We start from the raw sequence: 54,112 nt of genomic DNA on the forward strand, positions 1-54,112 counted from the left end.
GGTACTGCAGGGGGGACCCTGTGGGAGAGTAGGACGCCGCCGAACAATCATTGTGGGAAAGCCCCGCACCTTCTGGTGCGGGGCTTTTCTGCGTTTACGGGCCTTTATTCGTGAGCCGCCGAGCCGAAGCGGGCCACGTAGTGCCAGACGCGCTTCAGGGCCTGTTCGTCGTAGCGGCCCGTGCGCGCGGCTTCGCCCAGGATGCGCGGGGTCAGGACGTCCCCGACGGCGATGGCGGAGCCGAGGTCCACGAAGTCCTGGCCGCGGTAGTCGGGGTGCCGGCGGAGTTCGGCGACCGTGAGGCGGAAGCCCGGGTGCCATTCCGTGGGGCAGGGGAGCTTCGCGGCGGCGGCCTCCACCTCCGTGCCGCGGTAGCTGGGGTCCAGTACGAGAGCCGCGACGTCGTGGGCCAGCCGTACCGGGGTGTGGACCTGGGCCTCGATGTAGTCGTCCAGGGCGTCCTGGTCGTCGGCCAGGGCCAGGGGGATCAGCGGCATGCGGTCGGCGACCCCGAAGTGCTCCGGCTCCAGGTAGCTGTCCGGGTAGCAGAACGTGGTGCGGGGCAGGGTTTCCGGGCGGAGGCGGAAGTGCGCCGAGCCGAAGCGGGGGGCGGCGCCGGCCGGGTTGTGGCGGAAGTTGAGGGCGCCGTACACCGGGCGTTCCTCGGCGGGGGCGTCGTCGTAGGCGCCGCCGAAGATGCGGCTCTCCCAGTGCCAGCGGGCGCCGCCGGGGCGGGCGGTGAGGCCGCCGTTGCTGGTGCCCGTGACGAACTGGGAGCGGTAGACGCCCTCCTCGGCCAGGGCGGTGAGGATCGGTCGGTCGTCGATGGCGCGGTCCGGGTGGAAGTTGAGCGTGACCGACAGGGTCGGGTCCAGTGGGGGGCCGGAGGAGAGGGCGGTGACGTGGGCGAGCGCCCGGGCGTGCGGATGCATGGATGCAGTGTGCATCAAGTGGGTGGTTAGGATCCCGGATTATGGATCGGTATGTGGTGCGGGCCGTACGGGCCGAAGAGTGGCGGCAGATCAAGGCGTTGAGGTTGGACGCCCTGCGGGATCCGGCGGCGCCGGTGGCCTTCCTGGAGACGCTGGAACAGGCCGAGGAGCGGCCGGACGGCTTCTGGCAGGACCGGGCCCGGGGCGCGTCGCACGGGCGGGTCGCGCGGCAGTTCATCGCGGAGGGGCCCGACGGGGAGTGGGACGGCTCCGTGAGCGTGCTGGTCGAGGAGCAGGGGAGCAGCGACTTCTTCGGCCTGCCGGTGGAGCAGCCCCAGGCGCACGTGGTCGGGGTGTACGTACGGGCGGAGCGGCGGGGCGCGGGGCTGGCCGAGGCCCTGTTCACGGCCGCGGTGGAGTGGGCCCGGGGGCTGGAGGCACCGGCGCCGGAACGCGTACGGCTCTTCGTGCACGAGGAGAACCTGCGGGCGGCGGCCTTCTACCGGCGGTTCGGGTTCGCGGCGAGCGGGCGCGTGGTGAAGCTGGAGTCGGGGGCCGAGGAGCACGAGTACGTCCTCGACCGCCCTTAGCCGTTCCCCGGCTCAGTCGTCGAAGCGGGCGTGCGGCCAGCGGGAGCGGGCTTGTTCGCGGCTGCGGCAGAGGGCCAGGAGGGGGAGGGCCTCGTCCTGGAGGAGGTCCGGGAGCTGGGGGACGGGGGCGACGGCCGCCACGTCCTCCAGGACCAGGGTCAGTGGTGGGTCGAGCCGGCCGTGGGATGACCGTGCGGCCATGCGGCGGCCGTGCTCGACCACGTCTGCGGCGAGCGCGGTGAGGAGGGGCATCGCACCCGGGTGGGTGCGGGGGTCCTCCAGGGGTTCACCCAGCACGTAGAGGGTGCCCCCTTCGGCGGTGAACGATGCCAGGGCGAGGGAATCCGTGCGGTTCGGGTTGCAGGCCTCGCGGATGTGGATCGAGGTCAGGCAGGACAGGGCGCGGGCCGTCAGCTGCTGGGCCTGCTCGCGGCGTTCGGGGTGCGCGGTGAGGGCGCTCTCGAGTTCGCCGGCGGCGCCGTGGGCGGCCTGGGGGTGGGTGCGCAGGGTGCGGACGGGGTCCTGGGCGCCGTTGCCCTGGGCCCAGCGGGCCAGCTGCTTGAACGGGAGGCCGTCGAGGGCGGCGGCCTGGAGCCAGCTGCGCAGCAGGGTCTCGGCGGTGTCGGCGAGGGCGCTGTCCAGGCGGGCCTGGGGGCGTACGGGGGCCAGCAGGGCGATCGCCCGGGCGGTGGCGGTGTCCCGGTCGGCGCAGCCGTCGGCGGGGTTCCAGTGCGTCCGGGCCGGGGTGTCGCACAGGTGCGAGGGGTCGTAGAGGAGGACCGGCCCGAGTTTCGCCCGGGCGTCCTTGGTTTCCGACCAGAGTGCGGGGGACGACGTGACCACCAGGGCGGCGCCCTCCGCGGCCGCGAGGGCCCGGGCGGCGAGGCGGTGGCGTTCGGCCGGGGCGCCGTAGGCGAGGCGGGGGGCCGCGGGGGTGGTGGCGGGGGCGTAGCCGAAGCCGTAGCGGTAGGCGTCCTTGGCCGGGGTGGGGGTGCTGCCGAGGGAGGTGTACCGGGCGGGGGTCGGCCTGCGGGGCGGGGCGGTTGGTGCCGGTGCCGGTGCCGGGGCGGGTGCGGAGACCGGGGCGTGCGCGGCGGAGGGGGACGTGGCCGTCGCCGCTGCCGGGGCGTGTGCCGGGGCCGCTGGCGTGGTGCGGGCCGGGCCGGGGAGCCTGCCCGGGGTCCGGTTGCGGGCATGGGGGCGGGGCCCGTCCGGGGTGCCGGTGGTGTCCGGGGTCCGGGGCCCGGCCGTGGGCCCCGCCTGGTCCGGCGTCCGGGCCCGGGCCTTGACCGGTGCGGGGTCCTCCGGTGCGGGGTCCTCCGGGTCGGCGTCGGCCGGTGGCCGGTGCCGGGCTCGGGTGCGGCGGGCCTTCGTGCGGGCGACGACGCCCAGGGTGAAGATCGTAAGGACCAGCAGTACCAGGAGCTGGCTGATGAACAGGCCCCAGAACAGGCCCCAGCCCGAGAGGGCCGCCGGGTCCGTGTCGGGCCAGGCGCCGGGAATGTCGTGGGGTTGGGTTATCAGGGCGCGGACGGCCCCCGGGGTGCGGGTGAAGGTGACGGTGGCCGGCCAGGCGCCCTTCGTGAAGAGGGCTGCGAGGCCGGTGGCCGACCAGACCAGGACGGCGAGGCCGAGGAGGAAGGCCAGGAGGCCGACGAGCACCCCGTCGGGGACGCCGCCGGCTCGCGCGGAGGGGTCCGTACGTCTCGCGTCGGGCATGGTCAGGCCACCGTGGTCGCTGATCCGGGGCCGGAGCCCCGCTGGCGTTCGATGTACAGGGCTCGTTCCTCCGCTTCGAGTTCGGCGGCCAGCAGGTCGTCGGGGAGCTGCTGCGGGGTGGAGGACTCCGTCATCGCGCGGTCGGTGTAGACGAGGGGGCGTTCGGTCTCGGTGATCAGGTGTTTGACGACCTGGACGTTGCCGTTGACGTCCCAGACGGCGATGCCGGGGGTGAGGGTCGGGATGATTTCCACCGCCCAGCGCGGGAGGCCGAGTACGCGGCCCGTGGCGCGGGCCTCGTCGGCCTTCTGGGCGTAGATGGTGCGGGTGGAGGCCATTTTGAGGATGGCCGCGGCCTCTCGTGCGGCGGCGCCGTCGACGACGTCGGAGAGGTGGTGGACGACGGCGACGAAGGACAGGCCGAGGCGGCGGCCGAACTTCAGGAGGCGCTGGAAGAGCTGGGCGACGAAGGGGCTGTTGATGATGTGCCAGGCCTCTTCGACGAGGAAGATGCGCTTCTTGCGGTCCGGCCGGATCCAGGTGTGTTCCAGCCACACGCCGACGATCGCCATGAGGATGGGCATGGCGATGGAGTTGCGGTCGATGTGGGAGAGGTCGAAGACGATCAGCGGGGCGTCGAGGTCGATGCCGACGGTGGTGGGGCCGTCGAACATGCCGCGCAGGTCGCCGTCGACGAGGCGGTCGAGGACGAGGGCCACGTCGAGGCCCCAGGCCCGGACGTCGTCTATGTCGACGTTCATGGCCAGCGCCGATTCCGCTTCGGGGTGGCGCAGCTGTTCCACGATGTCGGTGAGGACGGGCTGGCGGTCCTGGATGGTCTCGACGACGTAGGCGTGGGCGACCTTGAGGGCGAAGCCGGCGCGTTCGTCGAGGCCGTGGCCCATGGCGACTTCGATGATGGTGCGGAGCAGCGCGAGCTGTCCGGTCGTGGTGATCGCCGGGTCGAGGGGGTTGAGGCGGATCCCGTCGTCGTTGGCGGCGATGGGGTCCAGGCGGATGGGGGTTATCCCCAGCTGCTGGGCGATGAGGTTCCACTCGCCGACGCCGTCTTCGCCCTGGGCGTCGAGGACGACGACCTGGCGGTCGCGGAAGCGGAGCTGGCGCAGGACGTAGGTCTTCTCCAGGGCGGACTTGCCGTTGCCGGATTCGCCGAGGACGAGCCAGTGGGGGGCCGGGAGCTGCTGGCCGTAGAGCTGGAAGGGGTCGTAGATGTAGCCCTTGCCGCTGTAGACCTCGCGGCCGATGATCACGCCGGAGTCGCCGAGGCCGGGGGCGGCGGTGGGCAGGTAGACGGCCTGGGCCTGGCCTGTGGAGGTGCGTACGGGCAGCCGGGTGGTCTCGACCTTGCCGAAGAGGAAGCTGGTGAAGGCGTCCGTCAGCGCGGACATGGGATCTCGCATGGGCGGCACTTCCCTCCAGCTAGCGTCGGATGCCGGTGGCGAACGGCAAGGTGTTGACGAAGGCGCGGTGGTGCTCGCGGTCGCACCATTCGAGCTTCAGGTAGGACTTGCCGGCGGAGGCGCGGATGGTGCGCTTGTCGCGGGCGAGGGCTTCGGGTGAACGCGAGGACACCGTGATGTACCCGACGAGGTTGACTCCGGCAGCGCCGCTGGCGAGATCTTCACCCCTCTGGTCGAGGCGGCCGTGGGCGGCGATGTCGCGGGGGTCGACGGTGCGGTTCATCTTGGCGGCGCGGGAGGCGTCGGCCTCGTCGTTGGTCTTCTCGGTGAGCATGCGCTCGATGGCGATCTCGGTGGGTTCGAGGTCCATGGTGACGGCGACGGTGCGGATGACGTCCGGGGTGTGGACGAGGAGGGGGGCGAGGAAGTTCACGCCGACCGGGGTCATCGGCCATTCCTTCACCCAGGCGGTGGCGTGGCACCAGGGGGCCCGGGTGGAGGATTCGCGGGTCTTGGCCTGGAGGTAGGTGGGCTCCACGGCGTCGAGCTCTGCGGGCCAGGCGTTGCGCTTGGTCATGGCCTGGATGTGGTCGATGGGGTGGTCCGGATCGTACATGGAGTGCACGAGGGAGGACAGGCGTCCCTGGCCGAGCGGCTGGCGGACGCGGATGTCGGCTTCGGCGAGGCGGGCGCAGATGTCGGTGAGCTCGCGGGCCATGACGATGGCGAGGCCGGCGTCGCGGTCGAGCTTGCGGCCCTTGGTGCTGCCGGCGCGGGCGATGGTGTTGGCCTCGGCGGCGAGCTCGCGTGTGTAGTGCATGCAGGCGACGAGGTAGGCGCGGTGCTGCTCCGAGGAGGTGGAGACCATCGACTGGAGCTGGTCGTAGGAGTCGCGGAGCCAGTCGGGGGCGCCCGTTGCGCCGCGCTGGGCGACGTCCTTGGCGTGGGCGTCGGGGTCGGCGGGGAGGGTGCGGGCGAGCATCTGGAGGCGGGTGACGAAGCCGTCGCCGTTGGCGACGTGCTTGAGGAGGGTGCCGAAGCGGTCGACGAGGGCTTCCTGGTCCTCGCTGTCGCGCAGGCCGACGCCGGGGCCCTCGATCTCGATGGCGGCCGTGACGGTTCTGCGGTCGGCGTGCAGGAGGACGGCGATCTCGTCGGGGCCGAAGGGGGCGGCGAGCCAGTTGATGCGGCCGATGCCGGGGGGCGGGCCGACCTCGACCTCGCGGCCGTCGGCGGCGCGGGTGCCGGCTTCGACGGCGCCCGAGCGGTACGTCGTACCGCGCCGCAGGGTGCGCTTGTAGCTGCGGCTGATCTCGAACCACCGGTAGAAGGTGCGGCCCTTGTAGGGGACGTACACGGCGGCGAGGGCCAGCAGCGGGAAGCCGACGAGGCTCACGATGCGGAGGGTGAGGTCGGGGACGAGCAGTCCGCTCATCATGCCGAAGAAGGCGCCGGTGATGATCAGTGCGATTTCGCCGGTTTCGCGGTTCTTGCCGACGATCGCGTTCGGCCGGGCCCGGCCGATGAGATACGTGCGGCGGGGCGCGACCGGGTGGAGCTGGTGGGACTGGGTCGTCAACGCCCGTCACCTCCTGTGTTCCTCGTACTCGAGCCAGTGCGGGGCGGGGGCGCGGCGGAGGGGACATTTCCGCCGCCGGACCCGCTGCCGGAGCGGCGGCTGCTGTGGGCGGCCATGCCTCCGGAGATCTGGTTGGCGTCGCCGCCGCCGGAGCCGCCGCTCGCGCGGTGGGCGCCGCCGCGGCTGCTGTGGGTCTTGATGCCCTGGGAGACGAGGGAGGCCGGGGAGCTGATGACGGCTGCGGCCTGGGCGCCGTCGGTGGCCTTGGAGCGGTTGTTGCGGGCGGAGGCGATCTCGTCGCCGAAGCCGGGGACGAAGCGGTAGATCATCGCGGAGGCGAAGATCGCCAGGAGGATGATGGCGAGGCCGGAGACGACGGCGGAGAAGGCGTTGGGGCCCTTGTCGCCGGCGAGGGCTCCGGCGAGGCCGAGGACGATCACGATGACCGGCTTCACGAGGATGACGGCGATCATGATGCCGGCCCAGCGGCGGACGTGGCCCCACATGTTGCGGTCGACGAGTCCGGCGTAGACGACGGTGCCGAGGAGGGCGCCGACGTAGAGCAGGGCGGCGCGGATGACGAGCTCCAGCCAGAGGACGCCGGCGGCGAGGACGGTGACGAGGGCGACGACGATCAGCATGATCGGGCCGCCGCCGATGTCCTCGCCCTTCTTGAGGGCTTCGGAGAAGGAGCCGAAGAAGACGTCGGTCTGGCTGCCGGTGGCGGAGGCGATGACCTCGGTGATGCCGTCGGTGGCGGAGACGACGGTGTAGAGGATCAGCGGGGTGAAGGCGGAGGCGAGGACGGTCAGCCAGAGGAAGCCGATGGCCTCGGAGAGGGCGGTGCTGAGGGGGACGCCGCGGATGGCGCGCTTGGCGACGGCCAGCAGCCACAGGACGAGGGTCAGGACGGTGGAGGCGGCGAAGACGACGGCGTACTGCTGGAGGAAGGCGGGGTTGGTGAAGTCGACGTTGGCGGTGCCCTTCACCGCTTCGCTGAGCTTGCCGACGATCCAGGCGGCGGCGTCGGCGCAGCCCTTGGCGAGGGAGGCGAGGGGGTTGATGGCGTCGGTGCCGGGGTCGCCCGGGGTCAGGCCGGTGCGCGGCGCGCCGCTGGACGCAGGGCCGTTGCCGTTCTCGCAGTAGTCCCGCGCCGGGGCCTTGATGAGTTCGCAGGGGTTGTTGGTGGCCTGCGGGGTTCCCGTGGGTGTCGCTCCGGGGGTTGCCCCGGGCGTCGCCTGCGTGCTGGGGTTCGGCGTCGGTGCGGCCACCGCACGGGTCGCCAGGAGTAGGAGGGTGATGTGGACGGTTGCGACGACGCCGGTCAGGGACATACCGCGGCGGATGTCAGCGCGCATAGGTGAGGCCTCCGAACTGCGACACGGCTGCGGACATGTCCTCGGCCGATGAGGCCCTCTGGTCGCGGCCGACCGGGGTCGGGCCGTCCTTCTGCGTGAAGTTCGAGATCCACCAGTCGTTGTTGACCCACCGGAGTTCGAACGTGTACGTGTACCAGCCCTCGGAGACCGGGGTTTTGGACCCCTCGCCCGCGAGGCCGAAGAGGGACGAGGACCAGACGGAGACAGTTGCGGTGTCACCGTCGAGCTTCTCGATCTTGGTGCCGGCAGGGTTCGTGCGGGAGACGAACACCATGCCCTTGGGCGCCTTGCCTCCGGCCTCCAGGCCGATGCGCCCGAGGAACCCCGGGTCGGAATAGAGCCGGTCGAGTTCGGCCAGGCGTACCGCTGCGGTGTCGGGCGTGTAGACGGCCTGGGCGATCGCCTTCCTGCGGGCGGCGTCGAACATGCCGTCCGAACCCAGGGCCACCGCGTAGTTGGCGGCCGCCGACTGCGCGCCCTGTTCGTCGTGGGCGAAGCCCTTGGGGATGCCGGCTGTCTTCGTGGTGACCGGGGCGGTGCCCGTGGGGGCCGTTGAGGTGGTGTCTGGGGCCTTGTCCGCGGTGGTGGTGTCCGGGGTGTCGCCCGAGCGGTTCGCGAACGCGATGGCGGCGACGAGCAGGACGACCACCCCGACCACCGTGATCAGGCCGCGGGAGGAGCGGGGGGTGCGGCGGGGGCCGCCGTACGGGTCGGAGGGCGGGTCCGGGAGCCGGGTGCGGGTCTGGCCCGTGCCGCCGACCTCGGCGTGGCCGCTGCCGCCGCCGTACTGGTCGTCGTTGCTCATTGCGTGTCCGCCCCCTCCGCGTCGTACGACGGTAGCGCTCGTTCCCGCTCAGGCGCGGTGTGGTGATTCCTCATCAGGGTGCGGCCGGGTGCTGCGGTCCGGCTAGACGGCCATCCCGTAGACGATCGTGAAGAGGGTGCCGAGGGAGCCGATGATGAAGACTCCGGTGAGGCCGGCCACGATCAGGCCCTTGCCCTGTTCCGCGCTGAAGGTGTCGCGCAGGGCGGTCGCGCCGATGCGCTGCTTCGCGGCGCCCCAGATGGCGATGCCGAGGCAGAGGAGGATCGCGACGGCCATGACCACCTCGATCATGACCTTCGCTTCGTTGCCGAGACTGCCGAACGGCCCCCAGTTCGGGGCGATTCCGCCGATGATGGTGGTGATGTCGCCCTTTTCGGCTGCCAGGATCATGTAACTCACCGCCCCTGTATGGGTAGTTCCGGTAGCCCGTGCCCGACGGCAGGGGTCACGCACTATCTTCCCTGATGAAACCGGCGCCGTCGCCGACTTGGCCGGTCTCTTTACCCGTTCTCTCGGCCCGCGCCCCGTATGCGCACCCTGAGCAGGTCACTCTGTGTATCACGGGGGGTGACCCCGGGCAATGATTGTCGGCCTGGTGTGCGCGGGGCCGTGTGAGGGGCGGCCGTTCGGGCTAATAGGGGGAGGCCGGGGCAGTGGGGGAGCGTACGGAGGCGTGAGGGGCGCATGGGCGCCGGGCGGGCGCCGGGGCGTTGGGCCCCGGGGGCTACGCGGTCCAGTGGGCGGGGCGGGTGAGGTGCGGGGGGATGCGGGTGTCGGGGGTGCCCCGGGCGGCGTTGACCTGGGCCTGGGTGAGGAAGAGGGTGTCGCGCAGGTCGGCTCCGCGCAGGTCGGCGTCGCGGAAGTCCGCGCCGATCAGGTCGGCTCCGCGCAGGTCGGCGCGGCTGAGGTCGGCGGCGATCAGGTAGGCGCCGCGCAGGTTGGCCCCGCGCAGGTCGGTGCCGGAGAGGCGGGCGCCCATCAGGTCGGCGCCGCGGTGGTTCTTCTTGCGGCCGGGGGCCTTGGCGCGGACCAGCTCGCTCGTCTTGAGGAGCAGGGCGTTGATCTCCTGGCGCAGGGCCGGGACGTCGAGTGCGGCGAGGGTGGCGGCGTCGGCGCGGGTGAGGGCCTCGGTCTTGGCGAGGGCGGTGCGCAGGGCCGGGTGGACGGGGGCGGCCGCGGAGCGGGTGAGCGCCTCGGCGGTGTAGAAGAGCAGCTCGTGCAGCTGCCGCATGACCGGGAAGGCCTCGAACATCGCCGCACGGGTCTCGGGGTGGGTGCGCCAGTCGCGGCCCTCGAAGGTGACCTGGGAGATCTGCTGGCCCGCGCCGAAGCAGTCGAAGACGGTGCAGCCCTGGAAGCCCTTGTCGCGGAGCCGGGTGTGGATGCCGCAGCGGAAGTCCTGCTGGAGGTTCTTGCAGGGGGTGCCGGCGGCCTTGTTCACGGCGAAGTCGGTGGACTTGGCGAAGGGCAGGGCGACGCAGCACAGGGCGAAGCAGTTCGAGCAGTCGGCCTGGAGGAGGGGCAGTGCGGTGGTGGACACCCCTCCATTGTCACCGGAGCCTCTTGATCCGCGCGGAGGGGGCAGGGAGCATCCGTGCATGACTGAAGTGATCGCAGTTGCCGTTATTACCTTGCTCGCCGTGATCAGTCCCGGTGCGGACTTCGCGATGGTGGTCAGGAACAGCTATTTGTACGGGCGGCCCACGGGGCTGTTCGCGGCGGCGGGGGTCGCGGCCGGGGTGCTGGTGCACGTGTCGTACACGATGCTCGGGGTGGGGCTGCTGATCGCCTCGTCGACCGCCCTGTTCACGGCGATCAAGCTGGCGGGCGCGGCGTACCTGGTGTGGATCGGGATCCGTACGTTCCGGGCGCGGGCGGAGCTGACCGTGGACCTGGAGTCGGGGCCGGGGCTGACGCGGCTGGGGGCGCTGCGGTCGGGGTTCCTGACCAATGTGCTGAATCCGAAGACCACGCTGTTCGTGGTGTCGACGTTCACGCAGGTGGTCAACCCGGGCACGTCCGGGTGGCAGCAGGCGGGGTACGGGCTGTTCATGTCGGCGGCGCACCTGGTGTGGTTCGGGGCGGTGGCGCTGTTCTTCTCCAACGCGCGGCTGCGGGAGCGGATGCTGAAGGCGCAGAAGGCGCTGAACCGGGCGATCGGGTCGGTGCTGGTCGGGCTGGGGGTCGGGCTGGGCTTCGCGCGCTGAGCCGCGTCGAGGGGGTTCAGGGGGCTGGTGCCCGGGGTTACCTGTGGGTAACGTGCGGCGGCATGGATGCTGAAGACGGGTTCTACGAGCGGCTCGGCGAAGGCCGCTTCCTGGCCACCGAGGCGACGCGCGGGCCGTGGGACCCGGGCTCCCAGCACGCCGGCCCCCCGGCCGCGCTGCTCGGGCGGGCCGTCGAGGAGCGGCCGGGGGCGCGGGCGGACATGCGGATCGCCCGCATCACGTACGAGATCCTGCGCCCGGTGCCGATCGGGGAGCTGGAGGTGACCACCTCGGTGCTGCGCTCCGGGCGCGGTACCGAGGTGGTCGAGGCGGCCCTCGCCCCGGCGGGCGGGGCGCCGGTGATGCTGGCGCGGGCGCTGCGGATCCGGGTGGCCGCGGATCCGGTGCCGGCGGTGGTCCCGGGGCCGGTGCTGCCGCCGCCCGGGGAGGTGGGGGTGACGCCGTTCTTCCCCGTGCCGTGGGAGACGGGCTACCACTCCTCGATGGAGACCCGGTTCACGGAGGGGGCCTTCGTCGAGCCGGGGCCGGGGACCTGCTGGATGCGGATGCGGGTGCCGCTCGTGGCGGGGGAGGAGGTCCGGCCGCTGGACCGGGTGCTGGTGGCGGCCGACTCGGGGAACGGGATCGGCGCGGTGATGGACTTCGGCCGGTTCGTCTTCGTCAACGGCGACCTCACCGTCCACCTGCACCGCCATCCGGTCGGCGAGTGGGTGTGCGTGGAGGCCCGTACGAGCGTGGACGCGGCCGGGATCGGCCTCGCGGATTCCCGGCTGCACGACGAGAAGGGGCCGATCGGGCGCGGCGCGCAGAGCCTTTTCGTGGCCGCGCGCTGATTCCAACCCCCTTTCCGGCCAGGGAAGTCGGTATGGCACCCTCGTCCGAATGGAGGCCCTGAGAGAGACCGACCCCGCCCACATCGGCGCGCAGACGCTGCTGGCCCGGCTGGGGGCCGGGGGCATGGGGCAGGTGTACCTCGGGCGGTCGCCGGGCGGCCGCCTGGTGGCCATCAAGGTGATCAAGGAAGAGATCACCGGGCATCCCGAGGCGCTGGCGCGGTTCCGCCGGGAGGCCGAGACGGTCCGCGCGGTCCGCTCGGCGTACACCGCGAACCTGATCGACGCCTCGCTGGCCGCCCCGCCGTACTGGCTGGCCACCGAGTACGTGGCCGGGCCGACGCTCAGTCACGCGGTGGGCGGCTTCGGGGCCTTGCCCGCCGCCTCCTGCCGCAGGCTGTTCGCCGCGCTGGCGGAGGGCCTGGCGAGCGTGCACGCGTACGGGGTCACCCACCGGGACCTCAAGCCGCAGAACGTCATCCTCGGCGCGCAGGGGCCGCAGCTCATCGACTTCGGCATCGCCAAGGGCGTCGCCGAGACGGCCCTGACGCAGGTCGGCACCGCCCCGGGCACCCCCGGCTACACGGCCCCCGAGGTGCTCCTGCGCGGTGAGGTGGCGGACGCGGCGGACGTCTTCGCCCTGGGCGCCACGATCGCGTACGCGGCCACGGGCCGGGCCCCGTACGGCACCGGCGAGCCGACGGCGGTGAACTTCCGCGCGGTGCACGGCGAGATCGACGTCGAGGGCGTGGAGCCGGAGCTCGCCGCCCTGATCAGGGCCTGCGTGGCGACGGACCCGGCCGGCCGGCCCGCCCTCGCCGAGGTCATCCGCCGCTGCGCGGTGGACGCGGCGCTGGTCGACGACCCGGTGTACGCGGCGCTCACGGCGGCCGGCGGCGGGGCGGCGCAGGTGCCGGGGCTGCCGTCGACCATCGGTCCGGGGCTCGCCGCGGTCCAGGCCGGCTACGTGCCGACGTACGCACCGGCGGCGGCACCGGCGACGGGTCCGGCCGCCACGGGTGTCCGCGGTGTCCCGCGCTGGGCGCTGGCGGCCGTCGCGGGCCTGGTGGCGGGGGGCGTGGTCACGGGCGGGTACCTGGTGGTCCAGGCCGAGGGCGGCAAGGACGACGGAGGGCGCCGGGCGGCCGCCGTGCCGAGCGGGCAGAACACGCCGAGCGGGAACGGGGGCCCCTCCGCGGCACCGAGCACGTCCGCGTCCGCGCAGGGCGGCGGGGCGGGGGAGGTGCCCGACCACATCGAGCCGAACAAGGTGTCCCGGGACCTGTGGACCGCCACGGGCGGCTGCAACCTGCCCAACGAGGAGCGGGCGGAGTTCCTGACCGTCTCGGCGGTGGACACCGACGACCCGGCGGCGCGGACGGTCACGGGCAAGGTCAAGATCCGCGTCTTCCTGAAGCCGTACAACACGGAGAAGGCCCCCTACGCGATCTCCGTGGGGGTCAAGCCCCCGCACGAGATCGACGAGAGCACCCAGCGGCCCTACGAGTTCGTCCGCGACTACAACCACAGCATCGGCTACGCCAGCAAGCCCGTCGACCTGAAGAACCCGGGCCCCGGCGGCGAGGTGGAGCTGATCTACCCGGACGACTTCTCCACACAGCTCGTGGACAACGAGGGGACGCGCAAGAAGTTCCCGGGCATCCCGACCGCCAACGACCCGGGGGACTGGACGGTGCTGGTCTACCGGGTCCGTGGGGTCAAGGAGTACGGCAGTGTCCACTGCACCGGCTTTCCGGTGAAATAGTGCCCGGACAGACTGGCGAATGCACTGTCAGGCGACGCGGCATGAGGCAGTGTTGACGGGTGCGCAAGTTCTGGGTGGCAAGCGGGATCGGGATCGGCGTGTGCCTGACCTTCGTCGCGCTGCTGGTCGTCGGCACCTATTCGGCGGCGGCGGGCATCGCGAACGGCGCCAGACAGGGCGCGGTCGGGCTGGTGAAGGGTGCGGTGCCGGCGGTGTACCAGCCGTTGGTGGAGAGGTGGGGAAACCTTTGCCCCGCCCTCAATCCCGCGCTGCTCGCGGCGCAGCTGTACACCGAGAGCAACTGGAAGCCCGACGCGCTCAGCCATGCCGACGCGCGGGGCATCGCCCAGTTCATCCCGGAGACGTGGGCCACGTACGGGGTCGACGGCGACGGTGACGGGGACCGGGACATCTGGGACCCCAAGGACGCGATCCCCTCGGCGGCCTCGTACGACTGCCAACTGGCCAAGGACGTCGCGCAGGTACCGGGCGACCGGTCCGACAATATGCTCGCCGCCTACAACGCCGGCCCCTACCGCGTCATCAAAGCCGGGGGCGTGCCGCCGATCAGCGAGACGCAGGGCTACGTGAAGGCCATCCGCTCCCTGGAGAAGAGCTTCGCGCGGCCGGTCGGCCGGGTCGCCCCGGCCCAGCAGGCGGCCGGGGCCGTGTACTTCGCGCAGAAGCAGCTCGGGACCCCGTACCTGTGGGGTGGCAACGGGACGCCGGACCAGGACGGGCGGTTCGACTGCTCCGGGCTGACCAAGGCGGCGTACGAGAGCGTGGGGATCGAGCTGCCGCGCGTGGCGAACGACCAGTACAACGCCGGCTCGCACCCCTCGCGCGCGGAACTGCTCCCCGGTGATCTGGTCTTCTTCTCCGACGATCTGACGAACTCTCGGGAGATCCGGCACGTCGGGCTGTACGTGGGCGGCGGCTACATGATCAACGCCCCGTTCACCGGCGCGGTCATCCGTTTTGACAAGATCGACACGCCTGACTACTTCGGGGCGACCCGGGTGACCAAGGATGGGGCCGAAGCCCTTCCGGAGCGGTCGGGGGCAACTCCCAAGCCCTAGCCACTCTCCGTGAAGCGCAGGCCCTGAGCTGCGGCGATGAGTCTCTCTTGGATAACGTTGGAGTGATCATTCGGTGGAGAGTGGAACGTCCCTGGCAGAACGGGCGTTCCATGAACACGGGGGGTCGATCGGCTGGGGGGCTGAAGGGGGCGCACACCGTCGTGCGTCCGCAGGGGACCTAGGCAGGCAAGGGGCCGCGGCACATGGCTGGACTCACGACCGGTGGGCCGAATGTGGATGTCAGCCTGCTGTACGGGATCAACGCACTCTCCCGGCACGCCCCCGGCTGGTTCGACCGGACGGTGGCCTTCGCCGGATCGTACGGACTGCCGCTGGCCATGGTCCTGCTCGTGCTGTGGTGCTGGCGCGGGGCCAGGCGGCAGGACGAGACGACCGCCGCCGAGTCGTTCGCCGCGCTCGTGTGGGCCCCCCTCGCCGCCGGCGTCGCGCTCCTCGTGAACGTGCCGCTGCGCGGATTCGTCGCCCGGCCGCGGCCGTTCCTCCAGCACGACGGGCTCGAAGTGCTCGGCGGCGCGGGCGCGCCCGGCTCCGGGTTCTCCTTCGTCAGCGACCACGCCACCCTCGCAATGGCCCTCGGCGTCGGGGTGTTCCTCGTCAACCGCCGGCTCGGGCTCGTCGGGATCGGCCTGGCGCTCGCCGAGGGGCTGTGCCGGGTCTACCTCGGCGTCCACTACCCGACCGACGTCATCGGGGGCTTCGCGCTCGGCACCGCCGTCGTCCTGCTGCTCGCCCCGCTCGCCATGGCGGCGCTCACCCCGGTGGTCAGGGCCGTCGCCCGGTCGCCGCGGTTCGGAGCGCTCGTACGGGCCCGGGAGCGGGTGGTGGCCCGCCCCGTCGAGCTGGCGCAGCGGCCGGCCGAGAGCGACCTCGCGGCGTAGCCGGAGCCCCGTGGCCGGATCCCCTACGGGTTCCAGAGCGCCAGCAGGAGCGCCACCAGCAGGCACAGCCCCGCCGCGCCGAAGCACAGCCGCACCGCCGTCGGCCGGGGGCGCGGGGTCACGGGTCGCCGCCCTCGCCGCCCCGGTCCTGATGCTCCGTCTCCGTACCGTCGCGGCGGTAGCGGGAGCGCAGCCACAGCCCGGTCGCCACGGCGGCCGCGGTGGTGAGCCCGATGGCCAGCGCCACGTCGGCCGGCCCGTCCGCCGTGCCCACCGGGCGGGCCCAGGCCGCCGCGGCCGGGGTGAGCGCGAGCAGCAGCGCCCAGAAGAGGGCGGCGAGGGAGCGTGCGGTACCTGGCATGGAACCAGCGCAACCGCTCGCGGGGCCCCCGGCCAGCCGGGGCGTCCGAACGGAGGAAGGGACCCTGCGCGGTGCGGGGGCTATCCCGCGGTGTGTCTGCCGGCGTCCCTGCGGGCCAGGTCGCGGGAGCGGCGGGCCGGACCCGTCCAGCCGCAGCTGCACACGGCCAGGCAGAAGGAGCCGCGTTCCGCGGTGCTGGTGGAGTGGCCGACGGGCGGCTGGGCCGGTTCCGCGTGGTCTCGCGGGAGGGGCCCAGCGGTAAACGGAGCGACCGGAGTCGCCTTGGTGTGCGGATCCACCCCTCCACGGTACCCGGGTCCGGCCGCGTCCGGTACGGCCCCCGGAACTCGGCGGCCCGTTACGGGAAACCCCGGACCTCGTTAACCGGAGCGGGTGGGGGCCTCGGGCAAACAGCGGTCACGCGTTGGGGGTTGGCAGGCGATGGTGGTGCACCAGCACAGGCGACGGAGAAGGCGTGCGGGTGAGGCGGTGCTCGCCGTCTGTGCGGCGGTGGCCGTGGCGGCGCTCAGCGCGTGCGGAGCGGCGAGCGGCACGGGCACCGACGGCGGCAGCGGGCCGGGCGGCGGGAGCGCGAAGGGCGCCGGCGACGACCGGCCGCCGGGCGACCCGGCCGCCGCGGTCCGCGGTGCCGCCGACGCGCTGACCGCCGCCGGGAGCGCGCAGACCCGTACGGCGATGGAGATGGCGACCGGCGGGACCCGGGTGACCATCCGGGGCGAGGGCGGGGTCGACTTCCGCAAGCGGATGGGCCAGCTGCTGGTGATGCTCCCCGCCGACGTGAAGGGACAGCCCGAGCACCGGCCCATCACCGAGCTGCTCGTCCCCGGCGCGCTCTACATGAAGAACCGGGGCGCCGGAGTCCCCGACGACAAGTGGGTCCGGCTGGACACCACCACCCTCTCCGACGGGAACCTCGTCACCGGCGGCGCCACCGATCCCGTGGCCGCGGCCGAGCTGCTGCGGGGCGCGCAGGAGGTGACGTACGTCGGCGTGACCGACCTGGCCGGCACCAAGGTGCGCCACTACCGGGGTACGACGGACATCGCGCGGGCCGCGCAGAGCGCCTCGCCGGGCATCAAGGGGGCCCTGGAGGCGGCGGCGAAAGGGTTCAGCAAGGACAGCGTGCCGTTCGACGCCTACCTCGACGAGGAGGGGCGGCTGCGCAAGGTCCGGCACCGCTTCACCTACGTCAAGAATGGCGTGATCGATGTCTCCTCGACCACGCTGCTCTACGGGTTCGGGACTCCGGTGACCGTCGTATTGCCCGCAAGCGGGGACATTTACGCCGGGAAGATCGCCGAATAGCCGGCCGGGCGGGGTGAAGCGGTGCCTCCGGGCCATGGCCCCGCTATCCGGAAATGGTCCATCCGTGTCATGCGCGGCGCGGGGCCCGCTCCCTAGGCTGGGATGCCGAGCGCCGACGGGCGAGGGCGGCAGAGAGAGGTGACACGCGTGACTCCCGCAGGCGGCATGACGGTGCAGGACCACGTGGCGCTCGCCGAGATCGAGCTGTGCGGTGAGCTGATCATCGCGGCCTCGGCGGCGGCCGAGGACCGGCTGAGCCAGGACCGGATCGACGAAGTGCTGATGAGCGTCTGCCCGTAGTCTCCGGAGGCTCCGGCCGGCCCCGGACGCGCCGGTGCCGGGGCTCCGCCCCCCGGACGGGATCCGGGGGTCGCCGGCGGTCCGGTGGTCGTCAGCTGCGCAGCAGGCGGGCGATGGCCTTCGTGGCCTCTTCCACCTTCGCGTCGATCTCGGTGCCGCCCTTGACCGCGGCGTCCGCGACGCAGTGGCGCAGGTGCTCCTGCAGCAGCTGGAGGGCGAAGGACTGGAGGGCCTTCGTGCTGGCCGAGACCTGCGTGAGTATGTCGATGCAGTACACGTCCTCGTCGACGAGGCGCTGGAGGCCGCGGATCTGGCCCTCGATCCGGCGCAGCCGCTTGAGGTGCTCGTCCTTCTGGTGGTGGTAGCCGTGGACGGCTCCGGAGCCCTCCGCCTCGATGGTGGTCATCGGTCCTCCCGTGGTCCGGAAAGAGGGGTTATACCCCTCATGGGTATAGGTTACTTCGCCCAGGCCGGGGGGACAGGGGTCCGTAACGCCCACTCTGCCTGATGGAGGACACTGGGGAACCGCCGGTTAGCCGTGGCCGGGGGATGCGCCTAGCATCAGCCTGACCGAATCCAATGCACCCCGAGGACCTCACGTGCGATTTCGTCTGACCCCCAGGGAGACGAGCTTCTACGACATGTTCGCCGCATCCGCGGACAACATCGTCACGGGCTCCAAGCTCCTGATGGAACTGCTCGGAGCGGATCCCTCCGCCCGGGCCGAGATCGCGGAGCGGATGCGGGCGGCGGAGCACGCGGGGGACGACGCCACCCACGCGATCTTCCACCAGCTGAACTCCTCCTTCATCACGCCGTTCGACCGTGAGGACATCTACAGCCTCGCCTCGTCGCTCGACGACATCATGGACTTCATGGAGGAAGCGGTCGACCTCGTCGTCCTCTACAACGTGGAGGAGCTGCCCAAGGGCGTCGAGCAGCAGATCGAGGTGCTGGCGCGGGCGGCCGAGCTGACCGCCGAGGCCATGCCGCACCTGCGGACGATGGAGAACCTCACCGAGTACTGGATCGAGGTCAACCGCCTCGAGAACCAGGCCGACCAGATCCACCGCAAGCTGCTCGCCCAGCTCTTCAACGGCAAGTACGACGCCATCGAGGTGCTGAAGCTCAAGCAGATCGTCGACGTCCTCGAAGAGGCCGCCGACGCGTTCGAGCACGTCGCGAACACGGTGGAGACCATCGCCGTCAAGGAGTCCTGAACCTCGTGGACACCTTTGCGCTGGTCGTGACCATCGGTGTCGCGCTCGGCTTCACGTATACGAACGGCTTCCACGACTCCGCGAACGCCATCGCGACCTCCGTCTCGACGCGGGCCCTGACCCCGCGCGCGGCGCTGGCGATGGCCGCCGTGATGAACCTGGCCGGTGCCTTCCTCGGCAGCGGCGTGGCCAAGACGGTCAGTGAGGGCCTGATCGCGACCCCGCACGGCAACAAGGGCATGTGGATCCTGTTCGCGGCCCTGATCGGCGCGATCGTCTGGAACCTGATCACCTGGTACTTCGGGCTGCCCTCGTCCTCCTCGCACGCCCTGTTCGGCGGCATGGTGGGCGCGGCGCTGGCCGGCGGGACCGAGGTGATCTGGTCGGGCGTGGTCGAGAAGGTCGTCATCCCGATGTTCGTCTCGCCCGTGGTCGGCCTGGTGGTCGGCTACCTGGTGATGGTCGTCATCCTGTGGATGTTCCGGCGGGCCAACCCGCACAAGGCCAAGCGCGGCTTCCGCATCGCGCAGACGGTCTCGGCGGCGGGCATGGCGCTCGGCCACGGTCTCCAGGACGCCCAGAAGACGATGGGCATCGTGGTGATGGCCCTGGTCATCGCCGACGTGCAGGACGCGGGCGACGCGATCCCGGTCTGGGTGAAGGTCGCGTGTGCCGTGATGCTGTCGCTGGGTACGTACGCGGGCGGCTGGCGCATCATGCGCACGCTCGGCCGCAAGATCATCGAGCTGGACCCGCCGCAGGGCTTCGCGGCGGAGACCACCGGTGCCTCGATCATGTTCGGCTCGGCGTTCCTCTTCCACGCGCCGATCTCCACCACCCACGTGATCACCTCGGCGATCATGGGCGTGGGTGCGACCAAGCGGGTCAACGCGGTCCGCTGGGGCGTCGCCAAGAACATCATCCTCGGCTGGTTCATCACCATGCCGGCCGCGGCGCTGGTGGCCGCCGTCAGCTTCTGGATCGTGAACCTGGCGTTCGTCTGAGCGCGGACGTGAAAGCGGGCCGGCTCCCCCCACCCAGGGGGAGCCGGCCCTTTTCTTTCGCCCTGTGGTGGCACCGCCATGCAGCACCGCAGGACGTCCAGGCGGGGTCCGGTGTTTAGCCGAAGCGGCCCGAGATGTAGTCCTCGGTCGCCTGGACGGACGGGTTGGAGAAGATCCGGTCCGTGTCGTCGATCTCGACCAGCTTGCCCGGCTGGCCGACGGCGGCGAGGTTGAAGAAGGCGGTGCGGTCGGAGACGCGGGCCGCCTGCTGCATGTTGTGCGTCACGATGACGATCGTGAAGCGCTCCTTCAGCTCCCCGATCAGGTCCTCGATGGCGAGGGTGGAGATCGGGTCGAGGGCGGAGCAGGGCTCGTCCATCAGCAGGACCTGCGGCTCGACCGCGATGGCGCGGGCGATGCACAGACGCTGCTGCTGGCCGCCGGAGAGGCCGGAGCCGGGCTTGTTCAGGCGGTCCTTGACCTCGTTCCAGAGGTTGGCGCCCTTGAGGGACCGCTCCACGATGTCCGTGAGCTCGGACTTCTTGTAGTTGCCGTTCAGGCGCAGGCCCGCCGCCACGTTGTCGAAGATCGACATGGTGGGGAAGGGGTTGGGGCGCTGGAAGACCATGCCGACCGTGCGGCGCACCGCGACCGGGTCCACGCCGGGGCCGTACAGGTTCTCGTCGTCCAGCAGCACCTTGCCCTCGACGCGGCCGCCGGGGGTGACCTCGTGCATGCGGTTCAGGGTGCGCAGGAAGGTGGACTTGCCGCAGCCGGAGGGGCCGATGAAGGCCGTCACGGAGCGGGGTTCCACGGTCATCGAGATGTCATCGATGGCCTTGTGGCTGCCGTAGAAGGCGGAGAGGCCGCTGACGTCGATTCGCTTGGCCATGAGGGGTCACTTCGCTTTCAGGGGGTCACACGCGGCGGAGCCGCAAAGTCGATACCTAGCGGCCGGTCTTCGGGGCTTTCCAGCGCGCGATTCCGCGGGCCACCAGGTTCAAGATCATGACGAAGGCGATCAGGACGAGCGCAGCGGCCCATGCCCGGTCGTAGGAGGCTTCACTGCCGACCTTGTACTGCTCCCAGATGTAGAGGGGGAGCGAGGACTGGGCGCCTTCGAAGGGGTTGCCGTTGATGAGCTGGGAGCCGAAGACCAGCAGCATGATCGGCGCGGTCTCGCCGGCGATGCGCGCCACGGCCAGCATGACACCGGTGGAGATGCCGCCGATAGCGGTGGGGAGCACGACCTTGAGGATCACGCGCCACTTCGGCACGCCGAGGGCCAGGGCGGCCTCGCGCAGCTCGTTCGGGACGAGCTTGAGCATCTCCTCGGTGGAGCGCACCACGACCGGCATCATCAGGATCGACAGGGCCATCGCGCCGGCGAAGCCGGAGGGGCCGAAGCCGAGCATCAGGTTCCAGGTCGTCAGGATGAACAGGCCCGCGACGATGGAGGGGATGCCGGTCATCACGTCGACGAAGAAGGTGACGGCCTTGGCGAGCTTGCCCTTGCCGTACTCGACCAGGTAGACGGCGGTCAGCAGGCCGATGGGCGCCGCGATCAGGGTGGCGAGGCCGACCTGCTCCAGCGTGCCGAGGAGGGCGTGGTAGACGCCGCCGCCCTGCTCGAAGCTGGTCACGCCGTTCATGGAGTGGCTCAGGAAGTCCCCGTCGAGGACCTTCATGCCGCGGCTGATCGTGGTGAACATCAGCGAGAACAGCGGGACGACCGCGAGGACGAAGCAGACCCAGACGACGGAGGTCGCGACGCGGTCCTTGGCCTGGCGGCGGTTCTCGACGACCGCGCTGGAGGTGTACGTGATCCCGACGAACAGCAGGGCCGCGATCAGGCCCCACTGGACCTTGCTGTGCAGGTCGAAGACGAGGCCGATGACGGTGCCGAGCGCGGCGGAGGCGACGGCGGTGCCGGCCGGCGCCCAGCGGGGCAGGCCGCCGCGGGTCAGGCCGGAGGGGGAGGAGGACTTGCGGGCCCGGACGGGGCGCTGGTCCTGGAGTGCGTGGCTCATCAGGCGTTCGCCCCCGAGAAGTCCTTGCGACGGGCGATGATCAGGCGCGCTGCGCCGTTGACCAGCAGGGTGAGCAGGAAGAGGACCAGGCCGGAGGCGATGAGCGCGTCACGGCCGAATTCGTTGGCCTCGTCGAACTTCGCTGCGATGTTCTGCGCGAAGGTGCCGCCACCCGGGTTCAGGACGTGCAGCGAGATGAGGAAGCTCGGGGAGAGGACGGTGGCCACGGCCATGGTCTCGCCGAGGGCGCGGCCGAGGCCGAGCATCGAGGCGGAGATGACGCCGGAGCGGCCGAAGGGCAGCACCGACATCCGGATGACCTCCCAGCGGGTCGCGCCGAGGGCCAGGGCGGCCTCCTCGTTCATGCGCGGGACCTGGAGGAAGACCTCGCGGCTGACGCTGGTCACGATCGGCAGGATCATGATCGCGAGCAGGATGCCGACGGTGAAGAGCGAGCGGGCGACGCCGACCTGGGTCTTGTCGAAGACGTAGGTCCAGCCGAGGTACTCGTCGAGCCAGAGGTTCAGCCCGTTCAGCTGCGGCACCAGGAAGAGGGCGCCCCAGATGCCGTAGATGATCGACGGCACGGCGGCCAGCAGGTCGACCACGTAGGCGAGGGGCGAGGCCAGCTTGCGCGGCGCGTAGTGCGAGATGAACAGGGCGATGCCGACGGCGATCGGAACCGCGATGGCCATCGCGATGACCGAGCTGACGACGGTGCCGAAGAGCAGGACGGCGATGCCGAAGACAGGGGGGTTGGCCGACGCGTTCCAGTCGAAGGTGGTGAGGAAGTTCCCCTGGTTCTTCGACAGGGCGAGGGTGGCCCGGTAGGTGAGGAAGGCGGCGATCGACGCCATGATCACCAGGAGCAGGACGCCGGAGCCCTTGGAGAGCCCGGCGAAGATCTTGTCACCGGCGCGGCCGGTGGACCTTCCGCTCTTGGAGACCGGCGGAGCCGCGTCTATGTGGGTGGGTGTGGTGGAAGCCATGGTCTTTCCGGTCTGTGTGGGGGGCGGGCCCCCTGGCGGCGGTGCACCGGATTTCCCCCGGGTGGAGGGGGAGGTCCCGGGCCCCGGGCCGATCAGCGGATCGCCCCGGGCCGGGAGGGCTGGGACTAGGCCAGCGACTTGATGACTTCGCGGACCTTGGTGTTGATCTCGGCCGGGATCGGCGCGTAGCCGTTCTCGGTCAGGACCTTCTGGCCCGCGTCCGAGGAGGTGTACTCCAGGAAGGACTTCACGGTGCCGAGGGTCTCGGCCTTGTTGCCCTTGTCGCAGACGACCTCGTAGGTGACCAGGACGATCGGGTACGCGCCCTCGGCCTTGGTGGTGTAGTCGAGCTTCAGGGCCAGGTCGGAGCCCGTGCCGGCGACCTTGGCGGCGGCGATGGCCTTGGAGGCGTTCTCCGGGGTGGCCTTGACCGGGGTGCCGGCGCCGGTGTTGACGTCGATCGTCTTGATGCTCTGCGAGGTGGCGTACGAGAGCTCGAAGTAGCCGATCGCGCCGTCGACGGCCTTGACCTGGGAGGCGACACCGGCGGAGCCGGAGGCTGCCTGGCCACCGGGGGCCGGCCACTTCTTGGAGGCCTCGTAGGACCAGGCGTCAGGGGCGGCGGCCTTGAGGTACTTGCCCAGGTTCTCGGTGGTGCCCGAGTCCTCGGAGCGGTGGAAGGCCTGGATGGCGGTGGGGGGAAGCGCGACGCCGGGGTTCAGCTTCTTGATCGCCTCGTCGTCCCACTTCTTGATCTTGTCGTTGAAGATGTTGGCGAGCGTGGCGGCGTCGAGGTTCAGCTTGTCCACGCCGGAGACGTTGAAGCCGAGGGCGATGGGGCCGCCGACCATCGGCAGGTTGATGCCCTGGCCGCCGGTGCAGACCTTCTTCGACTCCTCGACCTGCTCGGGCTTCAGCGCGGAGTCCGAGCCGGCGAAACCGACGGTGCCCTGGTTGAAGGCGACGATGCCCTCACCGGAGGAGGAGGACTTGTAGTTCACCTCGACGCCGGAGCAGGCGGCCATGTAGTTCTTCACCCACAGGTCGACCGCGTTCTTCTGCGCGGAGGAGCCGGAGGCGAGGAGCTTGCCCTTGGCGCCGTCGCACTTGACGTCGCCGGGGGCCGCGGCCGAGGCCTTCGGGGTGCCGTCGGCACCGGTCTTCGTGTTGTCGTCCGAGCCGCACGCCGTGAGGACCAGGGCGCCGGACACGACGAGGGCCCCGAGGGCGGAGGCACGAAGCCGGTTCTTGCGCTGAAGCTTCACTTTCGGGTGTTCCTTCCGAGGGGCCGCCGGCCGCTTTCTGTATCGGGGCGGCGTGCGAAGAGGACTACGGGGCTTTGGTGGTGCGGCGCCGTGTTTTCCCGATCGGCTCGCACCGTGCGCTACCGAAATTAGGCAGAACAGGTGAAGCGGTCGACCGCGCTTGGTGAACGGGGGGTGAACCATGGCGGACGGCCCGGTGCGGATGGGGTGGTTTGCACCCGGGCGCAATCGGGCGTTATCCGCCCGTTATGCCGCCGTTACCATCGCGGAGCCGTTGCCCCGGCCGGGCGGGAGGCCGGGCGGGGTGGCCGGATTCCGCCGGTGGCCCGCCCCGCTTTCGCCCCTTCCCCGGGGCCGCGCCCCGAACCCCCCTTCCGGGGGCTCCGCCCCCCGGACCCCTGGGCTCCCAGCGCCTCGAACGCAGCGGGGGCTGGAATGCGCAGCGCGAACCCAGCCCGCGCGGCGATCGAGCGCAACGGGGTCCGGGGCAGCCCCGGGGAACGGTGGAAGGGCGGGCAGGGGGCTCCGCGCAGCGGTGGGCCGCGGCGCGGGACAGCCCTCAGGAGGTGGCCGGGACGGGGTGCCAGATGTGGTGGAACGACAGGCGGGCCGCCTCCACCGCGTGGCGCTGGTCGGCGTGCAGCACGCCCAGGGCGTACGCGGTCGCCGGGGCGATGCGCGGGGTGCGGGCGGCCGTCGCCGAGGCGGTGGCGGCCTCCGAGGCGTCCCGGTGGAGGTCCAGCGCCTCGCCCGCCGCCGTGAGCCGGGCCACGTCCCCGCCGAGCACCTCCCGCGCGTACCGGTGCACCCGCAGCAGCCGGCGTACCTCGTGCCAGGAGGCGTCCTCGTGCGCCGCGTACGGGGTGCCCTGCGCGGCGGGAAGGGCGGACACGGCCCCCGCGAGGCGGGTCCCGGTGACCTCCGCCAGCGGTTCGAGCACGTCCCCGACCCGGCCCCGCCCGGCCACCGGGTCCAGCGGGACCTCCGAGGCCAGCACCGCCACCGCGTCCGCCACCGCGTGGAAGCGGGCCGACCCGAGGGCCTGGAGGGTGGCCGAGTGCGCCCGCGTGCGCGCCAGCGTGAGCTGCCGCTCCAGCAGGGCGCCCGCCCGCGCCGAGCCCACCGTGAGGGCGCCCGAGGAGCCCGCCCCGCCGCCCCGCGGGGAGGGCAGGTCGGGGGAGCCCGACAGCCGCTGCAGGGCCTCCATCAGGCGGGACAGCCGGGCGGCGTACGCGTGCTCGTCGGCCAGCGTGGACGACAGCCAGACGAGCTCGGTGCGCAGCGAGTCCGCCCAGCGCGACTCGGTGACCGCCCGGAACGTACTCAGCGATCCGGCGATCCGGCGCGCCGCGCCCCGCAGGCCGTACGCCGCCTCGCCGCTCTCCGCCGAGTCGGCGGCGGAGCCGCCCGCCGCGCCCGCGTCGTGCAGGCGCAGCGCGCGCAGGAAAGCGGTGGCCTGGGAGCGCAGGTAGACGCCGAGCACGTCACCTGCGGTCAGGTCGTCATGGTTTGGCAGAGCCACGCCGGCGCCTCCGGGCGTCTATGAGCATCTCCTGTACGTGCCGCAGCGGCTGGCCTTCGGCGTCGGTGCTGTGCCGGGTCCATTCGCCGTCCGGGCCCAGGTGCCAGGAGGAGGTGGCGTCGGACATGCCGGTCTCCAGCATCCGGTCCAGTGCCGCGCGGTGGGCCGGGTCGGTGACCCTGACCAGCGCCTCGATGCGGCGGTCGAGGTTGCGGTGCATCATGTCGGCGCTGCCGATCCACACCTCGGGTTCGCCGCCGTTGCCGAAGGCGAAGACCCGGGAGTGCTCAAGGAAGCGGCCGAGGATCGAGCGGACCCGGACGTTCTCCGACAGGCCGGGGACGCCGGGGCGTACGGCGCAGATGCCGCGCACCCAGATGTCGATGGGGACGCCCGCCTGGGAGGCCCGGTAGAGGGAGTCGATGAGGGCCTCGTCGACGATCGAGTTCATCTTCAGCCGGACCGACGCCGGGCGGCCGGACCGGTGGTGGTCGGCCTCCTTGTCGATGCGCGAGATCAGCCCGTCGCGCAGGGACTTGGGGGCGGTCAGCAGTCGGCGGTAGGTCTCGCGGCGGGAGTAGCCGGACAGCCGGTTGAAGAGGTCGGACAGGTCCGCGCCGACCTGCGGGTCGGCGGTGAGCAGGCCGAGGTCCTCGTACAGGCGGGCGGTCTTGGGGTGGTAGTTGCCGGTGCCGACGTGGCTGTAGCGGCGCAGGGTGTCGCCCTCCTGGCGGACGACGAGGGAGAGCTTGCAGTGCGTCTTGAGGCCGACGAGCCCGTAGACGACGTGGCAGCCGGACTCCTCCAGCTTGCGCGCCCACTTGATGTTGGCCTGCTCGTCGAAGCGGGCCTTGATCTCGACGAGGACGAGCACCTGCTTGCCGGACTCGGCCGCGTCTATCAGCGCGTCCACGATCGGGGAGTCGCCGGAGGTGCGGTACAGCGTCTGCTTGATCGCGAGGACGTCCGGGTCCGCGGCGGCCTGTTCCAGGAAGGCCTGGACGGAGGTGGAGAAGGAGTCGTACGGGTGGTGCAGCAGCACGTCGCGTTCGCGCAGCGCGGCGAAGATGTCGGGCGCGGACGCGGACTCCACCTCGGCGAGGTCGCGGTGGGTGCCGGCGACGAACTTGGGGTACTTCAGTTCGGGCCGGTCCAGCGAGGCAATCCCGAAGAGGGCGGTCAGGTCGAGCGGGCCGGGCAGCGGGTACACCTCGGCGGCGCTGACCTTCAGCTCCTGCACGAGGAGGTCCAGGACGCCGGGGTCGATGGACTCCTCGACCTCCAGGCGCACGGGCGGGCCGAAGCGGCGCCGCATGAGTTCCTTCTCCAGGGCCTGGAGGAGGTTCTCGGCGTCGTCCTCCTCGACCTCCAGGTCCTCGTTGCGGGTCACCCGGAACATGTGGTGGGCGAGCACCTCCATGCCGGGGAACAGCTCCTCCAGGTGTGCGGCGATGACGTCCTCCAGGGGGACGTAGCGCTGCGGGGAGGCCTCCAGGAAGCGGGAGAGGATCGGCGGCACCTTGACGCGGGCGAAGTGGCGGTGGCCGCTGACGGGGTTGCGCACGACGACGGCCAGGTTGAGGGAGAGGCCGGAGATGTACGGGAACGGGTGCGCGGGGTCCACGGCCAGCGGGGTGAGCACCGGGAAGATCTGGTTGCGGAACAGGGTGAAGAGGCGGGCCTGCTCCTTCTCGGTGAGGTCGGGCCACCGGATGAGGTGGATGCCCTCCTCCGCGAGCTGGGGGGCGATGTCGTGCTGGAAGCACGCGGCGTGCCGGGCCATGAGCTCGCGCGAGCGGGTCCAGATCAGGTCCAGCACCTCACGGGGCTGGAGGCCTGAGGCCGAACGGGTGGCGACGCCGGTCGCGATGCGGCGCTTGAGGCCGGCGACGCGGACCATGAAGAACTCGTCGAGGTTGCTCGCGAAGATCGCCAGGAAGTTGGCGCGCTCCAGCAGCGGGGTCGCGGGGTCCTCGGCGAGTTCGAGCACCCGCTCGTTGAAGGCCAGCCAGCTGCGCTCCCGGTCGAGGAAGCGGTTCGCGGGAAGCTCGCCGCTGTCGTCCTTGTCCTCGTAGGCGTCCAGATCGGCGTCGAGGTCGGGATCGAGGTCGACGTGGCCGGTCACGCGGGCGGTGTGGGGCCGGTGGGCGGCTATGGAACCGAGGCGGGGCTTCGCGTCGCCGTCGGCCTTGCCGCTGCCGCTGCCGCTGCCGCTGCCGCTTCCGGTTGCGGGGGAGTGAGACGTGTGCTGGGCGGGGACCTCGGTGGGGCCTGCGCTGGGCTGGTGGCTCATGACTCCATTCTTCCGCGCACGCGGCAGGACAGGCGCGTCGGAAGTGTCTGCCGTCAGACGGAGTCGGGGCTGCATGTCGCGAGACTCGCAAGCGCGTCTGAATGCCCGGTTAATGGCGTATGGCTTCCTGTCTCCGCCTGGTGCACGGGGCGGGGGGCGGGTACGGGGGTGGGTACGGGGGTGGGCGGGGGTACGGGGCCTGCGGCGCGGGCCCGCTGTCTCCCCCCGAGGGGGTGGGGCCGGGGGGTGGCTGCCCACCCGGCTCCGGGCGCGGGGCGGGGGCCGGTGGGCGGGGTTCCTGCGGGGCCGGATCAGAGCCGGTTTGGGGGTTTCCCGTCAGTCCCATCGTCCTTCCGTGTCGGGCCGGTCCCTCAAGGGCGCTCCCTTCGGTCGCGTCACTTCGTGATCGCCTTCGGCGACCCTTGACCGACCGTCCCGCCCCGGAAAGCCGAAAGACTGCCGGGAAACCCCCAAAAGAACGGCACGGTCCAAGGAGAAGGGACGGGTCTCTCAGCGATGAGGCGAGGGGGCGGGCCCCGGCCCGCCGGGCATCCGGGCCCCACGTCCCCGATTCCGGACCAGGGGCGCGACCACCCGCACCAAATGTTGACCAGAGCGGCCCGGGGAGCCCCCAGGCGCAGCAGATCGCTACGCGCTCCTCGGATTTCAGCGTCCGCCGACCGCCTGTGGCTGATACCCGCACCACATGCTGATCAGAGCGCTGTGGGCAGCGGATGGGCGCATGAGATCGCTACGCGCTTCTGTGATCTTGGCGGCCGGCGGCCGTCCTGGGCTGGTCGTAGACGGGTTCGACGTTGGTGACGGCGATGGTGAACTCGCACAGAACGCCTCTCTGGCGAGAGCACGGCAGTCCAGTGGCTCACACCCGACGAGGTGGTCGAGCGGATGTCCGAGGTCTACGCCATCCGACTCCTGGACGCCCTCGACGTCGACGGCCCCCACGTGCGAAGCCACGACGGATTTCAACTGCTTCAGACCAGCCTCAAGACGGCCGTCGGTCGCCGAGATCTGAGAAGCGCGTAGCGATCTGACGCGCCCACGCGCGCCCGCGCTGCTCCGGTCGTCATGTGGTGCGGGTAGCCGCGCCCCTGGTTCGGAATCTCGAACGCTGAGGGCCCGGATGCCCGGCGGGGCATGGCCCGTCCCCTCGCCTCATCGCTGAGAGACCCGTCCCTCCCACCATCGACCGTGCCGTTCTTTTGGGGGTTTCCCGGCAGTCTTTCGGCTTTCCGGGGCGGGACGGTCGGTCAAGGGTCGCCGAAGGCGATCACGCAGTGACGCGACCGAAGGGAGCGCCCTTGAGGGACCGGCCCGACACGGAAGGACGATGGGACTGACGGGAAACCCCCAAACCGGCTGTGAGACCGCCCCAGGGGCTACCGCTCCCCGGCCACCCCGCCCCGCACCCGGGGAGGCGGGTGGGCAACCACCGCCCACCGCCGACCGCCCACCCCCCCCCGAAGACCTCAGCTCTCCGTGCGGTACATCAGGTCGATCTCGTGCGTCGTGAAGCCCAGGCCCTCGTACACCGCCAGTGCCGCCGGGTTGTCCGCGTCGACGTACAGCATCGCCGTCGGCAGGCCCGACTCCGCCAGGTGGCGCAGGCCGATCGCGGTGAGGGCCTTGCCCAGGCCGCCGCCCTGGGCGCCCGGGCGGACTCCTACCACGTACACCTCGCCCAGCTGCTCCTCGGCGTGGACCTTCGTCCAGTGGAAGCCGACCAGTTCGCCCTCCCGCTCCGCGAGGAAGAAGCCCTTGGCGTCGAACCACGGCTGGGTGATCCGGTCGTTCAGGTCCCGCTGCGTCAGCGCGCCCTGCTCCGGGTGGTGGGCGAAGGCGGCGGCGTTGGCGGCGAGCCAGGCGGTGTCGTCCTGTCCGGGGACGAAGGTGCGGACGGTCACCCCGGCCGGGAGTGCCGGCTCGGGCAGCGGCGGCGCGTCGGGGCCCAGGGGGCGGCGCAGCTGCCGCAGTTCGCGGAAGAGGGTCAGCCCGAGCACCTGCGCGAGGTGCCGCGCGGCGGACTTCCCGCCGTGCGCCCACACCCGGATCCGCTTGCCGGAGGCGTGCAGCAGGGCGGTGCCCAGGGCCCGGCCGTGGCCGCGGCCGCGCAGGGCGGGGTGGATGACGAGCTCGGCGGCGGGGGCTTCCACCGGGTCGGTGTCCTCCAGCTGCCCGTACCCGCACAGCCGCCCGCCGTCGGTGAGGAGGAAGTGCCGGATGCCCTCGCGCGGTCCGCCGCGCAGCTGGAGGCGGCCCTGTTCGGAGACGGCGGTGGTGCCGTCGGTGCGGGCCGCCTCCCCGATCAGCTCCAGTACGGAGTCGGCCTGCTCCTCCGTCAGCTCGTCGAGGATCTCAATCTGCCGTCCCGGCTCCAGGGCCGCTGCTGCGTCAGTCATGTTCCGAGCCTACGGCGCCGCCGCCCGACGGCCGCGCGTAACCAGCTCGCAACCCGCTACCCCCTGTCGTGCTACGCGCGTTGACCATAGGCTGCGAGGCACCTCCCAAATGTTGTCTCGCTGTCCACAAAGGGGAATAAATGTCAGCGAAGCCACAACGGCCCCGTACGGTCCGCCGGTTGACCTTCGGCGCTCTCGCCCTCACGGCGGGTGCCGGCGCGATGGTCGCCGCCGCACTGCCGGCCGGTGCCGCGAGTGGTGGCGGTACGCCTCCCAAGGGCCGCACCGTCGACGTACAGATGCTCTCGTTCAACGATTTCCACGGCACGCTGGAGCCCCCGCAGGGCTCGTCCGGCACCGTGAGCGAACGTCAGGCAGACGGCACCACCAAGGCGATACCCGCAGGCGGCGTCGAGTACCTCGCCACCAGCCTGCGCGAGGCCCGCAAGGGCCACGAGTACTCCGTCACGGCCGCGGCCGGCGACATGATCGGCGGCAGCCCGATGCTGTCCGGTCTCTTCCACGACGAGCCCACCGTCGAGGCGCTCAACAAGCTGAACCTCGACGTGTCGAGCGTCGGCAACCACGAGTTCGACGAGGGCAAGACCGAGCTGCGCCGGATGGCGTACGGCGGTTGTCACCCGACTGAAGGCTGTTTCGAGTACGGCAAGACCTTCACCGGTGCGCAGTTCCAGTACCTCGCCGCGAACGTGACGGACGAGAAGACCAAGCGTCCGATGATGTCGCCCACCTTCATCTGGAAGAAGGGGGACGTGAAGATCGGCTTCATCGGCGTCACCCTGGAGGGCACTCCGGACGTCGTCACCGCCGAGGGCGTCAAGGGCCTGAAGTTCGGCGACGAGGTCGAGACGATCAACAAGTACGCCGCCGAGCTGAACAAGCAGGGCGTGAAGTCGATCGTGGCGCTGATCCACGAGGGCGGTCTGCCCGCGAGCGGCGCGTACAACTACGACTGCGACGTGCCGGGCGCCGGCGCGGGCATCTCGGGTGCGATCGTCGACATCGCCAAGAACGTCGACCCGAAGGTCGACGCGCTGGTGACGGGCCACACCCACCAGGCGTACTCGTGCAACATCCCCGACCCGGCGGGCAACCCGCGTACGGTCACCTCGGCCGCCTCGTACGGCCGGCTGTTCACGGACACCACGCTGACGTACGACCGGGCCACGAAGGACATCGTCCGTACGCCGGCCAAGTCGCCGAAGCCGGTGAACAAGGTCGTCGGCCGCGAGCAGCCGAAGGCTCCGGACATGTCCGAGCTGATCACCCGCTGGAAGGCGCTCGCCGCCCCGGTGGCGAACCGTCCGATGGGCTACATCTCCGCCGACATCCCGGGCCGCGGCTCGGAGGCGCCGGAGAAGCCGCTCGGCGACCTGATCGCCGACGCGCAGCTGGAGGCCACGGCCCCGGCGGACAAGGGCGGCGCGCAGCTGGCCATCATGAACCCGGGCGGCATCCGTGCCGACCTGGCCTACAAGGCCGCGGGTGACGAGGGCGACGGTGTCGTGACGTACGGCGAGTCGTACACGGTCCAGCCGTTCAACAACCTGATGAACATCGTGGACCTGACCGGCGCGCAGCTGATCACCGCGCTCCAGCAGCAGGTGACCGGCCCGGTCAACGGCGCCAACCCGAAGATCCTCCAGGTCTCGAAGGGCTTCACCTACACCCTGGACATGACGAAGACGGGTGCGGACCGCATCGTCGTGGACTCGGTGAAGCTGAACGGCGCGGCGATCGACCCCGCCAAGACCTACCGGGTCGTGATGAACGAGTTCCTCGCGGGCGGCGGCGACGGCTTCACCGTGCTGAAGGAGCACAAGAACAAGCTGGTGGGCGCGTCCGACCTGGACGCCTTCAACGCCTACCTGGCGAAGTCGACGGCGGCGGCCCCGATCGCCCCGCCGGCGGCGGACCGCATCACGGTCGTCAAGTAGTACGCGGTAAGCAGCACGTCCCCGAGGGGGCGGTGGGCCGGATTCGGCCCGCCGCCCCCTCGGCGCGTTGCTAGAGGGTCGCCAGGAACTTGCCGACGGCCGCGTGGAACCCCTCCGGGTCCGTGAAGGGCAGGAAGTGGTCGCCCTCCAGGGCCGTGTACGAGGTCCCCGGGCGCCGGCTCACCATCGCGTCGGCCACGGCCTGGGTGAGCGCCTGGCTGCGGCTGCCGTGGATCAGCAGCGCCGGGCAGGTGCTCGCGGTCCAGGTGTCCCAGTGGTCGCCCGCGCAGGCGTGGATGGAGTCGAGCATGTCCTGCCCGTGGAACGGCAGCCGCCAGCCACTGCCGTCGGGGAGCGGGCGCAGGGCATCGGCGACGAACGGCAGGGCGGCCGGGCCGACGTCGGCGAGCAGTTCCTCGCGGGTGGGTGCGGTGTACGGGAGTCCGTGGAGGAAGTCGAACCACTGCGGTCCGGCGGGGATGTCGATGGCCACGGTGGCGTCCACGTCGATCAGGGCGCCGATCCGGTCGGGGTGGGCCGCGGCCAGGTGGTAGGCGTTGGTGCCGCCGAGGGAGTAGCCGAGGAGGGTGACGGGCTCGGTGAGCCCGAGGTGGTCGAGGAGGGCGACGGCGTCGGCGACGTACCCGTCGCGGCGGTAGTGCGGGGCGCGGTCGGAGTCGCCGTGGCCGCGCTGGTCGGGGGCGATGACCCGCCACTCGTCGCCCAGGGCGGCGGCGAGGCCGGTGAAGGCGGCGGCTTCGGACATGCCGCCGTGGAGGGCGAGGAGCGGCCGGCCGGTGCCGCCGAAGTCCAGGTACGAGAGCGTGCGTCCGTCGATGCTCAGCGTGTCGCGCATGGTTCGTATCTCCCCGTTTTCGTTGCCTGCGGTGGTTACGGGCATCACCCTGCCAGTGTTTGGGCAAGCGTGCAATACGCACGTCTTGCGCGCTTGCCCTAATCCTGGCCGAGGGGGCGCGGATACCATCCGGAGCATGGGAAATCGCGAGGACCTGCTGGCCGGCGCGCGCCGCTGCCTTGAGGAGAAGGGCTACTCGCGCACGACCGTGCGCGACATCGCCTCGGCGGCGCAGGTGAGCATGGCCGCGATCGGCTACCACTTCGGGTCCCGCGAGGCGCTGCTCAACCAGGCGCTGTTCGCCGCGATGGACGACTGGGCCGCCGGCTCCGGCCGGCTCGCGGGGGAGGGCGACACCGCGGCGGAGCGGTACGCGGACACCTGGGACCGCAAGATCCGGGACTTCCTCGACATGCGCTGGCTGTGGACCGCCAACATCGAGGCCTTCGTGCACGCCCAGTCCTCGCCCGAGCTGCTGTCGATCCTGGCCGAGGGGCAGCGCCGCTCCCGGCGGATGGTGGCCGCGCACCTGGCCGGGGTGTCCGAGGAGGCGGTGACGGACGAGGACGTACGGGCCCTCGGGTCGGTGCACCTCGCGCTGCTGAGCGGGGTGATGGTGCAGGCCCTGACCGACCCCGAGCAGGCGCCGACGGGGCCCGAGCTCGCCCAAGGGCTGCGCAGGATGGCCGAGTTGCTGGAAGAGCCCGCACCTACCGACGGGTAGTAAAAACCGGTCCCGCACGCCATAATCCGGTCCCATCACCGGGTCGGCGAAGGGGCGGGGCATGGGCATGGGCAGAGGTACGGGCGCGGGTACGGGCGCGGGCGGCACGGCACTGGACCGGCGGGCCTTCCTCGCCGGGGCCACGGCGGTGGGCGCGGGCGCGCTCCTCGGACTCGGCGCGGCGGCACCGGCCTCCGCGGCCCCCGCCTCCGCGAGGGCCCTCGGCACCCAGGACTGGATGGCCGGACTCGCCGACTCCACCGCCCTCCAGCGGATGACCGTCCCCGGCACCCACGACTCCGGAGCCACCAAGGGCGGCCTCTACGTCGCCTGCCAGAACACCTCCATCGCCCAGCAGCTCGACTCCGGCATCCGCTTCCTCGACGTCCGCTGCCGGGTCACGGGCGGCTCGTTCGCCATCCACCACGGCTCGTTCTTCCAGGACCTGATGTTCGGCGACGTCCTCGACGCCTGCCGGAACTTCCTCGCCGCGCACCCCTCGGAGACGGTCCTGATGCGGGTAAAGCAGGAGTACTCCTCCGACTCCGACGCGACCTTCCGCGCCGTCTTCGACGACTACCTCGACAACCGCGGCTGGCGCCCGCTCTTCCGGATCTCCGACACCCTGCCCGCCCTCGGCCAGGCCCGCGGCAGGGTCGTCCTGCTCGCCGACAACGCCGGCCTGCCCGGCCTGCGCTACGGCGACGGCGGCGTCTTCGCCATCCAGGACGACTACAACACCGAGCCCTTCGCCAAGCGCGGCCGCATCGAGGACCACTTCCGCAAGGCCGTCCGGGAACCCGGAAAGCTCTTCGTCAACTACGTCAGCACCGCCGCGTACATGCCCCCGCGCTGGAACTCCGACCGGCTGAACCCGCAGGTCCACGGCTTCGTCGACGGCGCCGAACTGGCCGGCCGCACCGGCCTCGGCATCGTCCCGATGGACTTCCCGAACACCCGCTCCGGCCTGGTCGCCTCACTGATCCGGCACAACTGACGGCGGCGGCGTCGGCGCGCCCGGGATGCGCAGGACCGCCTCCGTGCCGCCCGCCCCGTCCGCGGCCGCGCGCAGCTCGGCGCTGCCGCCCGAGCGGGCGGCCGTACGGGCCACGATGGACAGGCCCAGCCCGCTGCCGGGCAGGGCGCGGGCCGACTCGGAGCGCCAGAACCGTTCGAAGACGTACGGGAGGTCCTGGGGCGGGATGCCCGGCCCGTGGTCGCGTACGGTCAGCTCGCCCGCGCGCAGCGAGACCTCGACCGCACCGCCGGGCGGGCTGAACTTCACGGCGTTGTCCAGCAGGTTGACCACCGCCCGCTCCAGCGCCGCCGCCTCGCCCCGTACGTACCAGGACTCCAGGGCGGAGCCGAACCGCAGCTCGGGTCCGCGCAGCCGGGCCCGGGACAGCGCCGAGGCGGCGATCTCGTGCAGGGCCACCACCCCGAGCGGGGCGTGCGGGGCCGCGTCCGGGCGGGACAGCTCCTGGAGGTCCCCGATCAGCGCGGCGAGCTCCGTCATCTGCGCCTTGACCGAGGCCAGCAGCTCCCTGCGGTCCTCGGGCGGGATGGCCCGGCCGGTCTCCTCGCTGCGCGCGAGCAGCTCGATGTTGGTGCGCAGCGAGGTGAGCGGCGTACGCAGCTCGTGCCCGGCGTCCGCGATCAGCTGGGCCTGGCGCTCCTGGGAGGAGGCGAGCGCGGCGGTCATCGCGTTGAAGGACCGCGACAGGCGGGCGATCTCGTCGTCGCCCTCGTCCGGGATCCGCACCGTCAGGTCCTCGGTGCGGGCCACGTGCTCGACGACCCCGGTGAGCTCGTCCACGGGCCGCAGCCCCGTACGGGCCACCCACAGGCCGGCCGCACCCGCGCCCACGACCCCTATGCCGGAGACCAGGAGCAGCACCCAGGCCAGGGTGGACAGGGGCTTGTCGATGTCGGCGAGGGGCTTGGCGATGGAGATCCCGAAGGTCGGCCCGCCGGTGGTGAGGCGCCGGCCGATCGTGTAGACGCGCATCCTGTCGCCGTCGGCGGTGGTGGCGTCGTGCAGCCTGCCGGTGATGCGGCCGGCCGCGACGTCCTTGTCGATCTGGGTGGCGGGCAGGTCCGTGCGCCCGCTCACCCAGCAGCGACCGCCCTCGGCGGTGACGATCTGCACGGTCGCGTTCAGGTCCCCGGCGATGTCCATCTGGTTCGGCGGCGGGCGCAGCGTGCAGCCCTCGCGCAGGGTGCGGAGCACCTGCTCGCTGGGGTCGGTGGCCACCAGGGACTGGTTCAGCTGGTCGTTCAGCTGCGCCCGCACCATCACCCAGGACACCCCCGCCACCGCAGCGACGGCGACCGCGACCGCGACGGTGACCAGCAGCGCCAGCCGGGAGCGCAGCGGCAACGCGCGGAACCTGGCGGCCGGACCCGTCATTCGGGCCCGCCCTCGCCCGCTCGCAGGACGTACCCGACCCCGCGCACGGTGTGCACCAGGCGCGGCTCGCCGCCCGCCTCGGTCTTGCGGCGCAGGTACATCACGTACACGTCCAGGGAGTTGGAGCTGGGCTCGAAGTCGAAGCCCCACACCGTCTTGAGGATCTGCTCGCGGGTCAGCACCTGGCGCGGGTGCGCCAGGAACATCTCCAGCAGGGTGAACTCCGTACGGGTCAGCTCCACCGGGCGCCCGCCCCGGGTGACCTCGCGGGTGGCGAGGTCCATGCGCAGGTCACCGAAGGCGAGGGCGTCCCCGGCCGGTTCCGGACCGGCGGCGGGGACGGCGTAGGAGCTGCGGCGCAGCAGCGCGCGGACGCGGGCGAAGAGCTCGTCCAGCTCGAACGGCTTGACGAGGTAGTCGTCGGCGCCCGCGTCGAGGCCGGTGACGCGGTCGCCGACGGTGTCGCGGGCGGTCAGCATCAGCACCGGGGTGACGCTGCCGGAGGCGCGCAGCCGGCGGGCGGCCGTCAGCCCGTCCATCCGGGGCATCTGGATGTCGAGGACGATCAGGTCGGGGGCGTACGCGGCCGCCTGGTCGAGGGCGTCGAGCCCGTCGACGGCGGTCCGTACGCCGTACCCCTCGAAGGCGAGGCTGCGGCGCAGGGCCTCGCGTACGGCCGGCTCGTCGTCGACGACGAGGATCCGCTGCGGGTCGCCTTCGGCGCCGGTCGCGGTGGGTGCAGCCATCGGGGTCCCCCAGGGGTGGTGGTCGGTGCGCGCGGCACGTCCCAGGGTGTCAGAAGGAGATGCCGAAGCCGTTGCCGCTGCTGTCGGAGCCGCCGTTCCGGCTGCTCCCGCCGCCTCCGCTGCCACCCTTGCGGAGGGAGTCGAGGTCGGCCTTGATCGTGTTGACCGGGATGGCGAAGCCGAGGCCGACGCTCCCGGCGCCGGCGCCGTCGCTGGAGGGCGAGTAGATCGCGGAGGGCATGCCGACGATCTCGCCGTTCATGTTGAAGAGGGCGCCGCCGGAGTTGCCGGGGTTGAGGGAGGCGTCGGTCTGGATGGCCTTGTACGAGGTGGTGTCCGAGCCGGTGTCACCGTTGAACTGCTGACCGTCGTACGAGAACGGCCAGCCGCCGCCGCGCTGCCGCTGCGGGCTCTGCTGCTGGCGGTCCTCGGACTTCGGCACGTTCACCTCGCGGTTCAGCGCGGAGACGATGCCGCTGGTGACGGTGCCGGTGAGGCGGTCGGGGGAGCCGATGGCGACGACCTGGTCGCCGACCTTGAGCCGGTCGGAGTCGCCGAGCTTGGCGGGCTTGAGCCCACTGGCCCCCTGGAGCTTGACGAGGGCGAGGTCCTTGCCGGGGTCGGTCCCGACCGCCTTGGCGTTGTACTTCTTCCCGTCGCTCATCGTCACCTGGATCTCGGAGGCGCCGTTGATGACGTGGTTGTTGGTGGCGATCTCGCCGTCGGCGGTGAGCACGATGCCGGAGCCGGTGCCCTGGCCGGAGGCGGTGCGGGTGTCGATGCGGACGACGGACGGGCTCACCTGCTCGGACACGCCGGAGACGGTGCCGTTGCTGGACTGCGAGACGTTGGTGCCGTTGACGCCGCCGACGGCGGCGCCGGCCTGCCCGAGGAACTGCTGCACGGCGACGGCCGTACCGCCGCCGACCACGGCCGCCGCGAGGGCGACGGCCGCGAGCAGCGCGACGGGCCGCTTGGCGCGGGCCGCGTGCGCGGGGCCGGCGGGGGCGGCGGAGCCCCAGGTGTTCCACCCGCCGTTCCCGCCGCTGCCGCCGGCCGGGACGGTCTCGCCCTGGATCACCGGCGGCTGGTGCGCCTCGTGCCAGCCGGGAGCCGGGGCGGCGGCCGGGGGGTACGAGGGCGGCGGCGGATAGGCCCCGGCCCCGGCGTCCCGCGCCAGCCGCTCGCGCCCCCGCTGCCAGTCGTCCCCGAAGGGCGCGCTCTGGGCCGGGCCGTTCTCGTTCGGGTACTCGCCTTCGCGGCGGAAGCTCTCGGTCATGTCCACGACCCTGCCCGCGGATCATGAGAGCTTTCTGAGTCCCGGCTGAGAAGCCCGACAGAACCGTGTATGCCGGATATAAGGACCTGGCGCGCCGACGGCTCGGCCGAGCCGCGTGAGCGGTGGCCGGCGGGGGTCGGGGGCTCCTACCGGCAGCCGCAGCTGCGGCGGATCACCAGGGCCGACGGGAACTGCTTCAGCCGCTCACGGCGGGAGCCGGCCACGCGGAGGGCGTCGTCCAGGACGAGGTCCACCGCCGCGCGGGCCATCGCCGGGCGGTCCGAGGCGATCGTCGTCAGCGGCGGGTCCGTCAGGGCCGCCTCCTTGACGTCGTCGAAGCCGGCCACCGCCAGCTGCTCGGGGACGTCGATGCGCAGCTCGCGCGCGGCGCGCAGCACCCCGATGGCCTGGTCGTCCGTCGCGCAGAAGATCGCCGTCGGCCGGTCGGGCCGGGCCAGGACCTCCAGGGCGACCCGGTAGGCGTCGTAGCGGTTGTACGGGGCCTCGATGAGCCGGCCCTCGACCGACCGCCCGGCCTCCAGCATGGCCCGGCGCCAGCCCTCGACGTGGTCGGCGACCGGGTCGCCGACCGAGGGGGTGTTCTCGATGCCGCCGATGCAGGCGACGTACTCGTGCCCGTGTTCCAGCAGGTGCCGCGTCGCGAGCTGCGCGCCGCCGATGTCGTCCGTGACGACCGCGACGTCGTCGATCGCCTCGGGCCGCTCGTGCAGCAGTACCACCCGCGCGTCCCAGGCGTCGATCTCCGAGGCGGCGCGCTCGCTCATGCCCTGGCTGACCAGGATCAGCCCCGACACCCGCATGCCGAGGAAGGCGCGCAGGTAGTGGACCTCGCGCTCGTCCCGGTAGTCGGAGTTCCCGACCAGGACCATCTTTCCGCGCTCGGCGGCGGCCTGCTCGACCGCGTGCGCCATCTCCGCGAAGAACGGCTGGCGGGCGTCGGGGACGATCATGCCTATGAGGTCGGTCCGGCGGGACGCCATGGCCTGGGCCACGCGGTCGGGCCGGTACCCGAGCTCCTTGATCGCGGCGAGTACACGCTCGCGCGTGGCCGGGGCGACCGGCCGGGGTCCGTTGTTGATGACGTAGCTCACGACGGCGGTAGACGTACCCGCAAGTCGTGCAACGTCATCCCGCGTCACCTTGGCCACGCGCGGCAGTCTACGCGGGGTGACCTACCTCTGGGCAGGGTGTTTGGCCGACTGGATGGTCACAGGAGCTTCCTCCGAACGGGCTACGGGTCCGCTCGTAAGGTCCGCGGCCTGTGCCGGGGCCTGCCCCGCGCCCTTTCCGGATGCCTGCTTCGCCGCGGCTTCGGCGGCCGCGCGCTCCACCTTCTCCGGGGTGACGAAGCGGTAGCCGACGTTGCGGACGGTACCGATCAGGGACTCGTGCTCCGGGCCGAGCTTGGCCCGCAGCCGCCGTACGTGGACGTCGACCGTCCGGGTGCCGCCGAAGTAGTCGTAGCCCCAGACCTCCTGGAGGAGCTGGGCGCGGGTGAAGACCCGGCCCGGGTGCTGGGCGAGGTACTTCAGCAGCTCGAACTCCTTGAAGGTGAGGTCCAGGACCCGGCCCTTCAGCTTCGCGCTGTACGTCGCCTCGTCGACCGACAGGTCGCCGTTGCGGATCTCCATGGGAGAGTCGTCCGAGCCCAGCTGCTGGCGGCCGGTGGCCAGCCGCAGCCGCGCCTCGACCTCGGCGGGGCCGGCGGTGTCGAGGAGTACGTCGTCGATGCCCCAGTCGGCTGTGACGGCGGCGAGGCCGCCCTCGGTGACCACCAGGATCAGCGGGCAGCCCGGTCCGGTGGACCGCAGCAGCTGGCACAGCGACCGCACCTGCGGCAGGTCGCGGCGGCCGTCGACGAGGATCACGTCCGCGCCGGGGGTGTCCACCAGGGCCGGTCCCTCGGCGGGGGCCACCCGGACGTTGTGCAGCAACAGGCCGAGTGCGGGCAGCACCTCGGTCGACGGCTGCAGGGCATTGGTCAACAGGAGGAGAGAGCTCATGCCCGGCCACCTGCCCGGTTCGGGCGGCCGTGCTCCTGTTTGCTTCGCTGGTCCATCACGTCGGTTCCTCCTCGGTCCCGTCGAGGACGTGCGTGGTACTGCTTCGTACGCCTTGCCTGGCACCCGCCTCGGCCCCCGCGCCCTGGGGTCCGGACGGATACCACTGTTCTCGGTCCGTTCAACGTGCTGAAAGCACAAAAGGACCCGGGGGCTACGTTGCCCGGATCCTCTACGCCGCCAGAATAGCCCACCGGCCCTTTCGGGGCCGAGGGCTGCCGTGCACCGCATTCTGTGGTTCGCGCCACGCCTTCCTCCTGCGTATGCCCTGGTTTCGCCGGATCGAGCGGTCCGCCGACCGGTCCTGCGGGGCCTCCGGGCGCACGGACGGCGCGCTGAGGCACGCCGGGGTGACGGGCCGGAGGGGTCATCATGGAGGCCGACGGTAGAGAGCCGACGGAGCCGACCGATAGGAGCTGCAGTGGCAACCGGAACCATCCGCTACTGGGCGGCGGCGAAAGCCGCGGCCGAGACGGCGGAGGAGCCGTACTCGGCGCACACACTGGCCGAGGCGCTCGACGCCGTGCGGGACCGCCATCCGGGGGAACTCACCCGGGTCCTGCAGCGCTGCTCCTTCCTCGTGAACGACGAGCCCGTGGGCAAGCGCCCGCACGATGCCGTCCTGCTGACCGAGGGGGGCACCGTCGAGGTGCTCCCGCCGTTCGCGGGCGGGTGAGCGGAAACCGATGAGCACTCCCGAAGAACAGCAGCGGCAGCAGCGGCAGCAGGCCGCCGAGCAGGACCCGTACTCCACCCAGACCTGGCAGGCCGACACCTGGGAGACCGGCTACCAGCCGGTGCAGCCGCCGCTGGGCTCGGTGCCCGGCCAGCCGGCCGCCCCGGCGCAGGCGCAGGCCCAGGCCCAGGCCCCGGCTCCGCAGGGGCAGTGGGGGCAGACCCCCGGCGGGGCCGTGCCGTGGCCGGACGCCACCGGGGGCGGTGCGCCCTCCGCGGCGGCCGCCGAGACGGCGTACCTGCCGCCGGTGCCGGCCCAGCAGCAGCCGGCGGCGCCCGAGGGCTGGTTCCGCGACGAGCAGCCGCAGGCTCCCGCGCAGGGCGGCTGGCCCGCCGACGCGGCCGCGCAGACGGCGTACCTGCCGCCCGTGCCGGCCCAGCAGCAGCCGCAGTCCGCCGTGCCCGACAGCTGGTTCCGCGACGAGCCGGCCCAGGTGCAGCCGCAGCAGCCGCAGGCGCCGGCCGTGCCGTGGCCGGACGCCACCGGGGGCGGTGCGCCCTCCGCGGCCGCCGCAGAGACGGCGTACCTGCCGCCCGTGCGGGAGTCCGCCGGGGCGGCCGAGCAGACCGCGTACCTGCCCCCGGTGCAGCCGCAGGGCGCCGCGCCGGACGGCTGGTTCCGCGACGAGCCCCGGGGCGCCGGTTCCGCGGGCGCCTCCGCCGCCGCAGAGACGGCCTACCTGCCGCCCGTGCGGGAGCCCGCCGGGGCGGCCGAGCAGACCGCGTACCTGCCGCCGGTGCAGCCGCAGGCCCCCGCGCCGGACGCGTGGTCCGCGGGCGCCCCGGCCGCCGCCGAGACGGCGTACCTGCCGCCGGTGCGGGATTCCGCCGGGGCGGCCGAGCAGACCGCGTACCTGCCCCCGGTCCCGTCGGAGCCGCAGCCGCAGCCGCAGTCGCAGCCGCAGACCGGCCCGTCCGCCGAGTACTCGCCGCCGACCCTCGGCGGCAACACCCTGCGCGCCGTCGACCCCGCGCAGGCCCGCGCCGAGGGCCGGTCGCCGATCATCGACCCCGGTCCGCAGTCGGCGATACTGACCGCCGCCCTCGGCCTGCTGATGGCCGGTGCCGCGGCGGTCGGCCAGTGGGCGCTGCTCGTCCCGCTGATCGCCCTCCAGGGGCTCACCGCGGCCGGCTGGTTCCGCCTCAACGGCATGTGGCCGGCCCGCCAGGGCATCGTCCTGGCCTTCGCCGGAGCCCTCGTCGCCGACGGCGCGGTGCTCGCGCTGGACCGCACGTACGCCCCCGGCGCGATCATCGGCACGCTCGGGGCCTGGGTGCTGCTGACGCTGGTGCTCCAGCTGCGCAGCCACGCGGACCCCGACGAGCGGATGTACGGGCTGATGGCCTCGGTGGCCTCCGCCGCGCTGGCCATCGTCTGCGCGGGCTTCCTCGCCGCGGACCGGGAGCCGGTGACCACCGGCGCCGCCGCCGTCGCGGTCGCCGTGTTCGCACGGGCCCTGCCGCTGCCCACCCCGGCCTCCGTCGGCGTCTCGCTGGCCGCCGCGGCCGGTGCGGGCATCGCGGTGGGCGGGCTGACCGGGCTGGGCGCGGGCGGGGCCCTGGTGGGCCTCGCGGCCGGGGTGTGCGCCCTGATCGGGCTGCGCGTGGCCGCGTACGACTACCCGTCCAAGTTCGTCCACATGACGGCCGGTGTCGCGCTGCCGCTGGCCGCCGCGGCCCCCGCCGTCTACCTGATGGGCCGGGTGGTGGGCTGACACCCGGTTCGCGGGAGCCACGCCGCTGACACCGCCCTCACGGCCGATCATGGTCCACTAGAACGTACGTACCGACTAGTTGGGGGAGGGACACGTGCGTTTCATACGTGTCGTGGTGATCATCGGCGTGGTGCTGGGGGGTCTGTTCGTGGGCGTCGACCGCTGGGCGGTCGGCTACGCCGAGAACCGGCTGGCCGAGCAGGTCCGGTCCCGCCAGGGCCTCGCGGGCAGTGCCGAGGTGGAGATCCACGGCTTCCCCTTCCTGACCCAGGCGCTCAGCCGCGACCTGGAGCAGGTCGACCTGAAGCTCGGGGGCGTCGACGTCACCGCCGACGGCCGCAAGACGCGGCTCTCGGAGCTCAAGGCCTCGTTCCACGAGGTGAAGCTGAACGAGGGCTACAACGGCGGTACGGCCAAGCGGGCCGAGGGCACCGCGCTGATCTCGTACGAGGACCTCACCAAGGCCTCCCAGAACGGCGTGGTCCTCACCTACGGCGGGGCGCCGAACAAGGTGAAGGTCACCGCGACCCTGGACTTCCTCGGCAAGACCGTCACCCACAGCGTGGTGTCGACCGTCGCCCTCGTCGACTCCGGCGGTTCCAAGGTCGTCCGGGTGCGGGCGGACTCCGTCCCGGGCGGGGGCATCCCGGGGATCGAGACCGCGGTGCGCAAGCGGACCGACTTCGACCGCCGCATCGACGACGGCCTGCCGGCCGGGCTCAAGCTCTCCTCGCTGACCTCGGACGAGTCCGGTGTGCACCTCACCCTGAGCGGTTCGGACGTGTCCCTGGCCGGATCGTGAGACGGGGCGGTCCGATCCGCAGAAGGACGGGCCGCCCGACCAGCCCCGGAAGGCCGCCGGAAGGCCGTCCGGGGCTTTCTCATCCCGAAATGCGGACGATCCTGTCTCGGTATATGACACGCCGGTGACAGGGCGGCCGGTTCGTCCCTACGATCCATGGCTATGAAGCATCAGCAGGCGGACCTCACGAAGCGGCGGGCAGTGGACCTGTGTCGCGTCGCCGCCATGCTCTGTCGCTCCATGTGAGGTGTGAGCCTTCCGCTCCACCGGCCGGACCGACGGCCCTTCATCCGCGTGACCGCACCGCCGCGCACCAGCCTCCTGCCCCCTGACGCCTCCCCGCGCAGGGCCCGAGAGCCGCACCCGGAACGGCACGCACCAGCACAGCCCGCTTCGCAGCAGCCCCAGCACAGCCCCGCCGCAACTGCCCCGGAGGAGAACACCATGAGCCGCAGCGACGTCCTCGTAGACGCCGACTGGGTCGAAGCCCACCTGAACGACGCCAACGTCGTGATCGTCGAGGTGGACGAGGACACGTCCGCGTACGACAAGAACCACATCACCAACGCCGTCCGGATCGACTGGAAGCAGGACCTCCAGGACCCGGTCCGCCGTGACTTCGTGGACCAGGAGGGCTTCGAGAAGCTCCTCTCCGCCAAGGGCATCTCCAACGACGACACCGTCGTCCTCTACGGCGGCAACAACAACTGGTTCGCGTCCTACGCCTACTGGTACTTCAAGCTCTACGGCCACCAGGACGTGAAGCTCCTCGACGGCGGCCGCAAGAAGTGGGAGCTCGACTCCCGCGACCTGGTCGACGGCAAGGACGTCCCGAACCGCCCGGCCACCGAGTACAAGGCCAAGGCCCAGGACACCTCGATCCGCGCCTTCCGCGACGACGTCGTGGCCGCGATCGGCTCCCTGAACCTGGTCGACGTGCGTTCGCCCGACGAGTTCTCCGGCAAGCTGCTCGCCCCGGCGCACCTCCCGCAGGAGCAGTCGCAGCGCCCCGGCCACGTGCCGAGCGCCCGCAACATCCCGTGGTCGAAGAACGCCAACGACGACGGCACCTTCAAGTCCGACGAGGAGCTGACCGCCCTCTACGAGGCCGAGCAGGTGGACCTGGCGAAGGACACCATCGCCTACTGCCGCATCGGCGAGCGCTCCGCGCTCACGTGGTTCGTGCTGCACGAGCTCCTGGGCCAGGAGAACGTCAAGAACTACGACGGCTCCTGGACCGAGTACGGCTCGCTGGTCGGCGTGCCGATCGAGCTCGGCCCCAACAAGTAATCCCGGCCGGGCACGCGACGCCCGCCTCCGTAGCAGCAGAACCTCTCCAGGACAGGACAGAGAACATGTGTGGAGCACAGATCGGCGGGCCCGACCTCGCGACGCTGAAGCCCGGTGAGACCGCGATCCAGGGCCAGGTGACCAAGGACGGCGAGCCCATCAGCGGCTACGTCCGCCTGCTGGACTCGACCGGCGAGTTCACCGCCGAGGTCCCGACCTCCGCGACCGGCCAGTTCCGCTTCTACGCGGCCACCGGCTCCTGGACGCTGCGGGCGCTCGTCCCGGGTGCCCAGGCCGACCGCGCCGTCGTGGTCGCCGAGGCCGGCGGCGTGACGGACGTCGCCATCGCGGTCTGACACACCGAGGTCTGCCGCTGCGGACCGACAGCTGAACCGGCCGAAGGGCCGCACCCCCGGGGGTTGGACGCCACTGGAACGGGGTGCGGCCCTTCGCGCCGTCCGCCCTTGTGCCCGCAGTGGCCCGCCCTACGCTGGAAACATGTACGCGCGGCGCCGGCGGGCGTATTTCCTGCTGATGGGCGGATGCCTCTTCCTTTTCGTCTCCGCCTGGTCCTTCGTGCGGCTTTTCTCGGTGGAGGCCGCGGTCGCGCTGTGCGTGGTCGCCATGGTCATTCCGCCGGTCGCCGCGATGGTGGCGAACCGGCGGGGGCCGGAAGACCGCTGGTGGGACGACCCCTCGGGCGATCCGAAATCGGACGAGTGGTGGGACGAACTGGACGGAAAGCGGCGTCCGGAAGACTGAACGCCGCCTATCGTCGTGCGGCCGCGGCGGCGCGGGGCACGGAAGGAGTCCGTCCCCTTCGGCGACGAGCAGACCAGGGTCGGCTGCGTCGAGAAGGGCGACGTCCGGGCGGTGATCCTCCAGACCCGCAAGGGCGGCGCCCTGGCCGTACCGCTCCACCAGACGGTGATCCTCCAGGACCGGCTGCTCCACTGAACCGCTACGGCCTACCTCACACGGTGCGCCGGGCCCCGGGCCAGTAGGCTTGGGGACCGGCCCCGTCCACCCGCACCGAATCCTCCGAGGAGCACCCCGTGCTTGAGGCAGTCTTCACCTCCCTGCTGGTCCTGGTCTGCGTCGGCGTCCTCGCCTTCACCGGCCTGGCCGTCAAGAAGCTGTACCAGGGTCAGCGCTGAGCATCCGCCCAGCCGACCGCCCCGGAACCCCTCCCACAGATCGCCTGAGCAGCCAACCATGATCCAGATCCCGTCCGACCTGAACCCGGGCCTCGTCCCCCTCGCCTTCCTCCTCGGCACCTGGGAAGGCGCCGGCGTGTTCGACTACCCCGGCGAGGAGAAGTGCAACTTCGGCCAGGAAATCGTCTTCAGCCACGACGGCCGGGACTTCCTGGAGTACCACTCCCACACCTGGGTGCTCGACGCCGAGGGCAACAAGGTGCGCCCCCTGGAGTCCGAGTCGGGCTACTGGCGCATCGACAAGGACCGCAAGGTCGAGATCGTCATGGTCCGCGACCAGGGCGTCGTCGAGATCTGGTACGGAGAGCTCGCCGACCAGAAGCCCCAGATCGACCTGGTCACCGACGCTGTGGCGCGTACGGCCACCGCTCGCCCGCACAGCGGCGGCAAGCGCCTCTACGGGTACGTGAAGGGCGACCTGATGTGGGTCGGGGAGAAGGCCACCCCCGACGTCGAGCTGCGCCCGTACAAGTCGGCCCAGCTCAAGAAGGTCGTCACCCCGGAGGAGATCGCCGACATGGCGCGCAACCTCCCGGAGCTCCCGGAAGACGGCATCGCCTTCTTCCGCTGAGCCTCCCCCGGGCACAGGCATCAGGAAGGGGACCGCGGGCTGACCGCGGTCCCCTTTCCGCGCTTACACTGGCCGGGTGGTGACCACCGACTGGAAGAGCGATCTGCGGCAGCGCGGCTACCGGCTGACACCGCAGCGGCAGCTCGTGCTCGAAGCGGTCGACGCCCTGGAGCACGCCAGCCCCGACGAGATCCTCGTGGAGGTCCGCAAGACGGCCTCCGGGGTGAACATCTCCACCGTCTACCGGACCCTGGAGCTCCTGGAGGAGCTCGGACTGGTCTCCCACGCCCACCTCGGGCACGGAGCCCCCACCTACCACCTCGCCGACCGGCACCACCACATCCACCTCGTCTGCCGCGAATGCACCGGCGTCATCGAGGCCGACGTGGGCATCGCCGACGAGTTCACGGCGAAGCTGCGCGCCACCTTCGGCTTCGAGACCGACATGAAGCACTTCGCGATCTTCGGGCTCTGCGAGAAGTGCGCGGCGGCCAAGCGCCAGGAGGGCTCCGCGTAGCGGGGTCGTAGGCTGGTGGCATGACCAGCAGCCCCTTGCTCCATCTCCCCGGCGCCGTAGCGGCCGAAGGCCGTGACGAGGGCGTCGCCGCCCACTACGGAGAGCTCTACGGCGAACAGCGCGCCCTCGCCGACGGCCGCGGCTTCGTCGACCTGTCCCACCGCGGGGTCGTCACCGTCACCGGAGCGGACCGGCTGAGCTGGCTGCACCTGCTGCTCACCCAGCACGTCAGCGACCTCCCCGCCGGACAGGCCACCGAGGCGCTGATCCTCTCCGCGAACGGGCACATCGAGCACGCCCTCTACCTCGTCGACGACGGCGAGACGGTCTGGGCGCACGTCGAGCCCGGCACCGAGGAGGCGCTCCTCGGCTACCTGGAGTCGATGAAGTTCTTCTACCGCGTCGAAGTCGCCGACCGCACGGACGACTTCGCCGTCGTCCACCTCCCGGCCGGCTCCATCGCCGAGGTGGCGAAGGAGCACGTCGTACGCGAGACGGCGTACGGCCGGGACGTCTTCCTGCCCCGCCCGCAGCTGGAGGCCTTCGCCGCCGCCCACGGCCCCGCCGCCGGGCTCCTCGCCTACGAGGCCCTGCGCGTCGAGGCCCACCGCCCGCGCGTCGGCCTGGAGACCGACCACCGCACCATCCCGCACGAGCTGGGCTGGATCGGCACCGCCGTGCACCTCCAGAAGGGCTGCTACCGGGGCCAGGAGACGGTGGCCCGCGTCCACAACCTGGGGAAGCCCCCGCGCCGCCTGGTCTTCCTGCACCTGGACGGCTCCGAGGTGCTGCTCCCCGCGCACGGGACACCCGTACGCCTCGCCGCGGACGGCGAGGACGGCCGCCAGCTCGGCTTCGTCACCACGGCCGTGCGCCACCACGAGCTCGGCCCGATCGCACTCGCCCTGGTCAAGCGGAACGTCCCGGTCGACGCCCCGCTGCTGGCCGGGAACACGGCCGCCGCGCAGGAGGTCGTCGTAGCCCCGTAGGAGCCCTGCGGCTTCCTGAGGCTCAGATGTCGATGACGATGGTGAACGGGCCGTGGTTCGTCAGCGAGACCCGCATGTCCGCGCCGAACCGCCCCGTCGCCACCGTCGCGCCCAGCGCCCGCAGCTGCGCCACGACCTCGTCGACCAGCGGCTCGGCCACCGGCCCGGGCGCGGCCGCGTTCCACGTGGGGCGACGGCCCTTGCGGGCGTCCCCGTACAGCGTGAACTGCGAGATCACCAGCAGCGGCGCGTCCACGTCACTGCAGGACTTCTCCGCCTCCAGGATCCGCACGGACCACAGCTTGCGCGCCAGCAGCGCCGCCTTCTCCGGGGTGTCGTCGTGGGTCACCCCCACCAGCACGCACAGCCCCTCGCCGACGATCTCGCCGACCGTCTCCCCGGCCACCACGACGCTCGCGCCGTCCACCCTCTGCACCACTGCTCGCATACCACCTGTGTACCAGGCTTGCACCCGTCCGGGGCCGATCGGGTGGACTGGGACTGCGTACGCACCACGGAGAGTGGCACGATGCACGCAGGCGGTGCCCCCAGCACCGGTCGAGGGGACGGATACAACGTCATGAACACTTCTGGTACCTCCGCACCTGCACCCGCGTCACCCGCTCCGGACACCCCCGCGGGCATCACGGGGCGGCCTCCCGCGCAGCGCACCGGCGAGCCGCTGGGGCCGACCACCCCCGCCACCGCCCTCGGCCTGCCCGAGCTGCGCGCGATGCGGCGCGACGCGCAGCGCGACGAGGCCGACCTGAGCTACGTACGCAGACTCCTGCAGGGCCGCATCGACATCCTGCGCGCCGAGCTGGCCCGTCGTACGGACCCCGAGGCGCCGGTGGTGGACCGGCTCTCGGAGATCCTCGCCGACGCCCCGTCGACCCGCAGCGCCTCCGCCCGGCACGTCACCCTCGGCACCCCGCACAACGAGGAGTACCGGCTGCTGGCGGCGGAGATGCTGTCCGACGTGGAGCTGTCCGACCTGGAGGCCCGCACCGACGGGGAGTTGCACGACGCGATGGGCCGGCTGGTCCGCTACGAGCAGCAGGTCTCGCGGCGCCGGCAGCAGCTCCAGCGGATGGCCGACGACTCCAGCGCGGAGATCACCCGCCGGTACCGCGAGGGCGAGGCGCAGGTGGACGACCTGCTGGCGTAGGAGTAGGCGTGGGCGCGGTCCGGGCGGCGGCGAAATTGGGGCGACCGGGCCCGGGAGCGGCGGTTAGCGTGGCCGGTTATGAGCGCTGATGTGCGGCCGATCGCCGCATCCGAACTCCCTGCCTGGCTCACCACGCTGAACACGGGCTTCCTGACCCCGGTCATCCCGACGGAATCCGATGTGGCCCAGCGCGCCGCGAACGGCGATCTCGCGCGCATACAAGGGGCCTTCGACAAGCAGACCGGGCGGTGCGTCGCCACCTTCCGCTCCTTCGCCCAGCAACTGACCGTCCCCGGCGGCGCCGCCGTCGGGAGCAGCGCGATCTCGAACGTGGCCGTGCTGCCCACCCACCGCCGCCAGGGCGTGCTGACGCGCATGATGGAGGCCGAACTGGCCGCCGCCCACGCGCGCGGTGACGTCCTGTCCACCCTGATCGCCGCCGAGTACCCGATCTACGGGCGCTACGGCTACGGCGCCGCGACCGTCCACGCCGAGTGGGAGGTCGACGTCGCCCGCACCGGCCTGGACCGCAGCCGCCCGGCGCCGGTGGACGGCGGCCGGATCGACCTGGTCGACGCCGCCGAGGTGCGGCGCGTGGGTCCCGCCCTGCACGAGCGGCTGCGGGCCTCCCGCCACGGCATGGTCGACCGGGACGCGCGCTGGTGGAGCCTGAAGACGGGCCTGGAGCAGATGTCGCACCGCCCGTACAGGGAGAAGATGCAGGCCGTGTACCGGGACGCGGCCGGCGAGGTGGCGGGGCTGGCCGTCTACCAGGCCGACGACCACTGGACGGACGCGAAGACCCCGCTGAACACCGTCCAGGTCGTCGACTTCCTCGCGGCGACCCCGCAGGCCGAGCGGGCGCTGTGGCACTTCCTGTGTTCCATCGACTGGGTGCTGAAGGTCCGCACCGGCAACCGAGCCCCCGACGACCTGCTGCCGGAGCTGCTGCCCGACGCGCGGGCGGCCCGGCCGGTGTCGGCCGCGGACTTCCTGTGGGTGCGCGTCCTGGACGTCGTACGGGCGCTGGGCGCGCGGACGTACGAGGTGCCCGGGGTGCTCGTGCTGGACGTCGACGACCCCACCGGCCCGGCGGGCGGCCGCTACCGGCTGGACGCGGGCGCCGGCACGTGCACGCGTACCGAGGAGCCCGCCGGTGTGCGGCTCGACGTGTCCGCGCTGGGGTCCCTGTACCTCGGTGACGCGTCGGCGGTGCGGCTGGCCGCGCTGGGCCGGGTCGCCGAGCTGGAGCCGGGGGCCGTCGCGCTCGCCGACGCGGTGTTCCGTACCGCGCGCCGGCCGTGGTGCCCGGACGTCTTCTGAGGCCCGGACGGGCGGGGGACATGACGGACCCGGCCGCCCGGCCGGGTCCGGGCGCCGTCGGGGGCCTATCGTCGCCACCGGGATCCTCGGATGCCGGTGCTGTGCACAACCAAGAGGATTGAGCTACGTGACATCGATTGTGGAACGGCTGCGCGCGGCCGGCTGCGTCTTCGCGGAGGAGGAGGCCGACCTGCTGGTCGCGGCCGCCACCGACGACGGGCACCTGGCGGGCATGGTCGCCCGCCGGGTGGACGGCGAACCGCTGGAGCACGTCGTCGGCTGGGCGGAGTTCTGCGGGCTGCGCGTGGAGGTGGGCGCGGGGGCGTTCGTACCGCGCAGGCGCACGGAGTTCCTCGTCCAGGAGGCGGTGGAGCTGGCCCGCCCCGGTGCGGTGGTGCTGGACCTGTGCTGCGGCGTCGGCGCGCTCGGCGCGGCGGTGGCGGCCCAGGTCCCGGGCGGGGTCGAGCTGCACGCGGCGGACATCGACCCGGCGGCGCTGGAGTACGCGCGGCGCAACGTGGCCCCGTACGGGGGCGCGGTGTGGGAGGGCGACCTGTACGCGGCGCTCCCGGCGCAGCTGCGGGGGCGGGTGGACGTGCTGGTGGTCAACGCCCCGTACGTGCCGACGGGGGAGATCGGGCTGATGCCGCCCGAGGCCCGCGACCACGAGCCGCTGGTCTCCCTCGACGGGGGCTCGGACGGCCTGGACGTGCACCGCCGGGTCGCGGCGGAGGCGCTGGGGTGGCTCGCGCCGGGCGGGCACCTGCTGATCGAGACCAGTGCCAGGCAGGCGCCGCTGACGGCGTCCGCGCTGACCGGGGGTGGTCTCGTGGTGCGGGCGGTCAGCTCGGAGGAGCTGTACGCGACGGTGGTCATCGGACGGGCGCCGGCTCCGGCTGCCTGACGAGGAAGGGGAGGGGCGGACGTGGACGTCACGGATGTGGGCGGGGGCGCGGGCGGCGGGTCTTCGCTGACGGAGCGGTTCGAGGAGCACCGAGGCCATCTGAGGGCGGTCTCCTACCGGATGCTCGGCTCGCTCAGCGAGGCCGACGACGCCGTCCAGGAGGCCTGGCTGCGGCTGGACCGCACCGACGTGAGCGAGGTCGAGAACCTCGGCGGCTGGCTGACGACGGTGGTCTCGCGGATCTGCCTCAACCTGCTGCGCTCGCGCGAGGCGCGGCGCGAGGACCCGGTCGAGCGGCTGGAGACGCGGGTCCCGGACCCGCTCATCAGTCCCGAGCGGCGGATCGATCCGGAGCAGGAGGTGCTGCTCGCCGACTCGGTGGGGCTGGCGCTGATGGTGGTGATGGAGTCGCTGGCTCCGGCGGAGCGGCTGGCGTTCGTCCTGCACGACATGTTCGCGGTGCCGTTCGACGAGATCGCGCCGCTGATCGAGAAGTCCGCCGCCGCCACCCGGCAGCTCGCCAGTCGCGCGCGCCGCAAGGTGCAGGGGCAGGCCCCGGCTCCCGACGCGGACCTCGCGCGTCAGCGGGCGGCGGTGGACGCGTTCTTCGCCGCCGCGCGGGACGGGGAGTTCGAGGCGCTGGTCGCGGTGCTCGATCCGGACGTGGTGCTGCGTTCCGACGGGGGTGTGGGCGGCCGGCAGACGGTGGTCTTCACCGGTGCGCGGGAGGTGGCGAGCCAGGCCGCGAGCTATCGGGCGCTCACGCCGTTCGTGCGGCCCGCGCTCGTCAACGGCGCGGCCGGGGTGGTCGTCGTACCGAAGGCGAACGCGGTGGCGGTCATGGCCTTCACGGTCGTCGGCGGGAAGATCGTGGCGATCGACGTGCTGTCCGACCTGGCCCGGCTCAAGGAGCTGGACCTGTCGGTGCTGGAGGGCTGAGGCGGCGGGGCCGCCGCCCCGCCCCGGCCTCAGACGGCCAGGGCGAGGGCGACGGCCATCGGCGCGGAGTAGATCACCGGGAAGACGACGTGGGCGTAGTCGCGGGCCCGCAGCGTGGTGATGACGGCGCCGATGAAGTACAGCACCAGGCCGATGCCGGCGGCGATTCCGATGGCGGGGACGGCGAACCCGACGAGGAGGCCGATGCTGCCGGCGATCTTGGCGGCGGCCATCCGGTTCCACCAGCTCTGGGGGACGCCGTACTGGACGAGGGGCTCGACGGTGTACTTGGAGCGGGCGAGGAGAGAGACGCCGGAGTATCCGGCCATGACGGCGGCGACGATGGTGAAGACGGTGGCGGTGGTGGACATCGTGGGCTCCTTCGGGGCGGTCTCGCTTGCTGCGACATCCCTTTGACCCGCGGCCCCGTACGGATGTGACAGCCCGCCGGAATTCTTTTCCGGCGGGCCGTGCGGGGGTGTCACGCCCCGGCGGGTACGGCCGTCCTGCCGAGGAGTTCGGCGATGCGGATGAAGCCGTCGCCGCCGTGGCCGTGGGCGATCGCCCGCTGTGCCAGGCCCTCGGTCGCGCGCATCAGGGCCGCTTCGATGCCGTGCGCCTCGGAGGCGTGGATGATGTGGGCCATGGACGAGGCGCCCGAGGTCAGCGGGTTGAGCCGGCCGGAGTAGCTGCCGCTGTCCACGTCGGCGGCGAACTCCTCGAAGAGCGGCGGCAGGATCGCGGCGATCCCCTGGGCGAACGGGGCCAGTTCCCCGGCGCTGACGCCCTCGGCCTTGGCGACCGCCAGGGCGTGGGCGTAGCCGGCCATCGAGGTCCAGAAGACGTCGAGCAGGGCGATGTCGTACGCGGCCGCCCGGCCGATGTCCTCCCCGAGGTGGGTGTGGGTGCCGCCGAGGACGTCCAGCACCGGCTGGTGCTCGCGGTAGAGGTCCTCGGGGCCGCTGTGGATGAACACCGCGTCCGGGGTGCCGATGCTGGGGGTCGGGGTCATGATCGCGCCGTCGAGGTAGCGGATGCCGTGGTCGGCGGCCCAGGCGCCGGTGTCGCGGGCACGGCCGGGGGTGTCGGCGGTCAGGTTGACGAGGGTGCGGCCCTTGAGGGCGGCGGTGACGGCGTCGGGACGCAGGATCGCGTCGGCGGCGTCGTAGTTGACCACGCAGACCACGGTCAGCGCGCTGGCGGCGACCGCCTCCTGCGCCGACGGCGCGGCGACCGCACCCCGTGCGACGAGCTCCTGATCGCGGCCGGGGGTGCGGTTCCAGACGGTGGTGCGCAGCCCGGCGTCGAGGAAGGCGCCCGCCAGGGCCCGGCCCATCGGGCCGAGGCCGAGCACGGTGACGGTGGGCCGCTGGGTGGACCGGGTGGACCGGGTGGACGAAGACATGGCTCAACTCCCATGAAAATATGAGCGATACGAGAAAAGGTCGTACGAAGGCAGGACAAGGCAAGCCAGGGGAGGGCAGGGGAATGACGCGCAGCCGCGCCCAGGATCCGAACGTCTGTGGAGTCACCGCCGCGATGGCGGTGATCGACGGGAAGTGGAAGACGTACCTGCTCTGGATGCTGGAGGACGGCCCGCAGCGTCCGGGTGAGCTGCGGCGCCGGATGCCGGGCCTCAGCGAGAAGGTGCTGACCCAGGCGCTCCGCGAGATGGAGGCCGACGAGATCGTGCACCGGGAGGTGCACGACGTACTGCCGTTGAAGACCGAGTACTCCCTGACCGACTTCGGCCGGGCACTCGCGGCGGCGGTGGCACCCCTGTCCGACTGGGGACACCAGCGGCTGGACCGAATGGCGCAGGCCCGCCGCACGGCCTCCTGAACCCCTTCCTCCCGGCCGCTGGACAAGCTTCGCCCGGCGGCGGCCGCCCGCCAAGTACCCACAAAAAGG

The 54,112-nt window shown here is 72.1% G+C and carries 55 protein-coding genes and 1 pseudogene; 30 read left to right on the plus strand and 26 right to left on the minus strand.

What is annotated here, in order from left to right:
- Window positions 1-104: 104 nt before the first annotated feature.
- Window positions 105-932, minus strand: coding sequence for a DUF3626 domain-containing protein (locus ACZ7IF_RS20935; protein WP_470973288.1), 828 nt, complete (start codon window positions 930-932; stop codon window positions 105-107).
- A 41-nt stretch (window positions 933-973) separates the two neighbouring features.
- Between ACZ7IF_RS20935 and ACZ7IF_RS20940 the strand changes: the two genes are divergently transcribed.
- Complete coding sequence (locus tag ACZ7IF_RS20940) at window positions 974-1,522, plus strand: GNAT family N-acetyltransferase (RefSeq protein ID WP_470973291.1); 549 nt, start codon at window positions 974-976, stop codon at window positions 1,520-1,522.
- Window positions 1,523-1,534: 12 nt separating this feature from the next.
- Here the strand turns inward: ACZ7IF_RS20940 and ACZ7IF_RS20945 are convergent, their stop codons facing one another.
- From ACZ7IF_RS20945 to ACZ7IF_RS20975, 7 genes are all read right to left on the minus strand, one after another.
- A complete protein-coding gene (locus ACZ7IF_RS20945) occupies window positions 1,535-3,241 on the minus strand; it encodes a type VI secretion protein (protein WP_470973294.1) in 1,707 nt (568 codons plus the stop codon).
- 2 nt (window positions 3,242-3,243) lie between these two features.
- Entirely contained in the window at window positions 3,244-4,662 is a 1,419-nt protein-coding gene (locus tag ACZ7IF_RS20950) for an ATP-binding protein (RefSeq protein ID WP_470973297.1), read from the minus strand.
- A gap of 19 nt (window positions 4,663-4,681) precedes the next feature.
- Window positions 4,682-6,241, minus strand: a complete 1,560-nt coding sequence (locus tag ACZ7IF_RS20955; RefSeq protein WP_470973300.1) for an SCO6880 family protein — start codon at window positions 6,239-6,241, stop codon at window positions 4,682-4,684.
- Window positions 6,238-7,599 carry a hypothetical protein gene (locus ACZ7IF_RS20960; protein ID WP_470973303.1) on the minus strand — a complete coding sequence of 454 codons (1,362 nt, stop codon included), beginning with the start codon at window positions 7,597-7,599 and terminating at the stop codon, window positions 6,238-6,240. The genes ACZ7IF_RS20955 and ACZ7IF_RS20960 overlap by 4 nt, the downstream gene beginning before the upstream one ends.
- Complete coding sequence (locus ACZ7IF_RS20965; protein ID WP_470973306.1) at window positions 7,589-8,425, minus strand: hypothetical protein; 837 nt, start codon at window positions 8,423-8,425, stop codon at window positions 7,589-7,591. Before ACZ7IF_RS20965 ends, ACZ7IF_RS20960 begins: the two co-directional genes overlap by 11 nt.
- 102 nt (window positions 8,426-8,527) lie before the next feature.
- Window positions 8,528-8,836 carry a hypothetical protein gene (locus ACZ7IF_RS20970; protein ID WP_008742356.1) on the minus strand — a complete coding sequence of 103 codons (309 nt, stop codon included), beginning with the start codon at window positions 8,834-8,836 and terminating at the stop codon, window positions 8,528-8,530.
- 334 nt (window positions 8,837-9,170) lie between these two features.
- Entirely contained in the window at window positions 9,171-9,986 is an 816-nt protein-coding gene (locus ACZ7IF_RS20975; protein ID WP_470973309.1) for a pentapeptide repeat-containing protein, read from the minus strand.
- 58 nt (window positions 9,987-10,044) lie between these two features.
- On the opposite strand from ACZ7IF_RS20975, the gene ACZ7IF_RS20980 reads away from it, so the two are divergent.
- The 5 genes from ACZ7IF_RS20980 to ACZ7IF_RS21000 all read left to right on the plus strand — a co-directional run bounded on the left by ACZ7IF_RS20980 (window position 10,045) and on the right by ACZ7IF_RS21000 (window position 15,250).
- The gene (locus ACZ7IF_RS20980) at window positions 10,045-10,653 is read left to right on the plus strand and encodes a LysE family translocator (RefSeq protein ID WP_470973312.1); all 609 of its coding nucleotides are present in this window, start codon (window positions 10,045-10,047) and stop codon (window positions 10,651-10,653) included.
- 62 nt (window positions 10,654-10,715) lie between these two features.
- Window positions 10,716-11,507: a thioesterase family protein gene (locus ACZ7IF_RS20985; protein ID WP_470973316.1), complete on the plus strand. Its 792-nt coding sequence runs from the start codon at window positions 10,716-10,718 to the stop codon at window positions 11,505-11,507.
- 49 nt (window positions 11,508-11,556) lie between these two features.
- On the plus strand, window positions 11,557-13,272 hold the full coding sequence (locus ACZ7IF_RS20990; RefSeq protein ID WP_470973319.1) for a serine/threonine-protein kinase: 1,716 nt from the start codon (window positions 11,557-11,559) through the stop codon (window positions 13,270-13,272).
- A gap of 59 nt (window positions 13,273-13,331) precedes the next feature.
- Entirely contained in the window at window positions 13,332-14,351 is a 1,020-nt protein-coding gene (locus ACZ7IF_RS20995) for a C40 family peptidase (RefSeq protein ID WP_470973322.1), read from the plus strand.
- A gap of 203 nt (window positions 14,352-14,554) precedes the next feature.
- Window positions 14,555-15,250 (plus strand): phosphatase PAP2 family protein, encoded by a 696-nt coding sequence (locus ACZ7IF_RS21000; RefSeq protein ID WP_470973325.1) that lies wholly within the window; start codon window positions 14,555-14,557, stop codon window positions 15,248-15,250.
- A gap of 118 nt (window positions 15,251-15,368) precedes the next feature.
- Here the strand turns inward: ACZ7IF_RS21000 and ACZ7IF_RS21005 are convergent, their stop codons facing one another.
- Window positions 15,369-15,611 carry a hypothetical protein gene (locus ACZ7IF_RS21005; RefSeq protein WP_470973328.1) on the minus strand — a complete coding sequence of 81 codons (243 nt, stop codon included), beginning with the start codon at window positions 15,609-15,611 and terminating at the stop codon, window positions 15,369-15,371.
- A 441-nt stretch (window positions 15,612-16,052) separates the two neighbouring features.
- On the opposite strand from ACZ7IF_RS21005, the gene ACZ7IF_RS21010 reads away from it, so the two are divergent.
- Window positions 16,053-16,937: an SCO4651 family lipoprotein gene (locus tag ACZ7IF_RS21010; protein WP_470973331.1), complete on the plus strand. Its 885-nt coding sequence runs from the start codon at window positions 16,053-16,055 to the stop codon at window positions 16,935-16,937.
- 147 nt (window positions 16,938-17,084) lie between these two features.
- Complete coding sequence (locus tag ACZ7IF_RS21015; RefSeq protein WP_362457947.1) at window positions 17,085-17,237, plus strand: hypothetical protein; 153 nt, start codon at window positions 17,085-17,087, stop codon at window positions 17,235-17,237.
- Window positions 17,238-17,328: 91 nt separating this feature from the next.
- On the opposite strand, the gene ACZ7IF_RS21020 is transcribed toward ACZ7IF_RS21015, so the two are convergent.
- Window positions 17,329-17,643, minus strand: a complete 315-nt coding sequence (locus tag ACZ7IF_RS21020) for a metal-sensitive transcriptional regulator (RefSeq protein WP_470973334.1) — start codon at window positions 17,641-17,643, stop codon at window positions 17,329-17,331.
- Between the two features lie 193 nt (window positions 17,644-17,836).
- Here ACZ7IF_RS21020 and ACZ7IF_RS21025 point away from each other — a divergent pair, with 193 nt between their 5' ends.
- Both ACZ7IF_RS21025 and ACZ7IF_RS21030 read left to right on the plus strand, forming a co-directional pair.
- Window positions 17,837-18,457, plus strand: a complete 621-nt coding sequence (locus ACZ7IF_RS21025; protein WP_007265452.1) for a DUF47 domain-containing protein — start codon at window positions 17,837-17,839, stop codon at window positions 18,455-18,457.
- Between the two features lie 5 nt (window positions 18,458-18,462).
- Entirely contained in the window at window positions 18,463-19,461 is a 999-nt protein-coding gene (locus ACZ7IF_RS21030) for an inorganic phosphate transporter (RefSeq protein WP_470973337.1), read from the plus strand.
- A gap of 115 nt (window positions 19,462-19,576) precedes the next feature.
- Here ACZ7IF_RS21030 and pstB read toward each other — a convergent pair whose 3' ends face one another.
- The 6 genes from pstB to ACZ7IF_RS21060 form a co-directional block, all read right to left on the minus strand.
- A complete protein-coding gene (gene pstB / locus ACZ7IF_RS21035; protein WP_470973340.1) occupies window positions 19,577-20,353 on the minus strand; it encodes a phosphate ABC transporter ATP-binding protein PstB in 777 nt (258 codons plus the stop codon).
- 55 nt (window positions 20,354-20,408) lie between these two features.
- The gene (gene pstA / locus ACZ7IF_RS21040) at window positions 20,409-21,491 is read right to left on the minus strand and encodes a phosphate ABC transporter permease PstA (protein WP_470973343.1); all 1,083 of its coding nucleotides are present in this window, start codon (window positions 21,489-21,491) and stop codon (window positions 20,409-20,411) included.
- Window positions 21,491-22,480 carry a phosphate ABC transporter permease subunit PstC gene (pstC, locus tag ACZ7IF_RS21045; protein ID WP_470973346.1) on the minus strand — a complete coding sequence of 330 codons (990 nt, stop codon included), beginning with the start codon at window positions 22,478-22,480 and terminating at the stop codon, window positions 21,491-21,493. Before pstC ends, pstA begins: the two co-directional genes overlap by 1 nt.
- A gap of 125 nt (window positions 22,481-22,605) precedes the next feature.
- Window positions 22,606-23,745 carry a phosphate ABC transporter substrate-binding protein PstS gene (pstS, locus tag ACZ7IF_RS21050; RefSeq protein WP_470973350.1) on the minus strand — a complete coding sequence of 380 codons (1,140 nt, stop codon included), beginning with the start codon at window positions 23,743-23,745 and terminating at the stop codon, window positions 22,606-22,608.
- Window positions 23,746-24,304: 559 nt separating this feature from the next.
- Complete coding sequence (locus tag ACZ7IF_RS21055) at window positions 24,305-25,267, minus strand: CHAD domain-containing protein (RefSeq protein ID WP_470973353.1); 963 nt, start codon at window positions 25,265-25,267, stop codon at window positions 24,305-24,307.
- Window positions 25,248-27,560 (minus strand): RNA degradosome polyphosphate kinase, encoded by a 2,313-nt coding sequence (locus tag ACZ7IF_RS21060; RefSeq protein WP_470973356.1) that lies wholly within the window; start codon window positions 27,558-27,560, stop codon window positions 25,248-25,250. Before ACZ7IF_RS21060 ends, ACZ7IF_RS21055 begins: the two co-directional genes overlap by 20 nt.
- An 840-nt stretch (window positions 27,561-28,400) precedes the next feature.
- Here ACZ7IF_RS21060 and ACZ7IF_RS21065 point away from each other — a divergent pair.
- Window positions 28,401-28,604, plus strand: a pseudogene (locus ACZ7IF_RS21065) (hypothetical protein); the annotation flags it as partial.
- 443 nt (window positions 28,605-29,047) lie between these two features.
- On the opposite strand, the gene mshD reads toward ACZ7IF_RS21065, so the two are convergent.
- Window positions 29,048-29,977, minus strand: a complete 930-nt coding sequence (mshD, locus tag ACZ7IF_RS21070) for a mycothiol synthase (protein WP_470973359.1) — start codon at window positions 29,975-29,977, stop codon at window positions 29,048-29,050.
- A gap of 140 nt (window positions 29,978-30,117) precedes the next feature.
- Here mshD and ACZ7IF_RS21075 point away from each other — a divergent pair, with 140 nt between their 5' ends.
- Entirely contained in the window at window positions 30,118-31,935 is a 1,818-nt protein-coding gene (locus ACZ7IF_RS21075; RefSeq protein WP_470973364.1) for a bifunctional metallophosphatase/5'-nucleotidase, read from the plus strand.
- 70 nt (window positions 31,936-32,005) lie between these two features.
- Here ACZ7IF_RS21075 and ACZ7IF_RS21080 read toward each other — a convergent pair whose 3' ends face one another.
- A complete protein-coding gene (locus ACZ7IF_RS21080; RefSeq protein ID WP_470973367.1) occupies window positions 32,006-32,791 on the minus strand; it encodes an alpha/beta fold hydrolase in 786 nt (261 codons plus the stop codon).
- Window positions 32,792-32,927: 136 nt separating this feature from the next.
- Between ACZ7IF_RS21080 and ACZ7IF_RS21085 the strand changes: the two genes are divergently transcribed.
- Both ACZ7IF_RS21085 and ACZ7IF_RS21090 read left to right on the plus strand, forming a co-directional pair.
- Window positions 32,928-33,515: a TetR/AcrR family transcriptional regulator gene (locus ACZ7IF_RS21085; protein WP_470973370.1), complete on the plus strand. Its 588-nt coding sequence runs from the start codon at window positions 32,928-32,930 to the stop codon at window positions 33,513-33,515.
- Window positions 33,516-33,576: 61 nt separating this feature from the next.
- Window positions 33,577-34,512 (plus strand): phosphatidylinositol-specific phospholipase C, encoded by a 936-nt coding sequence (locus ACZ7IF_RS21090; protein ID WP_470973372.1) that lies wholly within the window; start codon window positions 33,577-33,579, stop codon window positions 34,510-34,512.
- Here the strand turns inward: ACZ7IF_RS21090 and ACZ7IF_RS21095 are convergent.
- The 5 genes from ACZ7IF_RS21095 to ACZ7IF_RS21115 form a co-directional block, all read right to left on the minus strand.
- Complete coding sequence (locus tag ACZ7IF_RS21095) at window positions 34,492-35,925, minus strand: sensor histidine kinase (RefSeq protein WP_470973375.1); 1,434 nt, start codon at window positions 35,923-35,925, stop codon at window positions 34,492-34,494. The two genes, ACZ7IF_RS21090 and ACZ7IF_RS21095, sit on opposite strands and share 21 nt — an antisense overlap.
- Window positions 35,922-36,671 carry a response regulator transcription factor gene (locus ACZ7IF_RS21100; RefSeq protein WP_470973378.1) on the minus strand — a complete coding sequence of 250 codons (750 nt, stop codon included), beginning with the start codon at window positions 36,669-36,671 and terminating at the stop codon, window positions 35,922-35,924. Before ACZ7IF_RS21100 ends, ACZ7IF_RS21095 begins: the two co-directional genes overlap by 4 nt.
- 49 nt (window positions 36,672-36,720) lie before the next feature.
- Window positions 36,721-37,950, minus strand: a complete 1,230-nt coding sequence (locus ACZ7IF_RS21105; RefSeq protein WP_470973382.1) for a S1C family serine protease — start codon at window positions 37,948-37,950, stop codon at window positions 36,721-36,723.
- A 146-nt stretch (window positions 37,951-38,096) separates the two neighbouring features.
- Entirely contained in the window at window positions 38,097-39,119 is a 1,023-nt protein-coding gene (locus ACZ7IF_RS21110; protein ID WP_007265470.1) for a LacI family DNA-binding transcriptional regulator, read from the minus strand.
- 24 nt (window positions 39,120-39,143) lie between these two features.
- Window positions 39,144-39,974, minus strand: a complete 831-nt coding sequence (locus ACZ7IF_RS21115; RefSeq protein ID WP_470973387.1) for a response regulator transcription factor — start codon at window positions 39,972-39,974, stop codon at window positions 39,144-39,146.
- A gap of 478 nt (window positions 39,975-40,452) precedes the next feature.
- On the opposite strand from ACZ7IF_RS21115, the gene ACZ7IF_RS21120 reads away from it, so the two are divergent.
- From ACZ7IF_RS21120 to ygfZ, 11 genes are all read left to right on the plus strand, one after another.
- Window positions 40,453-40,707 (plus strand): MoaD/ThiS family protein, encoded by a 255-nt coding sequence (locus ACZ7IF_RS21120; protein WP_361608620.1) that lies wholly within the window; start codon window positions 40,453-40,455, stop codon window positions 40,705-40,707.
- Between the two features lie 586 nt (window positions 40,708-41,293).
- Window positions 41,294-42,481, plus strand: coding sequence for a hypothetical protein (locus ACZ7IF_RS21125; RefSeq protein ID WP_470973620.1), 1,188 nt, complete (start codon window positions 41,294-41,296; stop codon window positions 42,479-42,481).
- Between the two features lie 94 nt (window positions 42,482-42,575).
- Window positions 42,576-43,283: an LmeA family phospholipid-binding protein gene (locus ACZ7IF_RS21130; protein ID WP_470973390.1), complete on the plus strand. Its 708-nt coding sequence runs from the start codon at window positions 42,576-42,578 to the stop codon at window positions 43,281-43,283.
- 162 nt (window positions 43,284-43,445) lie between these two features.
- The gene (locus ACZ7IF_RS21135; RefSeq protein ID WP_350206375.1) at window positions 43,446-43,529 is read left to right on the plus strand and encodes a putative leader peptide; all 84 of its coding nucleotides are present in this window, start codon (window positions 43,446-43,448) and stop codon (window positions 43,527-43,529) included.
- Between the two features lie 198 nt (window positions 43,530-43,727).
- The gene (locus ACZ7IF_RS21140) at window positions 43,728-44,573 is read left to right on the plus strand and encodes a sulfurtransferase (RefSeq protein WP_007265475.1); all 846 of its coding nucleotides are present in this window, start codon (window positions 43,728-43,730) and stop codon (window positions 44,571-44,573) included.
- A 65-nt stretch (window positions 44,574-44,638) separates the two neighbouring features.
- Window positions 44,639-44,929, plus strand: coding sequence for a DUF1416 domain-containing protein (locus ACZ7IF_RS21145; RefSeq protein ID WP_007265476.1), 291 nt, complete (start codon window positions 44,639-44,641; stop codon window positions 44,927-44,929).
- Window positions 44,930-45,002: 73 nt separating this feature from the next.
- Window positions 45,003-45,335, plus strand: coding sequence for a DUF3099 domain-containing protein (locus ACZ7IF_RS21150; protein WP_470973622.1), 333 nt, complete (start codon window positions 45,003-45,005; stop codon window positions 45,333-45,335).
- A gap of 15 nt (window positions 45,336-45,350) precedes the next feature.
- Entirely contained in the window at window positions 45,351-45,530 is a 180-nt protein-coding gene (locus ACZ7IF_RS21155; protein WP_470973393.1) for a hypothetical protein, read from the plus strand.
- Window positions 45,531-45,788: 258 nt separating this feature from the next.
- Window positions 45,789-46,361, plus strand: coding sequence for a heme-binding beta-barrel domain-containing protein (locus ACZ7IF_RS21160; RefSeq protein WP_470973396.1), 573 nt, complete (start codon window positions 45,789-45,791; stop codon window positions 46,359-46,361).
- Between the two features lie 76 nt (window positions 46,362-46,437).
- Complete coding sequence (locus ACZ7IF_RS21165; protein WP_470973399.1) at window positions 46,438-46,878, plus strand: Fur family transcriptional regulator; 441 nt, start codon at window positions 46,438-46,440, stop codon at window positions 46,876-46,878.
- A gap of 20 nt (window positions 46,879-46,898) precedes the next feature.
- Complete coding sequence (gene ygfZ / locus ACZ7IF_RS21170) at window positions 46,899-47,867, plus strand: CAF17-like 4Fe-4S cluster assembly/insertion protein YgfZ (RefSeq protein WP_470973403.1); 969 nt, start codon at window positions 46,899-46,901, stop codon at window positions 47,865-47,867.
- Window positions 47,868-47,889: 22 nt separating this feature from the next.
- On the opposite strand, the gene dtd is transcribed toward ygfZ, so the two are convergent.
- The gene (gene dtd / locus ACZ7IF_RS21175; RefSeq protein ID WP_330331718.1) at window positions 47,890-48,315 is read right to left on the minus strand and encodes a D-aminoacyl-tRNA deacylase; all 426 of its coding nucleotides are present in this window, start codon (window positions 48,313-48,315) and stop codon (window positions 47,890-47,892) included.
- Between the two features lie 132 nt (window positions 48,316-48,447).
- Here dtd and ACZ7IF_RS21180 point away from each other — a divergent pair, with 132 nt between their 5' ends.
- The 4 genes from ACZ7IF_RS21180 (at window position 48,448) to ACZ7IF_RS21195 (ending at window position 52,201) form a co-directional block, all read left to right on the plus strand.
- Entirely contained in the window at window positions 48,448-49,035 is a 588-nt protein-coding gene (locus ACZ7IF_RS21180) for an RsiG family protein (protein ID WP_470973408.1), read from the plus strand.
- A gap of 78 nt (window positions 49,036-49,113) precedes the next feature.
- Window positions 49,114-50,358 (plus strand): GNAT family N-acetyltransferase, encoded by a 1,245-nt coding sequence (locus ACZ7IF_RS21185; protein ID WP_470973410.1) that lies wholly within the window; start codon window positions 49,114-49,116, stop codon window positions 50,356-50,358.
- A gap of 118 nt (window positions 50,359-50,476) precedes the next feature.
- Window positions 50,477-51,262 (plus strand): putative protein N(5)-glutamine methyltransferase, encoded by a 786-nt coding sequence (locus ACZ7IF_RS21190; RefSeq protein ID WP_470973413.1) that lies wholly within the window; start codon window positions 50,477-50,479, stop codon window positions 51,260-51,262.
- 21 nt (window positions 51,263-51,283) lie between these two features.
- Window positions 51,284-52,201, plus strand: coding sequence for a sigma-70 family RNA polymerase sigma factor (locus ACZ7IF_RS21195; protein ID WP_470973416.1), 918 nt, complete (start codon window positions 51,284-51,286; stop codon window positions 52,199-52,201).
- A 29-nt stretch (window positions 52,202-52,230) separates the two neighbouring features.
- Here the strand turns inward: ACZ7IF_RS21195 and ACZ7IF_RS21200 are convergent, their stop codons facing one another.
- Both ACZ7IF_RS21200 and ACZ7IF_RS21205 read right to left on the minus strand, forming a co-directional pair.
- The gene (locus ACZ7IF_RS21200; RefSeq protein ID WP_470973419.1) at window positions 52,231-52,572 is read right to left on the minus strand and encodes a DoxX family protein; all 342 of its coding nucleotides are present in this window, start codon (window positions 52,570-52,572) and stop codon (window positions 52,231-52,233) included.
- Between the two features lie 110 nt (window positions 52,573-52,682).
- Window positions 52,683-53,606, minus strand: coding sequence for an NAD(P)-dependent oxidoreductase (locus ACZ7IF_RS21205; protein ID WP_470973422.1), 924 nt, complete (start codon window positions 53,604-53,606; stop codon window positions 52,683-52,685).
- An 83-nt stretch (window positions 53,607-53,689) separates the two neighbouring features.
- On the opposite strand from ACZ7IF_RS21205, the gene ACZ7IF_RS21210 reads away from it, so the two are divergent.
- Entirely contained in the window at window positions 53,690-54,043 is a 354-nt protein-coding gene (locus ACZ7IF_RS21210) for a winged helix-turn-helix transcriptional regulator (protein WP_470973425.1), read from the plus strand.
- Window positions 54,044-54,112 lie beyond the last annotated feature (69 nt).

This window comes from Streptomyces sp. NPDC037421 (assembly GCF_055602105.1).

What these genes read in the sequence shown, in the direction of transcription:
- ACZ7IF_RS20935 (WP_470973288.1), bottom strand. Translation starts at nt 932, where the DNA reads ATGCATCCGCACGCCCGGGCGCTCGCCCACGTCACCGCCCTCTCCTCC.
- ACZ7IF_RS20940 (WP_470973291.1), top strand. Translation starts at nt 974, where the DNA reads ATGGATCGGTATGTGGTGCGGGCCGTACGGGCCGAAGAGTGGCGGCAG.
- ACZ7IF_RS20945 (WP_470973294.1), bottom strand. Translation starts at nt 3,241, where the DNA reads ATGCCCGACGCGAGACGTACGGACCCCTCCGCGCGAGCCGGCGGCGTC.
- ACZ7IF_RS20950 (WP_470973297.1), bottom strand. Translation starts at nt 4,662, where the DNA reads ATGCGAGATCCCATGTCCGCGCTGACGGACGCCTTCACCAGCTTCCTC.
- ACZ7IF_RS20960 (WP_470973303.1), bottom strand. Translation starts at nt 7,599, where the DNA reads ATGCGCGCTGACATCCGCCGCGGTATGTCCCTGACCGGCGTCGTCGCA.
- ACZ7IF_RS20965 (WP_470973306.1), bottom strand. Translation starts at nt 8,425, where the DNA reads ATGAGCAACGACGACCAGTACGGCGGCGGCAGCGGCCACGCCGAGGTC.
- ACZ7IF_RS20970 (WP_008742356.1), bottom strand. Translation starts at nt 8,836, where the DNA reads ATGATCCTGGCAGCCGAAAAGGGCGACATCACCACCATCATCGGCGGA.
- ACZ7IF_RS20980 (WP_470973312.1), top strand. Translation starts at nt 10,045, where the DNA reads ATGACTGAAGTGATCGCAGTTGCCGTTATTACCTTGCTCGCCGTGATC.
- ACZ7IF_RS20985 (WP_470973316.1), top strand. Translation starts at nt 10,716, where the DNA reads ATGGATGCTGAAGACGGGTTCTACGAGCGGCTCGGCGAAGGCCGCTTC.
- ACZ7IF_RS20990 (WP_470973319.1), top strand. Translation starts at nt 11,557, where the DNA reads ATGGAGGCCCTGAGAGAGACCGACCCCGCCCACATCGGCGCGCAGACG.
- ACZ7IF_RS21000 (WP_470973325.1), top strand. Translation starts at nt 14,555, where the DNA reads ATGGCTGGACTCACGACCGGTGGGCCGAATGTGGATGTCAGCCTGCTG.
- ACZ7IF_RS21005 (WP_470973328.1), bottom strand. Translation starts at nt 15,611, where the DNA reads ATGCCAGGTACCGCACGCTCCCTCGCCGCCCTCTTCTGGGCGCTGCTG.
- ACZ7IF_RS21010 (WP_470973331.1), top strand. Translation starts at nt 16,053, where the DNA reads ATGGTGGTGCACCAGCACAGGCGACGGAGAAGGCGTGCGGGTGAGGCG.
- ACZ7IF_RS21020 (WP_470973334.1), bottom strand. Translation starts at nt 17,643, where the DNA reads ATGACCACCATCGAGGCGGAGGGCTCCGGAGCCGTCCACGGCTACCAC.
- pstB (WP_470973340.1), bottom strand. Translation starts at nt 20,353, where the DNA reads ATGGCCAAGCGAATCGACGTCAGCGGCCTCTCCGCCTTCTACGGCAGC.
- pstA (WP_470973343.1), bottom strand. Translation starts at nt 21,491, where the DNA reads ATGAGCCACGCACTCCAGGACCAGCGCCCCGTCCGGGCCCGCAAGTCC.
- pstC (WP_470973346.1), bottom strand. Translation starts at nt 22,480, where the DNA reads ATGGCTTCCACCACACCCACCCACATAGACGCGGCTCCGCCGGTCTCC.
- ACZ7IF_RS21060 (WP_470973356.1), bottom strand. Translation starts at nt 27,560, where the DNA reads ATGAGCCACCAGCCCAGCGCAGGCCCCACCGAGGTCCCCGCCCAGCAC.
- mshD (WP_470973359.1), bottom strand. Translation starts at nt 29,977, where the DNA reads ATGACTGACGCAGCAGCGGCCCTGGAGCCGGGACGGCAGATTGAGATC.
- ACZ7IF_RS21075 (WP_470973364.1), top strand. Translation starts at nt 30,118, where the DNA reads ATGTCAGCGAAGCCACAACGGCCCCGTACGGTCCGCCGGTTGACCTTC.
- ACZ7IF_RS21080 (WP_470973367.1), bottom strand. Translation starts at nt 32,791, where the DNA reads ATGCGCGACACGCTGAGCATCGACGGACGCACGCTCTCGTACCTGGAC.
- ACZ7IF_RS21085 (WP_470973370.1), top strand. Translation starts at nt 32,928, where the DNA reads ATGGGAAATCGCGAGGACCTGCTGGCCGGCGCGCGCCGCTGCCTTGAG.
- ACZ7IF_RS21090 (WP_470973372.1), top strand. Translation starts at nt 33,577, where the DNA reads ATGGGCATGGGCAGAGGTACGGGCGCGGGTACGGGCGCGGGCGGCACG.
- ACZ7IF_RS21095 (WP_470973375.1), bottom strand. Translation starts at nt 35,925, where the DNA reads ATGACGGGTCCGGCCGCCAGGTTCCGCGCGTTGCCGCTGCGCTCCCGG.
- ACZ7IF_RS21100 (WP_470973378.1), bottom strand. Translation starts at nt 36,671, where the DNA reads ATGGCTGCACCCACCGCGACCGGCGCCGAAGGCGACCCGCAGCGGATC.
- ACZ7IF_RS21105 (WP_470973382.1), bottom strand. Translation starts at nt 37,950, where the DNA reads ATGACCGAGAGCTTCCGCCGCGAAGGCGAGTACCCGAACGAGAACGGC.
- ACZ7IF_RS21115 (WP_470973387.1), bottom strand. Translation starts at nt 39,974, where the DNA reads ATGAGCTCTCTCCTCCTGTTGACCAATGCCCTGCAGCCGTCGACCGAG.
- ACZ7IF_RS21135 (WP_350206375.1), top strand. Translation starts at nt 43,446, where the DNA reads ATGAAGCATCAGCAGGCGGACCTCACGAAGCGGCGGGCAGTGGACCTG.
- ACZ7IF_RS21140 (WP_007265475.1), top strand. Translation starts at nt 43,728, where the DNA reads ATGAGCCGCAGCGACGTCCTCGTAGACGCCGACTGGGTCGAAGCCCAC.
- ACZ7IF_RS21145 (WP_007265476.1), top strand. Translation starts at nt 44,639, where the DNA reads ATGTGTGGAGCACAGATCGGCGGGCCCGACCTCGCGACGCTGAAGCCC.
- ACZ7IF_RS21160 (WP_470973396.1), top strand. Translation starts at nt 45,789, where the DNA reads ATGATCCAGATCCCGTCCGACCTGAACCCGGGCCTCGTCCCCCTCGCC.
- ygfZ (WP_470973403.1), top strand. Translation starts at nt 46,899, where the DNA reads ATGACCAGCAGCCCCTTGCTCCATCTCCCCGGCGCCGTAGCGGCCGAA.
- dtd (WP_330331718.1), bottom strand. Translation starts at nt 48,315, where the DNA reads ATGCGAGCAGTGGTGCAGAGGGTGGACGGCGCGAGCGTCGTGGTGGCC.
- ACZ7IF_RS21180 (WP_470973408.1), top strand. Translation starts at nt 48,448, where the DNA reads ATGAACACTTCTGGTACCTCCGCACCTGCACCCGCGTCACCCGCTCCG.
- ACZ7IF_RS21185 (WP_470973410.1), top strand. Translation starts at nt 49,114, where the DNA reads ATGAGCGCTGATGTGCGGCCGATCGCCGCATCCGAACTCCCTGCCTGG.
- ACZ7IF_RS21200 (WP_470973419.1), bottom strand. Translation starts at nt 52,572, where the DNA reads ATGTCCACCACCGCCACCGTCTTCACCATCGTCGCCGCCGTCATGGCC.
- ACZ7IF_RS21205 (WP_470973422.1), bottom strand. Translation starts at nt 53,606, where the DNA reads ATGTCTTCGTCCACCCGGTCCACCCGGTCCACCCAGCGGCCCACCGTC.
- ACZ7IF_RS21210 (WP_470973425.1), top strand. Translation starts at nt 53,690, where the DNA reads ATGACGCGCAGCCGCGCCCAGGATCCGAACGTCTGTGGAGTCACCGCC.